The 57,671-nt window shown below is 35.6% G+C and carries 51 protein-coding genes and 1 tRNA gene (2 of these 52 only partly in view); 26 read left to right on the plus strand and 26 right to left on the minus strand.

From position 1 onward, the window contains the following. Window positions 1-956: the final stretch of a prolyl oligopeptidase family serine peptidase gene (locus AAEO57_RS03720; protein WP_341689612.1), read on the plus strand. Its footprint begins 1,153 nt before the window's first position; the window shows 956 of its 2,109 coding nt (coding positions 1,154-2,109); its start codon lies off the left edge, out of view; the stop codon is at window positions 954-956. A gap of 237 nt (window positions 957-1,193) precedes the next feature. After that, window positions 1,194-2,186 (plus strand): Gfo/Idh/MocA family protein, encoded by a 993-nt coding sequence (locus AAEO57_RS03725; protein WP_341689614.1) that lies wholly within the window; start codon window positions 1,194-1,196, stop codon window positions 2,184-2,186. Between the two features lie 170 nt (window positions 2,187-2,356). On the opposite strand, the gene AAEO57_RS03730 is transcribed toward AAEO57_RS03725, so the two are convergent. Both AAEO57_RS03730 and dnaE read right to left on the minus strand, forming a co-directional pair. Further along, window positions 2,357-3,307 carry an outer membrane beta-barrel protein gene (locus AAEO57_RS03730; protein WP_341689616.1) on the minus strand — a complete coding sequence of 317 codons (951 nt, stop codon included), beginning with the start codon at window positions 3,305-3,307 and terminating at the stop codon, window positions 2,357-2,359. A 176-nt stretch (window positions 3,308-3,483) separates the two neighbouring features. After that, window positions 3,484-8,022: a DNA polymerase III subunit alpha gene (dnaE, locus tag AAEO57_RS03735; RefSeq protein WP_341689618.1), complete on the minus strand. Its 4,539-nt coding sequence runs from the start codon at window positions 8,020-8,022 to the stop codon at window positions 3,484-3,486. 660 nt (window positions 8,023-8,682) lie between these two features. Here dnaE and leuC point away from each other — a divergent pair. From leuC to leuB, 7 genes are all read left to right on the plus strand, one after another. Beyond that, window positions 8,683-10,077 (plus strand): 3-isopropylmalate dehydratase large subunit, encoded by a 1,395-nt coding sequence (gene leuC, locus AAEO57_RS03740; RefSeq protein WP_341689620.1) that lies wholly within the window; start codon window positions 8,683-8,685, stop codon window positions 10,075-10,077. A gap of 81 nt (window positions 10,078-10,158) precedes the next feature. Next, on the plus strand, window positions 10,159-10,518 hold the full coding sequence (locus AAEO57_RS03745) for a four helix bundle protein (RefSeq protein WP_341689622.1): 360 nt from the start codon (window positions 10,159-10,161) through the stop codon (window positions 10,516-10,518). Between the two features lie 57 nt (window positions 10,519-10,575). Next, window positions 10,576-11,172, plus strand: coding sequence for a 3-isopropylmalate dehydratase small subunit (leuD, locus tag AAEO57_RS03750; RefSeq protein ID WP_341689624.1), 597 nt, complete (start codon window positions 10,576-10,578; stop codon window positions 11,170-11,172). A gap of 125 nt (window positions 11,173-11,297) precedes the next feature. Next, window positions 11,298-12,821, plus strand: coding sequence for an alpha-isopropylmalate synthase regulatory domain-containing protein (locus AAEO57_RS03755; RefSeq protein ID WP_341689626.1), 1,524 nt, complete (start codon window positions 11,298-11,300; stop codon window positions 12,819-12,821). A gap of 91 nt (window positions 12,822-12,912) precedes the next feature. Further along, window positions 12,913-14,205 carry a M48 family metalloprotease gene (locus tag AAEO57_RS03760; protein WP_341689628.1) on the plus strand — a complete coding sequence of 431 codons (1,293 nt, stop codon included), beginning with the start codon at window positions 12,913-12,915 and terminating at the stop codon, window positions 14,203-14,205. A gap of 46 nt (window positions 14,206-14,251) precedes the next feature. Next, window positions 14,252-15,712, plus strand: a complete 1,461-nt coding sequence (locus AAEO57_RS03765; protein WP_341689630.1) for a DUF6770 family protein — start codon at window positions 14,252-14,254, stop codon at window positions 15,710-15,712. A gap of 55 nt (window positions 15,713-15,767) precedes the next feature. Further along, on the plus strand, window positions 15,768-16,823 hold the full coding sequence (gene leuB, locus AAEO57_RS03770; RefSeq protein WP_341689632.1) for a 3-isopropylmalate dehydrogenase: 1,056 nt from the start codon (window positions 15,768-15,770) through the stop codon (window positions 16,821-16,823). Window positions 16,824-16,934: 111 nt separating this feature from the next. Here leuB and AAEO57_RS03775 read toward each other — a convergent pair whose 3' ends face one another. Beyond that, window positions 16,935-17,285, minus strand: coding sequence for an RNA recognition motif domain-containing protein (locus AAEO57_RS03775; protein WP_341689634.1), 351 nt, complete (start codon window positions 17,283-17,285; stop codon window positions 16,935-16,937). A gap of 117 nt (window positions 17,286-17,402) precedes the next feature. Continuing rightward, window positions 17,403-17,888, minus strand: a complete 486-nt coding sequence (locus AAEO57_RS03780; RefSeq protein WP_341689636.1) for a DUF6252 domain-containing protein — start codon at window positions 17,886-17,888, stop codon at window positions 17,403-17,405. Between the two features lie 199 nt (window positions 17,889-18,087). On the opposite strand from AAEO57_RS03780, the gene AAEO57_RS03785 reads away from it, so the two are divergent. The 8 genes from AAEO57_RS03785 to AAEO57_RS03820 all read left to right on the plus strand — a co-directional run bounded on the left by AAEO57_RS03785 (window position 18,088) and on the right by AAEO57_RS03820 (window position 24,578). Continuing rightward, the gene (locus AAEO57_RS03785; RefSeq protein WP_341689638.1) at window positions 18,088-18,645 is read left to right on the plus strand and encodes a 30S ribosomal protein S16; all 558 of its coding nucleotides are present in this window, start codon (window positions 18,088-18,090) and stop codon (window positions 18,643-18,645) included. Between the two features lie 16 nt (window positions 18,646-18,661). Continuing rightward, on the plus strand, window positions 18,662-19,186 hold the full coding sequence (gene rimM, locus AAEO57_RS03790) for a ribosome maturation factor RimM (RefSeq protein WP_341689640.1): 525 nt from the start codon (window positions 18,662-18,664) through the stop codon (window positions 19,184-19,186). A gap of 169 nt (window positions 19,187-19,355) precedes the next feature. Then, a complete protein-coding gene (locus AAEO57_RS03795; protein ID WP_341689641.1) occupies window positions 19,356-19,706 on the plus strand; it encodes a four helix bundle protein in 351 nt (116 codons plus the stop codon). 142 nt (window positions 19,707-19,848) lie between these two features. Continuing rightward, window positions 19,849-20,583, plus strand: a complete 735-nt coding sequence (locus AAEO57_RS03800) for a tRNA1(Val) (adenine(37)-N6)-methyltransferase (RefSeq protein ID WP_341689643.1) — start codon at window positions 19,849-19,851, stop codon at window positions 20,581-20,583. A gap of 193 nt (window positions 20,584-20,776) precedes the next feature. Further along, the gene (locus tag AAEO57_RS03805; RefSeq protein ID WP_341689645.1) at window positions 20,777-20,965 is read left to right on the plus strand and encodes a hypothetical protein; all 189 of its coding nucleotides are present in this window, start codon (window positions 20,777-20,779) and stop codon (window positions 20,963-20,965) included. A 77-nt stretch (window positions 20,966-21,042) separates the two neighbouring features. Beyond that, a complete protein-coding gene (locus AAEO57_RS03810; protein ID WP_341689648.1) occupies window positions 21,043-22,449 on the plus strand; it encodes a carbohydrate porin in 1,407 nt (468 codons plus the stop codon). A 77-nt stretch (window positions 22,450-22,526) separates the two neighbouring features. Next, window positions 22,527-23,708 (plus strand): acyl-CoA dehydrogenase family protein, encoded by a 1,182-nt coding sequence (locus AAEO57_RS03815; RefSeq protein ID WP_341689650.1) that lies wholly within the window; start codon window positions 22,527-22,529, stop codon window positions 23,706-23,708. Between the two features lie 87 nt (window positions 23,709-23,795). Next, window positions 23,796-24,578: a DUF3050 domain-containing protein gene (locus AAEO57_RS03820; protein ID WP_341689652.1), complete on the plus strand. Its 783-nt coding sequence runs from the start codon at window positions 23,796-23,798 to the stop codon at window positions 24,576-24,578. A 141-nt stretch (window positions 24,579-24,719) separates the two neighbouring features. Here AAEO57_RS03820 and AAEO57_RS03825 read toward each other — a convergent pair whose 3' ends face one another. The 10 genes from AAEO57_RS03825 to AAEO57_RS03870 form a co-directional block, all read right to left on the minus strand. Further along, on the minus strand, window positions 24,720-25,286 hold the full coding sequence (locus AAEO57_RS03825; protein ID WP_341689654.1) for a hypothetical protein: 567 nt from the start codon (window positions 25,284-25,286) through the stop codon (window positions 24,720-24,722). 210 nt (window positions 25,287-25,496) lie between these two features. After that, window positions 25,497-26,522 carry a hypothetical protein gene (locus AAEO57_RS03830; protein WP_341689656.1) on the minus strand — a complete coding sequence of 342 codons (1,026 nt, stop codon included), beginning with the start codon at window positions 26,520-26,522 and terminating at the stop codon, window positions 25,497-25,499. Beyond that, window positions 26,500-28,128 carry an NAD(P)/FAD-dependent oxidoreductase gene (locus tag AAEO57_RS03835; RefSeq protein WP_341689658.1) on the minus strand — a complete coding sequence of 543 codons (1,629 nt, stop codon included), beginning with the start codon at window positions 28,126-28,128 and terminating at the stop codon, window positions 26,500-26,502. The genes AAEO57_RS03830 and AAEO57_RS03835 overlap by 23 nt, the downstream gene beginning before the upstream one ends. Then, a complete protein-coding gene (locus AAEO57_RS03840) occupies window positions 28,103-29,623 on the minus strand; it encodes a polyamine aminopropyltransferase (protein WP_341689659.1) in 1,521 nt (506 codons plus the stop codon). The genes AAEO57_RS03835 and AAEO57_RS03840 overlap by 26 nt, the downstream gene beginning before the upstream one ends. Further along, on the minus strand, window positions 29,616-29,831 hold the full coding sequence (locus AAEO57_RS03845) for a DUF350 domain-containing protein (protein WP_341689661.1): 216 nt from the start codon (window positions 29,829-29,831) through the stop codon (window positions 29,616-29,618). The genes AAEO57_RS03840 and AAEO57_RS03845 overlap by 8 nt, the downstream gene beginning before the upstream one ends. Window positions 29,832-29,842: 11 nt before the next feature. After that, complete coding sequence (locus AAEO57_RS03850) at window positions 29,843-30,022, minus strand: hypothetical protein (protein ID WP_341689663.1); 180 nt, start codon at window positions 30,020-30,022, stop codon at window positions 29,843-29,845. Window positions 30,023-30,028: 6 nt separating this feature from the next. Then, window positions 30,029-31,258 carry a DUF4178 domain-containing protein gene (locus AAEO57_RS03855; protein ID WP_341689665.1) on the minus strand — a complete coding sequence of 410 codons (1,230 nt, stop codon included), beginning with the start codon at window positions 31,256-31,258 and terminating at the stop codon, window positions 30,029-30,031. Window positions 31,259-31,261: 3 nt separating this feature from the next. Continuing rightward, entirely contained in the window at window positions 31,262-31,624 is a 363-nt protein-coding gene (locus tag AAEO57_RS03860; RefSeq protein ID WP_341689667.1) for an S-adenosylmethionine decarboxylase family protein, read from the minus strand. A gap of 308 nt (window positions 31,625-31,932) precedes the next feature. Continuing rightward, window positions 31,933-32,019: transfer RNA gene (locus AAEO57_RS03865), tRNA-Ser, on the minus strand. Window positions 32,020-32,075: 56 nt separating this feature from the next. Then, window positions 32,076-32,948: a LysR substrate-binding domain-containing protein gene (locus tag AAEO57_RS03870; protein WP_341689668.1), complete on the minus strand. Its 873-nt coding sequence runs from the start codon at window positions 32,946-32,948 to the stop codon at window positions 32,076-32,078. A 90-nt stretch (window positions 32,949-33,038) separates the two neighbouring features. Between AAEO57_RS03870 and AAEO57_RS03875 the strand changes: the two genes are divergently transcribed. Further along, a complete protein-coding gene (locus AAEO57_RS03875; RefSeq protein ID WP_341689670.1) occupies window positions 33,039-34,280 on the plus strand; it encodes an MFS transporter in 1,242 nt (413 codons plus the stop codon). 240 nt (window positions 34,281-34,520) lie between these two features. Here AAEO57_RS03875 and AAEO57_RS03880 read toward each other — a convergent pair whose 3' ends face one another. From AAEO57_RS03880 to AAEO57_RS03905, 6 genes are all read right to left on the minus strand, one after another. Beyond that, on the minus strand, window positions 34,521-35,555 hold the full coding sequence (locus AAEO57_RS03880) for an asparaginase (protein WP_341689672.1): 1,035 nt from the start codon (window positions 35,553-35,555) through the stop codon (window positions 34,521-34,523). After that, on the minus strand, window positions 35,545-36,681 hold the full coding sequence (locus AAEO57_RS03885) for a 1-acyl-sn-glycerol-3-phosphate acyltransferase (protein WP_341689674.1): 1,137 nt from the start codon (window positions 36,679-36,681) through the stop codon (window positions 35,545-35,547). Before AAEO57_RS03885 ends, AAEO57_RS03880 begins: the two co-directional genes overlap by 11 nt. A gap of 63 nt (window positions 36,682-36,744) precedes the next feature. Then, complete coding sequence (locus AAEO57_RS03890) at window positions 36,745-37,524, minus strand: TatD family hydrolase (RefSeq protein WP_341689676.1); 780 nt, start codon at window positions 37,522-37,524, stop codon at window positions 36,745-36,747. Between the two features lie 148 nt (window positions 37,525-37,672). Beyond that, complete coding sequence (locus AAEO57_RS03895) at window positions 37,673-39,319, minus strand: S41 family peptidase (RefSeq protein WP_341689678.1); 1,647 nt, start codon at window positions 39,317-39,319, stop codon at window positions 37,673-37,675. Window positions 39,320-39,497: 178 nt separating this feature from the next. Then, the gene (locus tag AAEO57_RS03900; protein WP_341689679.1) at window positions 39,498-40,223 is read right to left on the minus strand and encodes a tetratricopeptide repeat protein; all 726 of its coding nucleotides are present in this window, start codon (window positions 40,221-40,223) and stop codon (window positions 39,498-39,500) included. A 6-nt stretch (window positions 40,224-40,229) separates the two neighbouring features. Continuing rightward, window positions 40,230-40,811, minus strand: a complete 582-nt coding sequence (locus AAEO57_RS03905; RefSeq protein WP_341689680.1) for an RNA polymerase sigma factor — start codon at window positions 40,809-40,811, stop codon at window positions 40,230-40,232. A 128-nt stretch (window positions 40,812-40,939) separates the two neighbouring features. On the opposite strand from AAEO57_RS03905, the gene AAEO57_RS03910 reads away from it, so the two are divergent. The 6 genes from AAEO57_RS03910 (at window position 40,940) to AAEO57_RS03935 (ending at window position 49,379) form a co-directional block, all read left to right on the plus strand. Then, on the plus strand, window positions 40,940-41,239 hold the full coding sequence (locus AAEO57_RS03910) for a hypothetical protein (RefSeq protein WP_341689681.1): 300 nt from the start codon (window positions 40,940-40,942) through the stop codon (window positions 41,237-41,239). Window positions 41,240-41,445: 206 nt separating this feature from the next. Beyond that, window positions 41,446-42,429: a hypothetical protein gene (locus tag AAEO57_RS03915; RefSeq protein ID WP_341689683.1), complete on the plus strand. Its 984-nt coding sequence runs from the start codon at window positions 41,446-41,448 to the stop codon at window positions 42,427-42,429. 184 nt (window positions 42,430-42,613) lie between these two features. Then, a complete protein-coding gene (locus AAEO57_RS03920; RefSeq protein WP_341689685.1) occupies window positions 42,614-44,566 on the plus strand; it encodes a PKD domain-containing protein in 1,953 nt (650 codons plus the stop codon). Between the two features lie 184 nt (window positions 44,567-44,750). Then, window positions 44,751-47,414, plus strand: a complete 2,664-nt coding sequence (locus AAEO57_RS03925) for a CHAT domain-containing protein (protein WP_341689687.1) — start codon at window positions 44,751-44,753, stop codon at window positions 47,412-47,414. Further along, the gene (locus AAEO57_RS03930; protein ID WP_341689689.1) at window positions 47,366-47,803 is read left to right on the plus strand and encodes a retropepsin-like aspartic protease; all 438 of its coding nucleotides are present in this window, start codon (window positions 47,366-47,368) and stop codon (window positions 47,801-47,803) included. The genes AAEO57_RS03925 and AAEO57_RS03930 overlap by 49 nt, the downstream gene beginning before the upstream one ends. A gap of 55 nt (window positions 47,804-47,858) precedes the next feature. Further along, window positions 47,859-49,379, plus strand: coding sequence for a T9SS type A sorting domain-containing protein (locus AAEO57_RS03935; protein WP_341689691.1), 1,521 nt, complete (start codon window positions 47,859-47,861; stop codon window positions 49,377-49,379). A gap of 119 nt (window positions 49,380-49,498) precedes the next feature. Here AAEO57_RS03935 and AAEO57_RS03940 read toward each other — a convergent pair whose 3' ends face one another. The 3 genes from AAEO57_RS03940 to AAEO57_RS03950 form a co-directional block, all read right to left on the minus strand. After that, window positions 49,499-50,719 carry a TCR/Tet family MFS transporter gene (locus AAEO57_RS03940; protein ID WP_341689693.1) on the minus strand — a complete coding sequence of 407 codons (1,221 nt, stop codon included), beginning with the start codon at window positions 50,717-50,719 and terminating at the stop codon, window positions 49,499-49,501. A gap of 84 nt (window positions 50,720-50,803) precedes the next feature. Then, window positions 50,804-52,045: a 2-oxoglutarate dehydrogenase complex dihydrolipoyllysine-residue succinyltransferase gene (gene odhB, locus AAEO57_RS03945; RefSeq protein WP_341689695.1), complete on the minus strand. Its 1,242-nt coding sequence runs from the start codon at window positions 52,043-52,045 to the stop codon at window positions 50,804-50,806. A 93-nt stretch (window positions 52,046-52,138) separates the two neighbouring features. Then, window positions 52,139-54,916 (minus strand): 2-oxoglutarate dehydrogenase E1 component, encoded by a 2,778-nt coding sequence (locus AAEO57_RS03950; protein ID WP_341689697.1) that lies wholly within the window; start codon window positions 54,914-54,916, stop codon window positions 52,139-52,141. A gap of 118 nt (window positions 54,917-55,034) precedes the next feature. On the opposite strand from AAEO57_RS03950, the gene AAEO57_RS03955 reads away from it, so the two are divergent. Together AAEO57_RS03955 and AAEO57_RS03960 are read left to right on the plus strand one after the other, a co-directional pair. Next, window positions 55,035-55,589: a hypothetical protein gene (locus AAEO57_RS03955; protein WP_341689699.1), complete on the plus strand. Its 555-nt coding sequence runs from the start codon at window positions 55,035-55,037 to the stop codon at window positions 55,587-55,589. Between the two features lie 53 nt (window positions 55,590-55,642). Continuing rightward, a complete protein-coding gene (locus tag AAEO57_RS03960; protein WP_341689701.1) occupies window positions 55,643-56,221 on the plus strand; it encodes a hypothetical protein in 579 nt (192 codons plus the stop codon). A gap of 13 nt (window positions 56,222-56,234) precedes the next feature. Here the strand turns inward: AAEO57_RS03960 and AAEO57_RS03965 are convergent, their stop codons facing one another. From AAEO57_RS03965 to AAEO57_RS03975, 3 genes are all read right to left on the minus strand, one after another. After that, the gene (locus AAEO57_RS03965) at window positions 56,235-56,588 is read right to left on the minus strand and encodes a hypothetical protein (protein ID WP_341689703.1); all 354 of its coding nucleotides are present in this window, start codon (window positions 56,586-56,588) and stop codon (window positions 56,235-56,237) included. 114 nt (window positions 56,589-56,702) lie between these two features. Continuing rightward, entirely contained in the window at window positions 56,703-57,440 is a 738-nt protein-coding gene (locus AAEO57_RS03970; RefSeq protein ID WP_341689705.1) for a hypothetical protein, read from the minus strand. Window positions 57,441-57,451: 11 nt separating this feature from the next. Continuing rightward, on the minus strand, window positions 57,452-57,671 hold the final stretch of the coding sequence (locus AAEO57_RS03975) for a polyprenyl synthetase family protein (protein ID WP_341689707.1). 755 nt of this gene lie beyond the right edge of the window; only the last 220 of its 975 coding nucleotides appear in the window; its start codon lies off the right edge, out of view — the gene reads right to left on this strand; it ends in the stop codon at window positions 57,452-57,454.

Consider the following 57,671-nt stretch of genomic DNA (forward strand, 5'->3'; position numbering starts at 1 on the left):
GATTTGGCGGAAAAAAGACTGAAAAAATATTATATTATAGTTTTACCAATTACACCACTCCCGGAAGCATCTTTTCGTTTGAGCCAAAATCGGGTAAATCTGAAGTATATCAAAAACCAAAAGTAGATTTCAAAAGTGAAGATTACGAGTCTAAACAAGTTTTCTATACTTCAAAAGACGGAACCAAAATTCCAATGATTATTACCTATAAAAAAGGAACAAAACTAGACGGTAAAAACCCGACAATCCTTTACGGTTACGGCGGATTTAATATCAGTCTGACACCAAGTTTCAGTATTGCCAATGCGGTTTGGCTGGAAAATGGCGGCGTTTATGCTGTTGCCAATTTAAGAGGCGGTGGTGAATACGGAAAAAAATGGCATGATGCCGGAACAAAACTTCAAAAGCAAAATGTTTTTGACGATTTTATTGCTGCTGCCGAATATCTGATTGCTCAAAAATATACTTCATCAGATTTCTTAGCGATTCGCGGAGGTTCAAACGGAGGTTTATTGGTTGGTGCAACTATGACACAGCGTCCTAATTTGATGAAAGTAGCTTTACCGGCAGTTGGAGTTATGGACATGCTTCGTTACAATGCCTTTACAGCAGGTGCAGGATGGGCTTACGATTACGGAACTTCTCAGGACAACAAAGAAATGTTTGAATATTTAAAAGGATATTCTCCAGTCCACAACGTTAAAAAAGGAACACATTATCCTGCTACAATGGTCACTACAGGAGATCATGATGACCGTGTGGTACCGGCACACAGCTTCAAATTTGCCTCTGAATTGCAGGAAAAACAAACTGGGGAAAATCCGGTTTTGATTCGTATTGACGTTAAAGCAGGTCATGGCGCAGGAAAATCTGTTGCGGCTACGATTCAGGAAAACGTAGACATTCAGGCGTTCACGCTTTACAATATGGGTTTTAGAACTTTACCTAAAAAGTAAGATTTTAATCTAAGATTTTTTTTAGCCACGAATTCACGAATTATTTTTCTGAATATCGTGGCTTTATTTTTTATTTCACGCAGATTTAAAATAGATTTTAGCAGATGCACACAGATTTTTTTAATTGAATCAATTTAAATCTGCTTAGATCTGTAAAATCTGCGTGAAATAAATTCGTGAATTCGTGGCTAACTTTTTTATAAAACTTAAATTTGAAATAACTTAAAAAAACAAACAATGAAAATTATAAAATGGGGAATTATTGGCTGCGGAAACGTAACCGAAGTAAAAAGCGGACCTGCGTTTCAGAAAGCTCCAAACTCGGCTTTGGTTGCCGTAATGCGAAGAGACGCAGCCCTTGCCGAAGATTATGCCAAACGCCATAATGTGCCAAAATGGTACTCCAACGCTGTCGATTTAATCAACGATCCGGAGGTTGATGCCGTTTATATCGCCACGCCTCCATCTTCACATAAAGAATATACGATTTTGTGTGCCAAAGCCGGAAAACCGGTTTATGTAGAAAAACCAATGGCTCTGACCTTTGAAGAATGTAACGAAATGATCAGTGCCTGCAAAGCACACAATGTTCCGTTATTTGTGGCGTATTACAGAAGATCTTTGCCTCGTTTTTTAAAAATTAAGGAATTCATCGATCAGGGAAAATTAGGAAACATACGCCACGTAAACTGTGTTTTGTACCATCCTTTTGAAGAACGTTATGATGATGAAATCAATCTCCCGTGGACGGTTTTACCACATCTTTCAGGCGGTGGAATCTTTGTCGATCTGGCCTGTCATACTTTAGACTTTTTAGATTTTGTTTTAGGTCCGATAAAATCCGTACGCGGGCATGCGACTTCTCAGCTTCACGCCTATCCTGCCGAAGATTCGGTTTCGATGTCTTTCTTATTCGAAAACGGAATTCATGGTTCCGGATTATGGAATTTCGCCAGTTTTGAGCGTTATGACAATACTGAAATTGTAGGTGATAAAGGCAAAATATCGTTTTCTACTTTTGGAGAAGACCCCATTAAAATTGAATATGCGAATGGAGAAAAAGAAAGTTTTACGATTGAAAATCCGCTTCATATTCAACAGCCTTTTATCGAAACCGTTATTCAGGAGCTTTTAGGAAACGAAGGAGCTTCTCCGTCAAAAGGAACATCCGGAGCCAGAACAACCTGGGTTATTGATGAAGTTTTGAGGGAGTTTAGAAATTCTAAATAAAACTCTGTCATTTCGACGAAGGAGAAATCACATGCGAAATTCCGCATAGTGAAGCCAATCTTTGTCGAATTACTAGTGTGATTTCTCCTTCGTCGAAATGACAAAAAAAAGCAAAAAAGAGGATACTCGTTATGAATATCCTCTTTTTTGTAAACTATAAAAATTTGGAATTATAAGCTGTATTTTAATCCAAATGTCAAACCTACACCAGAAATCCCAACATAAGAACTAATATCATCAGTAGCTTTTGTATTGTCAAAACCTGCTGCATTAGTTACTTTACTATTAGAACTTGTAGTTAATTTATCTACATAATTAGTATGAATTGCAGAATACGAAGCATCCTGTCTAAAAGTAGATGGCGTATGCAATTTATCTACTCCATTTTCGGTAAACACAGTAGTTTCTTTTGTGTCTCCGTGAACCGTAAAGTTTCTGTATTCAATTTCAGCAAATAATGCCAGTTTTTTACCTATTTTATAAGAACTTCCTATTGCTGCCATAAAACCAAGAGTTGGATTAGGTTTTACTACATCTTCAGCATATGTTTTTGCTACTGTTGTTCTGGTTGGTGCTACAGTATAATATTCACGATTCGTTTCGATAGTTAAATCTCCATGAATAGGAACAATAACTCCTACTTTTGTGTAAGGTTCAAAACCTTTAGTTTCTCCCAAAAACAACACTAATGAAGGTGATAAATCCCAAGCTCTGATTTTCCCAACAGCATCTCCTGTTACAAAAATATTTGTTGGCGAAGTAGCCACTAAACGATTAGTAGTTTCAACCATCAATTTATCAGCGCTGGAATAATAGTTAATCCCCATTTCAACTCCTAAACGTGTTGAAAAACGGTATCCGGCAGTTAAACCAGAACGAAAACCTTCTCCAAAGGAACCATGATTTGTTTGTCTCGAAATTAAAGTAGTGCCATCCGCAGCATAAACATCTGTATTAGGTGCCTGTCCATTTACAATTGGAAATTCGGTTGCAGCTGTCTGAATGAAGTAAGATCCTCCTAATTTAAAATACCAGCTTTCAGGTTTATCTGCATTTTCTGTTTGCGCCATTGTGGTTAAGGAGCAAACCATTAATCCTATTAGAAATAAGTGTTTTTTCATGATTTTTGTTGTTAATTTTGATACAAACATATAATAAATTACATTTCTTTTATTACAGCATTCCCACACAACTTATCATAATTATCAATTTAAAAATTAATATCCAAATAATTTACTATGCACGCATAATTTTAACCAAAAAAACACATTATTGATTAAATTTTAACTGTTAAATTTTAATTGAGTTTAAAATTAATCTGCATTTTTTCTAATTCCTGCAGCAGTTCAGTCGAAATTTTAACTTTTAATCTTCGGCTTGGCATCGTCAGTTTGGTTACCACTTTTATTTCTTCAATCTCTTTCACTTCCTGCATTTTAGCTTCTCCCGAAATGGCTTCATTATCATCAATATCATTCTCAAAAACAGCATCTTCGGTGTCTTCAAATTCGCTTGTCGTTTCAACCTCAACCAGACGTTTTATGTTTTCTAATTCCATAATTTCAAAAGTTACAGAATTCTCTCCTTTATAAGCATTAAACAACTGACTTAATCTGTGAATAAACTCAGCATGAAGATCTTTAATATTCAGCAATAAAATCAGTTTTTTTGCAAAGGATTCCAAAATATCCTGTAGTTGGCGCACTTCTACAAACTGCATTCTTGGATCGGATTTTTTACCGGTATCATGATTTACCCATCCGTCCTTAATTAGAATTTTCATGAAGGCGAAATTATTCTGAATCAAAAAATGTCGAAATTTTAGGTATTCTTCTCCAAAAATCTTAAACTCATAACTTTCGTCATAGCCTTCTAAATTGAATGCCGCCCACCCCTTTCCGTTTTTGGCCACACGATGCTGTACGTTATTGATAATTCCGGCAACAGTAAGGTTCTTGCCAACATAATCATTCATATTTTTCAGCGCTTCGAGTCGGGCGTTACAGAAGTATTTCATCTCAAACCTGAAATCATCCAGAGGATGCCCGGAAATATAGATTCCGACAACCTCTTTTTCTTTCGCAAGCTTTTCCATAGTACTCCAGTCTTCACAAGGAGGCACAACCGGTTCTGCGATTTGTACTTCGCTGGTTTCTCCAAATAAACTTACCTGAGATGAATTTTCATTTTCCTGAAATTTTGACCCGTAACGCATTGCTTTTTCGTAGAAAGTAATTCCGTCACCATCATCGTGGAAATATTGTGCTCTTGTTGTTCCTTCAAAAGAATCAAATCCTCCGGCAAGTGCTAAATTTTCAATCGCTTTTTTGTTGGCTGCACGAAGGTCAATTCGCTTCGCTAAATCAAAAATCGATTTGTATCTTCCGTCTTTTCTGTTTTCTACAATCGTTTCAACGGCACCGGAACCAACACCTTTAATCGCTCCCATTCCGAAACGAACCGCATATTCATCATTTACCGTAAATTTATAATACGATTCATTCACACAAGGCCCTAAAACCTGCAAGCCCATACGTTTACATTCTTCCATAAAGAAAGAAACCTGCTTGATATCGTTCATGTTATTTGAAAGTACCGCTGCCATATATTCTGCAGGATAATGTGCTTTTAAATAAGCCGTTTGGTACGCTATCCATGCATAACATGTCGAGTGCGATTTGTTGAAGGCGTAACTTGCAAAAGCTTCCCAGTCTTTCCAGATTTTCTCCAGAATTTTAGCATCGTGACCTTTTGCAGAAGCCTGCTCCACAAACTTTGGCTTCATTTTGTCCAGTACGTCTTTTTGTTTCTTACCCATCGCTTTACGCAAGACGTCGGCCTCACCCTTTGTAAATCCTGCCAAAGACTGAGACAAAAGCATTACCTGCTCCTGGTAAACGGTAATTCCGTACGTTTCAGATAAATATTCTGCACAGGCATCTAAATCGTATTTGATTTCTTCATCACCATTTTTTCTTCGAACGAAAGACGGAATATACTCCAAAGGCCCTGGACGATACAAGGCGTTCATGGCAATTAAATCTCCAAAAACCGTTGGCTTCAGGTCTTTCATGTATTTCTGCATCCCAGGCGACTCGTATTGGAAGATTCCAACGGTTTCACCTCTTTGGAAAAGCGCATACGTTTCTTCATCATCAATCGGAAATGTATCGGGATCCAGATCAATTCCTGTTCTGTATTTTACCAGTTTTACAGTATCTTTTATCAGCGTAAGGGTCTTCAGACCCAGGAAGTCCATTTTAAGCAATCCGGCACTTTCTGCAACCGAGTTATCGAATTGTGTTACATATAAATCCGAATCTTTTGCAGTTGTTACGGGAACGTAATTCGTAATATCCGACGGCGTAATGATAACCCCACAAGCGTGAATTCCAGTGTTACGCATCGATCCTTCCAGAATTTTCGCCTGTTGAATCGTTTCTCCTGCCAAATCATCTTCATTGGCAATCGCGATTAATTCTTTTACATTATCAAATTCGTCCGAACGAAGTGCTTTTTTGACTTCTTCTTCACTTTCTGAAATAAAACGCGCCAAATTCCATTTGGATGGCATCATTCCCGGAATCAGTTTGGCAATTCTATCGGCTTCGAATAATGGTAAATCCAGTACACGCGCCGTATCACGAATTGCCGATTTGGTTGCCATTTTACCATACGTGATAATCTGCGCCACCTGTTTTTGACCGTATTTGTTGATTACATAATCCATTACACGTCCACGACCCTCGTCATCAAAGTCAATATCAATATCGGGCATCGATACACGGTCAGGATTTAGGAAACGCTCAAAAAGCAAATCATATTTAATAGGGTCAATATTGGTAATTCCCAGACAGTATGCAACGGCCGAACCCGCTGCAGATCCACGCCCAGGACCTACTGATACGTCCATTTTTCTAGCTTCGGCAATGAAGTCCTGTACAATCAAAAAGTAACCTGGATAACCAGAGTTTGAAATCGTCATTAACTCAAAATCCAAACGCTCCTGAATCGATTCGGTTATTTCCCCATAACGTCTTTTGGCACCTTCCATGGTAAGATATCGCAGGTAAGCATTTTCTCCACGAACACCATTGTCTTTTTCATCTTCAGGGTCAACAAATTCATCAGGAATTTCGAATTTCGGAAGCAATACATCACGATAAAGCGAATATATTTCGACCTTATCAATAATTTCCTGAATGTTAATAATCGCTTCTGGCAAATCGGCAAAGAGCTTTTTCATCTCTTCTTCCGACTTGAAATAATATTCCTGATTTGGAAGTCCGTAGCGGTAACCACGTCCACGTCCAATAGGCGTTGCTTGCTTTTCACCATCTTTTACACACAATAAAATGTCGTGTGCATTGGCATCTTCTTTATTTAAATAATAGGTGTTATTTGTTGCAATTAATTTGACATTGTGTTTTTGTGAAAACTCAATCAAGGTTTTATTTACACGATTTTCATCTTCCTGATTGTGGCGCATTACTTCCAGATAGAAATCTTCGCCAAATTGTTCTTTCCACCAAATTAAAGCTTCTTCGGCTTGGTTTTCACCGATGTTCAGGATTTTACTCGGAATTTCACCGTATAAATTCCCAGACAAAACCATAATATCGCCTTTGTATTGCTCAACGATATTTCTGTCAATTCTCGGAACATAATAAAATCCATCAGTATACGCAATCGAAGCCATTTTAGCCAAATTGTGATAACCGGCTTTGTTTTTCGCCATTAAAACAACTTGATAACCGTTGTCTTTTTTGCTTTTATCTAAGTGATTTTCACAGATATTAAATTCACAGCCTACAATTGGTTTTACTTCGGTTTCTGTTGGTTCTTCTCCTGCTTCAACCAATGCTTTGTTTTTTCCAGAAGCCGCTTTGTTGTGGTTCATAACAGCGCTCACAAAATGGAAAGCTCCCATCATGTTTCCAGTATCGGTCATTGCAACAGCCGGCATTCCGTTTTTAGCTGCGGCTGCAACAATATTTCCAATTCCGATAGTCGATTGAAGAACCGAAAACTGTGTATGATTGTGCAAATGCGCAAATTTGGCTGCTTTAAAATCGGCTTTATCTTCTTCTGAAACAACATTTTGTTTGTCATCTCCTGCTAAAGCTTTAAGCTGTTCTCTGATTTTATCAGAAGCCGCTTTTAAATTAATGTGTTTTAAACCAATTAATTTAAAAGGCTCTGGATTTCTTTCTTGAAATTCTTTGAAATATTCTTTCGGAACATCCAGTTCTTCTTTGGTAAAAACCTCTCTTCTTACCAATTCCAAGAAACAACGCGTAGTTGCCTCAACGTCGGCAGTTGCATTGTGTGCTTCCGCGAATGGCTGGTCGAAAAGATAGCTGTGTAATTCGGTCAGAGTCGGCAATTTAAATTTTCCTCCACGACCTCCCGGAAGCTGTAATAATGAAGCGGTAACTTCGGTACAAGTATCCAAAACGGGCATTGAACTCATTTGAGACTCCACTCCCATTCTATGGAATTCGGCTCCCATAATATTAACGTCGAAACCTAAATTCTGACCAACGATAAATTTGGTTTTGCTTAAAGCAATATTGAATTTCTCTAAAACTTCGGCCAGCGTGATTCCATCGGCTTCAGCCAATTCAGTCGAAATTCCGTGAATACGTTCGGCATCATACGGAATATTAAATCCTTCTGGTTTTACCAAATAATCCTGATGCTCAATAAGCTGTCCCATTTCGTCATGAAGCTGCCAAGCGATTTGTATACAGCGAGGCCAGTTATCAGAATCGGTTATCGGGGCATCCCAGCGTTTTGGTAATCCGGTGGTTTCGGTATCGAATATTAAATACATAGAGTGAAAATACAAAAATTAAAAACTCCAAATTCCAAAACTTTTCCAATATAAACACCTGATTATATGGAGTATAAAAAACTGCCCTGTAAATTTTGGAGGAAGTTCAAATTTACGCTTTTTTTGGAGAAAGAAAATGGAAATTTCAAGTAAAAGAGATTCTTATTTATTCATCAGAATTTCTCTAAAATTTCATAAAATTTCATTAAAATATACTTCTTGGATGTCGTAGTATTTTGATTGTTTATTGAATCTAAATAACGACCTGAAAACTCCTTTAAAAGCTTTCAAAAATCAAAAAAGCATTCTTTTTACAAAGATTCCAAAACTAACAATTATTACTATTTTTATTTGATTTGTTACATTTTTTTAAATTAAACACTATATTTTATAGGGTTTTTGAGATAAATTTGCAAACTATTAAAATTAAAACCAATTAATTAAAATTTAAGCAGAAAAAGGATTTTAAAATCGGTTACCGTTTCATTATTAGTCAAAATTGAATGTCCAAAAGCGCATTCGCAATTTGTTTTTAGTTTGGGCATCGTATATAATGAAATATTGAAATTGACGCTTTTTTATCTTTTTCTACTTTTGTTTTGCTATTATATGAACAGGAATGCTGTGATTATAGAAATTACAATTTAAAAAAAATAAAAAATGAGTAAGACATTATTTGACAAAGTATGGGATTCACATGTTGTGCGTAAAATTGAAGATGGACCAGATGTGTTTTTTATTGATCGCCATTTCATTCATGAAGTTACGAGTCCTGTTGCTTTTTTAGGATTAAAATCAAGAGGCGTTAAGGTTTTATACCCAGAGCGTACTTTTGCAACTGCAGACCACAATACCCCAACTATAAACCAACATCTACCGGTAGCGGATGCTTTATCAGCAAATCAGCTAAAAGCTCTTGAAGATAACGCAAACGAATACGGAATTTCGCACTGGGGATTAGGTCACCAAAAAAACGGAATTGTACACGTAGTGGGTCCTGAAAACGGAATTACTTTGCCAGGCGCTACTATTGTATGTGGAGATTCACATACGTCTACTCACGGTGCCTTTGGAGCGATTGCTTTTGGTATCGGAACCTCTGAGGTGGAAATGGTGCTTTCTACTCAATGTATTATGCAGCCTAAACCAAAGAAAATGCGTATTAACGTAAACGGACAACTAAGCAAAGGTGTTGGGCCAAAAGACGTTGCGCTTTATATTATTGCTCAGTTAACTACTTCCGGAGGAACAGGATATTTTGTTGAATACGCTGGTGATGTTTTTGAAAACATGACTATGGAAGGCCGTATGACGGTTTGTAATTTAAGTATCGAAATGGGAGCTCGTGGAGGTATGATTGCTCCGGACCAGACTACTTTCGATTTCCTTGAAGGAAGATTATATGCTCCAAAAGGAGAAGCCTGGACAAAAGCTGTTGAATACTGGAAAACTTTAAAAACGGATGCTGATGCTGTGTTTGATGCTGAATTAAACATCAACGCTGCTGATATAGAACCAATGATTACTTATGGTACTAACCCGGGAATGGGAATTGGCATCACAAAACATATTCCGAACGCTAAAGAAGTTGAAGGCGGTGAGGAAACTTACAAAAAATCTTTGGCTTACATGGGTTTCAACGAAGACGATGTAATGATTGGAAAACAAATCGATTACGTTTTCTTAGGAAGTTGTACAAACGGACGTATTGAAGATTTTAGAGCTTTCGCTGAAATTGTAAAAGGAAGAAAAAAAGCTGATAATGTTACAGCTTGGCTGGTTCCTGGATCTCACGTTGTTGAAGCGCAAATTAAGGAAGAAGGAATTTTAGATATTTTGACTGAAGCTGGTTTCGTATTACGTCAGCCGGGTTGTTCTGCTTGTTTGGCGATGAACGATGATAAAGTACCTGCCGGAAAATATGCAGTAAGTACATCAAACAGAAACTTTGAAGGTCGTCAGGGTCCTGGTTCAAGAACACTTTTAGCAAGTCCGATTATGGCTGCCGCAGCTGCTGTTACAGGAAAACTAACAGATCCAAGGGAATTATTCTAGGAAGCCATAAGCTTTGAGCAGTAGGCAATCAGCTGAAAGTTCAACGCTCAAAGCCCGCTGCAGATAGCTGACAGCCAAAAAATGAGAGATTTTAGAAAATACAATGTTTGGCAAGAAAGTCATTTGTTTAACCTCGAAGTTTATCAGGTAACGAAAGAATTTCCAAAAGAAGAATTATTTGGATTAACAAGTCAATTTAGAAGAGCAGTTTCTTCTATTCCAACAAATTTCGCCGAAGGTTGTGGATCTAATTCTGAAAAAGAATTTGCAAGATATTTGAATATTGCAATTGCTTCCTGCTCAGAAGTAGAATATTTATTATTACTTACTTCTGACTTGAAATATTTAAAACCTGAGTTTCATCAGACTTTAGAAAGCAAAGTGATTCAAATTAGAAAACAGATTTATCAATTAAGACTAAAATTAAATCAACAAAATTAACGCAGTATTTGCCAAAGCCCAAAGCTCAAAGCCGACTGCAAAAAAAATAAAATTAAAATGGCATACGATAAATTTAACATACTTACCAGCAGTGCAGTGCCGCTGCCAATTGAGAACGTCGATACAGATCAAATCATTCCCGCTCGTTTCTTAAAAGCTACAAAACGTGAAGGTTTTGGAGACAATCTTTTTAGAGACTGGAGATACAACGGAGACGATACTCCAAAAGCAGATTTCGTTTTGAATAACCCAACTTACAGCGGAAAAATTCTTGTTGGAGGAAAAAACTTCGGTTCTGGATCTTCAAGAGAGCATGCTGCTTGGGCAGTTTACGATTACGGTTTTAGAGCTGTGGTTTCTTCTTTCTTTGCTGATATCTTCAAAGGAAACTGTTTAAACATTGGTGTTTTACCGGTACAAATCAGTCCAGAGTTTTTGGAAAATATTTTCAAAGCAATTGAAGCTGATCCTAAAACAGAATTAGAAATCAATCTTCCAGATCAAACTATTACTTTATTGTCAACTGGACAGCAAGAATCTTTTGCTATCAACGGATACAAAAAGAATAACATGATGAATGGTTTTGACGACATTGATTATTTACAAAATATCAAGGAAGATATTAAGGCTTTTGCCGATAAACTTCCTTACTAAACACAACCAACTCAAACGCAGTTACGCAAGTTTCAACCCTATAGTTGGACTTCGTAACTGCTTTTTACAATTTTAAGAAATTCGATTCAATAATTATTAAATCATAAAAAGTCATCTCATATTTAATGGAAAAAAGAAAAATTGAAATAATGGATACGACGCTCCGTGATGGTGAACAAACCTCTGGAGTATCATTTTCTGCTGCAGAAAAACTGACCATTGCACAATTGTTGTTGGAGGAATTAAATATTGATAGAATCGAAATTGCTTCGGCACGTGTGAGCGAAGGAGAATTTCAGGCCGTAAAAGGCATTACTTCCTGGGCTGAGGAACGCGGCTATATTGACAGAATTGAAGTTCTTACGTTTGTTGACGGCGGTGTTTCAATCGACTGGATGAAAAAAGCAGGTGCCAAAGTACAGAATTTATTGACCAAAGGTTCAATGAATCACTTAACACATCAATTGAAAAAAACTCCGGAACAGCATTTTTCTGAAATTGCCCAAATTATTGCTTTAGCAAAAGGAAACAATATTGAAACCAATGTGTATCTGGAAGACTGGAGTAACGGAATGCGAAATTCTCCTGAATATGTTTTTGATTTCCTTGATTTTTTAGCAACCCAGCCAATTAAAAGGGTTTTGCTTCCTGATACTTTAGGCGTTTTAATTCCGTCTCTAACTTTTGAATTTATTTCAAAAATCAGAACAAAATACCCACAAATTCACTTTGATTTCCATGCACACAACGATTACGATTTAAGCGTTGCCAATGTTATGGAAGCCATAAAAGCCGGAATTAACGGACTTCACGTAACGGTAAACGGAATGGGAGAACGTGCCGGAAATGCACCTCTTGAAAGCACTGTTGCCGTAATCAATGATTATCTTCCGGAAGTTAGCATCAATATCAAAGAAACTTCTTTATACTCTGTCAGTAAATTGGTTGAAACATTTACTGGATACAGAATTCCTGCCAACAAGCCGATTGTAGGAGATAACGTTTTTACGCAAACAGCTGGAATTCATGCCGACGGAGACAACAAAAACAATTTATATTTTAATGATCTTCTTCCGGAGCGTTTTGGAAGAAAAAGAAAATATGCTCTTGGAAAAACTTCAGGAAAAGCCAATATCGAAAAAAATCTTCAGGAACTGGGACTACAATTAAATCAGGAGGATTTGAAATTGGTTACCCAGAGAATTATAGAATTGGGCGACAAAAAAGAAACTGTAACAAAGGAAGATCTTCCATATATTATTTCTGATGTTTTGGACAGCCACACTTACGAAGAAAAAATCAAAATCGAATCTTATATGCTGGTTCATTCTAAAGGAATGCGGCCATCAACTACTTTATCCTTAAATCTTAATGGAGAAATAATTGAAGAAAATGCTCAGGGAGACGGTCAGTTCGATGCCTTCATGAATGCATTAACCAAAATTTATAAAAGCAAAAAATTGACACTTCCAAAATTGATTGATTATGCTGTAAGAATCCCACCCGGAAGTAGTTCTGACGCTTTATGTGAAACTATTATTACCTGGGTAAATAATGGAAAAGAATTTAAAACCCGCGGATTAGATTCTGATCAGACAGTTGCTGCAATTATTGCCACTCAGAAAATGTTGAATGTAATAACTACCTAATCTAATTGTGTAAATTCTTAAACAGAAAAAGCAACCTGATATAATAAGATTATGATTACTTTTGCGCTCTAAATATCATATTTCACCCCAAATGAAGTCAATTATTATAATGCTTTTTAGTTTATTTTTCAGCAGTAGCTTTAGTCAAACTTATACACCTTTTGATACTATTTCATTAGACAAACGAAATGTTTTTCTAAAAGAATTCAAAATTCGTAATGATCAAAAAATCAAAGAAATAAAAAATAAGTATTCAGGAAAAATCAGCAAAGAAATTCAAGCTGTTTATAGCAGTCAGTTTGAAGATTTTTCAAGAACCATAAATAAAAAAGAACTTTATTTTGATGAAAAAATTCAAAATTATGGGCAAAAAATCTTAGATGAGATTATCCGCAATAATGCTGATTTAAAAGATCAAAAATTGGCTGTATACTTTTCCAGAGATCCGGAAGCTAATGCGTATAGTATTGGTGACGGTACAATCATTTTTAATCTTGAATTATTCAAATATTTAAATGATGAAGCCGAAATAGGTTTTACAATTTGTCATGAAATAGCACATTATATCCTAAATCATAGGGAAGAAAGTATAATGAAAGAGATTACAGCCCAAAACTCAAAAGAAGCTAAAGCATTGGAAAAAGATATTAAAAAATCCAAATTCAACAAATTAGCCAAATCAGAATCTTTTGCTAAAGACAAAATGTATTCGAGAAAGCACAAATCCCGAATTCAGGAGTTTCAGGCAGACTCATTAGGGTTTTCTTATTTTAAAAACACTCATTACAATACCGCTTCAAGTCTTAACCTTCTTAGAAATTTATCTAAAACCGATATCGAAACAGATAGTTTACCCCGGGTAAGTTATCCTAAAAACTTCACTACCAAAAATCAAAAATTCATTAAAGACTGGATTGCGATGGAGGATTATTCTAAGTACTCTTATTCAAAAGACAATGTATTTAAATGGAATGTTGACTCACTAAAAACGCATCCTGATTGCGAATTGCGAATAGAAAAATTAAAAAAACTGATAACCAACAATAAAGCAAATTATTACACCGACAAAACTTTTTTTGACGAATTAAAAAAAAGGATAAATTATGAGCAGATTTATAGTAATTATTATATTGGAAATTATGGGCAAAGCCTTTACGAAGCCCTCATATTAAAAGAAAAGACTCCGAAAAACATTTTCTTAAGAGATATGATAGGTTTAAATCTGGCGGCACTTGCAAAAGCTAAAAAAGAAATGAGAATCAATTCTTACATACCCCTGATTAATCCTAATGAGCAAACCAAAAGCCAGCAGTATTATTTTAACTTTGTATCGAACTTAACGTTGTCTGAATTAGAGCAATTAGCATCCGATTATAAAATTTAAAGCCCCTACCCCCAATCATAATTAATTATAACAATCTACACAAATCATGAAAAAAACATATTTTTTATTTTTATTCTTGCTAACTTCCTTTTCCTTTGGTCAGTCCTATACTGTTTTAAATGCAGCCGTAGGAGAGTTCCTTGCATTTCAGCCTATTTTTGATGATTCTGAACTGTTTGGCTATATAGAGTTACGTACCATGAATATTGATGAAAAAAACAATGTTACTATAAAATATATTGCTTTAGACAAAAATTTCAACACAATGTGCTCTGGTACATTTATTGAAAAAACTTCTAATTCAAGACGTAAGAAAAAATTTAATGACATAACCTATTCAGACGGCCTTGTTCGTATTGATTTTTTTGAATATTATAAAGCATTAGACATAGAAGTTCCTTTCTTTAAAACTTATCAGGTTATTGATTTAAAAAAGAATATTGTTACAAGTAGTGGAATCTATAATCCGGAGATAAAAGAAATTGATAAACAATACGCTAAAATCGATACTAAGGGATATTTCTGTTACTCATTAAATAAAGGTGGTTTTTTAATTCATGAAACTAATCCTGACACCAAAATTGGCAATGAAGCCAGTTTCTATTATGCACTAAATTCTAAAAACGAAAAAATTTGGGAATATAAGGCTAGCAGGGAATTAAAAAAATATTTAATGAGTTATAACACTCTAAATTATGATGAGAAATATATTGTATTAGAAGGTTTTTTCTATAAAAAGTCAAAAAGGGAACAACTACATATTCAGGTACTGGATTCTAAAACCGGTAAAGAAGTTCTTTATTTCCCAACATCTAGTGAGTATACCTTATCGAGAGAATACACCTATCTTATAGATGATAAAATATACACCGGAGGTCGATTCTTTGAAAAAAACTCAAAAGAAGAATACGTTACAGATGAATCTTTAGGGATTTACCAAACTATTATTGACATAAAAAACAACAAAGTTATTCGAGACAAATATGTTAAGTATGAGCAATTTCCAGATTTAAAAATTAACAAACACGGAAAAGTTCGCGGCGAAGGTTATTTAAGTTTCAAAAAAACAAGTATTAACCCAGATGGAACTACTTTTGTACTTGGCGAAGCATACTGGCAAAAGCAACAATATCGCGCCTACACGCAATTGTACACTTTTTTAATGGACAAAGATTTTAACCCCGTAAAAACCGTGGAATATGAAGTAAAACGCACAAAAGGATCTAAATATGACTTTGCGCAGCGTTTAGCAAACCAGTCAGGTAGGGCTTATTTCTTCTTTGACAAGAATGACGATAGAGATCTGGAATTAAACATTTTAAATTATTACTTCAAATCAAAGAAGCAGGTAATTCAAAAAATGCCCATCACTAATGATGACAGCGTAATAAATGTTTTCCCTGCGAAAAGCGGCTATGTTGGAATTGCCGAATATTTTAAAAAACCTGAAAAAGCTGGAAAATTCATGGAAATTAGACTGGAAAAATTAAACTATGAACGAGAATAAATTACAATTAAAAATTATATAATTACAAATAATAACTAAATAAAAACTATTAAAGATGAAATTTAACATAGCCCTTTTAGCAGGAGACGGAATCGGACCAGAAGTAATTGATCAGGCAGTAAAAGTATCAGATGCTGTTGCAAAAAAATTTGGACATGAAATCACATGGAAACCAGCTTTGACCGGAGCTGCTGCAATTGATGCAGTAGGCGAGCCTTATCCGGATTCTACACATGAAGTTTGTAAAAATGCTGATGCAGTTCTTTTTGGAGCAATTGGTCACCCAAAATACGACAATGATCCTTCTGCTCCGGTAAGACCAGAACAAGGTTTGTTAAAAATGCGTAAAGCTCTAGGTTTGTTTGCCAATGTAAGACCCACTTTTACATTCCCGTCTTTATTAGACAAATCTCCTTTAAAAAGAGAAAGAATCGAAGGAACTGACTTAGTTTTCTTAAGAGAACTGACTGGAGGAATTTATTTTGGAGAAAAAGGAAGAAAAGACAACGGAGATACTGCTTTTGACAACTGCGTTTACACCAGAGCTGAAGTACAGCGTTTGGCTAAAAAAGGTTTCGAATTGGCAATGACCCGTTCTAAAAAATTGTGTTGTGTGGACAAAGCAAACGTTTTGGAAACTTCACGTTTGTGGAGAGAAACGGTTCAGGCAATGGAAAAAGATTATCCAGAGGTTGAAGTTAGCTACGAATTTGTGGATGCGGTTGCGATGCGTTTGGTACAATGGCCAAACTCTTATGATGTATTGATTACTGAAAACTTATTTGGAGATATCTTAACAGATGAAGCTTCTGTAATTTCAGGCTCAATGGGATTAATGCCTTCTGCATCTATGGGAGCTGAAGTGTCTTTGTTTGAACCTATTCACGGTTCTTACCCACAAGCTACAGGATTAAACATTGCTAACCCAATGGCTACTGTTTTATCTGCTGCAATGATGTTCGAAAACTTCGGATTGATGGAAGAAGGAAAAGCAATGAGAGATGCTGTAAACAAAGCTTTAGAAGCCGGAGTAGTTACAGAAGACTTAGCCAATGGAGGCAAAGCATACGGCACTAAAGAAGTAGGTGACTGGTTAGCAGCGAATATATAATTTTGTTTCAAGTTTCAAGTTGGAAAAACCTGAAACTTGGAACCTGAAACAAAAACAACAAAAAAAGGGATAAACTTTTGTCTATCCCTTTTATATATTTAGAAAAAAATATTAATATCCTCCTCTGTTTCCTCCACGGTCATTTCCACCGCGGCTGTTTCCATAACCTCCTCGTGAATCTCCTCCACGGTTGTTATTGAAACTTCTTCTTTCACCTTCCGGTTTTGGCTCAGATTTATTAACAACAATTGCACGACCCTGAACAGTTGCACCATTCAATTCATCAATTGCTTTTTGAGCTTCCGCATCGTTTGGCATTTCTACAAAACCAAAACCTTTGCTTCTTCCAGTAAATTTATCAGTAATAATTTTAACAGAATCTACTGCTCCGTAAACCTCAAAAGACTCTCTTAAATCTGCTTCCTCAATACTGAATGGAAGGCTTCCAACAAAAATATTCATATATACTTATTTATAATAACGAAACAAATGTAGTCTTATTTTTCTCTAATCTACTATATATTAGTTTATTTATGTTTTTATTTTGATTTTAGGAACAAATCAAAATAAAACTTAAACTTAAAACACTTCGTCAGATATTAATGGAACTTTGTAAAAAACCCCTTCTGTAAAACTAATTTTAGGATTTTCAGCATCAGTTTCCTCTTTGTTTACAGCAGTAAATTTAAACGTTCCTGAGATTGTCTGATTTTCAGAATTAAACTCTGTAATCACAATTTGTCCGGTTCCTTTATTTCTTTCGGTATAAAATAAAGCTTGATTTTCTGATGAACTGTCTTCAAAATATGCTTTAGAAATATCATCAGTGCCAAGGGTGAAAGTTTGTTCTGTAGAAGATGCTGTTTCCAAGGTTATTTTTTCAAATCCTAAAGAGCCTTCAATAATTACATGTCCATTCTGGCTTAAATAAGCCTGATAACTCTGGGCGCTCCAGAAAACATCATTTTTTAAAGTCTGAAATGCTGTATTATTGAACTTAACATCCTCTGTGGTACATGATGGAAGCATTCCCGTCAGACAAAGCAAAAAAATCCATTTTTTCATATTGTTGTGGTATTTATCAAAAAAAGCTTAGCAAAAAAGTGTAATCAGAACATAAATAGCCAAATCCGGCCTATCTGTTTTTTAAGAAAAACTAACTAAGCATAATTATTTTAATCTGAACGTATAATTGATAAAAAAATTATATCTTTGCGCCCTTAATTAACAGAGGTCGAGTACCTCAAAATTTAATCATTAGATTATGTCAGTAAAAATTAGATTACAAAGACACGGTAAAAAAGGAAAACCTTTTTACTGGGTAGTAGCTGCAGATGCACGCTCAAAAAGAGATGGTAAATACTTAGAGAAAATCGGTACTTACAATCCAAACACTAACCCGGCAACTGTTGAGCTAAATCTTGACAGCGCAGTTAAATGGTTACACAATGGTGCACAGCCAACTGATACTGCAAGAGCTATCCTTTCTTACAAAGGTGCTTTATTGAAACACCACCTTGATGGAGGAGTTCGTAAAGGTGCTTTAACTCAAGAGCAGGCAGACGCTAAATTGAACGCCTGGTTAGAAGCAAAAACTGGAAAAGTTGATGCTAAAAAAGACGGTTTATCTAAAGCAAAAGCTGATGCGAAAGCGAAAGCTTTAAAAGCTGAGCAAGAAGTTAACGCTAAACGTGTTGCTGATGCTGCTGCTGCGCAAGCTGAAGCTAGTGCTGCTGCTGAAGCTACTGAAGAAGTGGCTGAAGTTGAAGCTACTGAAGAAGCTCCTGCTGCTGAAGAGAATAACGAAACAACTGAAGCATAATTTTTACTTAGCGGTAATGCGTAAAGAAGATTGTTTTTATTTAGGTAAGATCGCTAAAAAATTTAGTTTCAAAGGTGAAGTCCTAATCTATTTAGATACAGACGAACCTGAGTTATACGAAAATCTGGAATCAGTGTTTGTTGAACAAAACAAGCATCTGGTTCCTTTTTTTATTGAAACAAGTTCTATACACAAAGGCGATTTCTTAAGAGTTCGTTTTGAAGATGTAAATACAGAACAAGACGCAGATGCCTTAGTTGGCAGTGCTATTTATCTTCCTTTGACCATGTTACCAAAACTTACAGGTAACAAATTCTATTTTCACGAAGTTATCGGTTTTGAAATTGAAGACCAGCGTTTAGGCGTATTTGGAAAAATTATTTCTATTAACGACTCTTCTGCACAGCCCCTTTTTGAAGTTTTAAATGGTGAAGTAGAAATTTTAGTTCCAATGATTGATCATTTCCTTGTTAAAATTGACAGGGAAAACAAAAAAGTGATTATGAATCTTCCTGAAGGATTGGTGGAGATGTATCTTTAAAATTAAATTCCGAATTTTTTAAATTCCAAATTCCAATCTTAGGACAGAAATTCTAATGTTTTAAATTATAAAAATATTTGCGACTTAAAACACGAAAGAAAAAACTTATTTTTTTGCATTTTATCATATATTTACTTTCTATAGAAATTAAATAGTTGCAATTTTGATAATGAACAAACCTTATGATTTAGAAGAAAGGACTTTCTTGTTTGCAAAAGAATGTCGAATATATGTTAGAACTTTATCTAAAACTATATCAAATATTGAAGATGGAAAACAATTAGTGAGATCTTCTGGTTCTATTGGAGCAAATTACATTGAGGCAAATGAAAAATTAGGAGATAAAGATTTAATTTTCAGATTGAAAATCGCCCGAAAAGAAGCTAAAGAATCTAAATTGTGGTTACGACTATTACATGAATTAAATTCCGATCAAAGAATACTATCAGATTCCTTACTATTCGAAGTAGAAGAATTAAGAAAAATTCTATCAGCCATAATTACAAAAACAACTAAGTAGTTAATTGATATTTTAATCATACTTTTGTAACTCAAAACTATATAATTTTAATCCTTTTTACAATTAGAATTTGGAATTTCATTTTTAGAATTTTCATTTTCAGGATTGGAATTTGGAATTTAAAAAATTGGAATTTAATCTTATGTTTTCATTCAAACAATTTTCTGTTCAGCAAGACAAAACCGCTATGAAAATAGGAACAGATGGTGTTTTATTAGGCGCCTGGACTCCAATAAATCATAATCCGTTTAGCGTTTTGGATATTGGCGCAGGAACCGGAATTATTGCTTTGATGCTGGCACAGCGAACTCCGGCAGAACAGATAGATGCTCTTGAAATTGATGAAGATGCCTACGAACAAGCTGTTGAAAATTTTGAAAACTCGCCTTGGGGAGACCGCTTATTTTGTTTTCATGCCGGTCTAGATGAGTTCATTGAAGAGCCGGAAGATGACCCGAGCGATAGCGAACTGGCGCAGCAATACGACCTTATTGTTTCTAATCCGCCTTTCTACTCCGAAGATTATAAAACCGAAAGCCCCCAGCGTGATTTAGCCCGTTTTCAGGATGCTATGCCTTTTGAAGAATTGATTGAAGCTGCCGCTTTGCTACTTTCAGAAAACGGAATCTTTAGTGTAATTCTCCCTTTTAAAGAAGAAGAAAACTTTATAACTCTGGCCAAAGAAGCTGAATTATATCCAACCAAAATTACGCGTGTAAAGGGAACTCCAACCTCAGAAATTAAACGCAGTTTATTGGCTTTCAGCCGAAATGAAAATCTGGCACCCGAAATAGATGAATTAATCATCGAAACTTCACGTCACAATTATACACCAGAATACACTCAGCTGACAAAAGATTTTTATCTAAAAATGTAATCTGTTTTCTTTTTTTACTTTTTTCACCATTGCTAATAACTTCATTTACATTAGTGATTCAATTCCCTGTACAAAAAATTAAAACCTATAAATCATTACAAATCAAAATTTTAAAAGAAATTATCAATAATTATCTTATATTTAACATACTGTTTTAAATTAACACTATATAAAGAGATTTAAAATTAATTGTATGCAGACATTATCTTTTTTTCCATACAATTCTGAAACAACTTTACAAATCAACTGGTCATATACCATTGTGATTTCAGCTAATAATACCGATTTCTTTTCATCAATAATTAAAATCATGCCGACAAGGAACAGGATCGACATGCCTTATTTCTCTAACTCCCACGAACCACATTACAATTCAGGATAAAACCATTCCAAAAAAACCATGATGGTTGAGAAATAACAGTTGCAATATTATAAAAATAGTTCTAAGACGTTATCATTATGAAAAAGCTTCTACTTCTACTGCCTGTTTTTTTATTATCGATGAAGCTCATCGCCCAGATGCCAGCTGTCTCAAACAAAAAATTTTCTATGGGAAGCTACGGCCGGGCGGGGATAGCTTATAGCCTTGGAGATCCCAATTCAGAATACCCACAATCTCTCAACCTGAACGGAATGGGTTCTATTGGTGGAAGATTTGAAGAAAACGATTACTTTGAGCTCGCAGCTGCCATGCACTTTGATCCCGCTATCGCAGGCAAAGAAAAAACCAATATCAATGTTCAGGCCCGATTTGCATTTTACACCACCAAAGGCCAATTAATTGGCAATGTATCAGACAAATCAATCGGAGGAATAACAACTGCTTTACCCGAATTATACGCAGAAGCCAATAATATCATGGGCAGCGAATGGAGCGCCTGGATTGGAGCAAGATTATTCCGTGGAGAAGACATTCACATCATTGACCATTTTTATTTTGACGATCATTCCGGACAGGGAGCCGGTATAAAGTACAAAAACACTCAGCTATCTCTTATTTTTGCAGGCTCTATAGACACCACGTCAACTTTACCTCCGAACTTCTACCTCAATATTGTAAACGGAACCCCTACCCTAGGCTTACGAAACCGATACATTACCATATTGGAGCATACTCTAAAAATTAAAGAAGGCTATGTAAAACTCCTCGGAGAATTTCATCGTCTTCCTTCAGGCACCAGCGAAGATGCAGACACCAAATACAATTATCCTGCTGATTACGGTTATGTGGCAGGTGCAAAATACTACAGAAACATTTTGACCAAAATCCCTGGTTCATTTAACGCCATAAGTGCCCGCTACGGTGGCGGAATTGCCAATGGTGGCGATGGAGGAAGCAGCAGGACTTATGTCACTTATGGAGGACCGAATTTAGAAACCAACAGCTTTAAAAACGCTTTTTCGATAGCCTTTACCGAAACTTTTTTACTGAACCTCAGCCCAAATTATTCCCTAAACGGATATGCAGTTTACACGAAAAGCAGAGGAGCAAGCGACAGCCTGAACACCACCTCAGATTATTTGGGTAAGCGAATGCTGTTTAACAGGAAACAGGATATTGCCCTTGGCGCAAGAGGTACCTGGTATATCAAAAACTGGCTGCATTTATTGCATGAATTTGATTTGGCCTGGCGAAAGGATGGCACTCAGGATTATGCACAAATGACAAAATTTACCTTTGCTCCCACTCTTGTCCCAACCTCTGAACGAAGTGTCTGGGCAAGACCGCATTTTAGATTTGTATACAGTGTGGCGCGCTATAACAAATTTGCCTCACAAAACCTCTACTCGCCCTACCTCGCTCAAAGTGGACGCAAAGAGTGGGGACAATATATTGGTGCAAAAGTAGAATGGTGGATCTGGTAAAAACATTTTTACAACACTGAGTGTTAGTTTTGTTACATTTCTTTATGTAGATTTGCAATAAACAAAACTATCACACCATGAAACCCGACTTATTTCAGGCACCTGATTATTATAACCTTGATGATTTATTAACAGACGAACACAAACTGGTTCGCGAGTCTGCACGTGCATGGGTAAAGCGCGAAGTTTCTCCTATCATAGAAGAATATGCCCAAAGAGCCGAATTTCCTAAGCAAATTATAAAAGGACTCGGAGAAATAGGCGGATTTGGTCCATATATTCCGGCAGAATATGGAGGAGCCGGCTTAGACCAGATTTCATACGGATTGATAATGCAGGAAATTGAACGCGGGGATTCAGGCGTACGATCTACCTCATCTGTGCAGTCTTCTTTGGTGATGTACCCAATCTGGAAATACGGTAACGAAGAACAACGTCTGAAATATTTACCAAAACTGGCGACAGGAGAATTCATGGGTTGTTTTGGTTTAACAGAACCTGACCACGGTTCTGACCCGGGAAGTATGATTACCAATTTTAAAGACATGGGCGATCATTATCTTTTAAATGGTGCCAAAATGTGGATCTCAAATGCGCCGTTCGCCGATATTGCAGTGGTTTGGGCAAAAAATGAAGAAGGTCGTATTCACGGATTAATTGTAGAACGCGGTATGGAAGGCTTTACAACACCTGAAACACATAATAAATGGTCCCTTCGTGCATCATCTACAGGCGAATTGATTTTTGACAACGTAAAAGTTCCCAAAGAAAACTTATTACCCAACAAATCCGGATTAGGCGCTCCGCTTGGCTGTTTAGATTCTGCACGTTACGGAATTGCCTGGGGAGCAATCGGAGCAGCAATGGACTGTTACGACACAGCCTTGCGTTATGCCAAAGAAAGAATTCAGTTTGGAAAACCTATTGGAGGAACACAATTGCAACAGAAAAAATTAGCCGAAATGATTACAGAAATCACAAAAGCTCAATTATTAACCTGGCGTCTGGGTGTTTTGCGAAACGAAGGGAAAGCAACTACCGCACAAATCTCAATGGCAAAACGAAATAACGTAGACATGGCAATTCATATTGCCAGAGAAGCCAGACAAATGCTTGGCGGAATGGGAATTACAGGCGAATATTCGATCATGCGACACATGATGAATCTCGAAAGTGTTATTACCTACGAAGGCACTCATGACATTCATTTATTGATTACCGGAATGGATGTCACTGGGATTCCAGCATTTAAATCATAAACTTCTATTAAAATATATTGAAAATCAATACAAAAAGCTTCTTCTAATCGGGAAGCTTTTTTATATTTACCAAAAATACCACCTTTTATGAATATTGAAACCATCAACAATCGCATTCAGCCTCAAAAGGATGTGCTTTTGCAGCATTCTTTGTACAATAAAATTCAAAGCATTGATGACTTACACCGTTTTTTAGAAAGTCATGTTTTTGCTGTCTGGGACTTTATGTCATTATTGAAGGCTTTACAGGCTAAACTTACCTGCACAACTACTCCGTGGTTTCCAACAAAAAATCCCGAAACCCGATATTTAATCAATGAAATTGTTCTTGCCGAAGAAACCGACCTGACTATTGACGGAAGAAGACAAAGCCACTACGAAATGTATTTCGAAGCGATGGAAGATTGTGGCGCTGATACTACAGCAATCAACAAATTTTTATCAGAAGTAAATTCGCTACATAATATTTTTGTGGCCATCAAACAAAGTTCGTTGCATCCGGATGTAAAATCTTTCTTAGACTTTACTTTCAGGGTTATTGAACAGGGAAAACCGCACGAAATTGCCGCTGCATTTACTTTTGGAAGAGAAGATTTGATTCCGGCCATGTTTACCGAAATCTTAACGAACTTTCAAAAAAACCTTCCTGAAGTAGATCTAACGAAACTGCTTTATTATTTCGAAAGACATATCGAGTTGGACGCCGACGAACACGGACCAATGGCCATGAAAATGATTACCGATTTATGTGGAGAGGATGCGCAAAAATGGAAAGAAGTTGAAGAAATATCAATCCTTGCCCTTGAAAAACGTATCGGTCTTTGGAACGCCATCGAAGAAGAAATTCTGTTAAAAACAGAAATGGTTTAAATTTAGGCAGCAGAAATTTAGTTTTCAAAACACCCTTAGTCCCGCTATCCATTTTATCTTTTGTGGCGAACCCCGCCACAAAAGGATATCATTTCTATCGGGGCTAGATTAGAGGTTTTTCAATTAAAGAACGTATTTTATTTACATTGACGGAGGTGGAGGTGGAGCCGAAAGATGCCCTAAATCACCAAAGTCTAAAACTTTTTTTGTTGGGAGAAATTTTAATTTGGCATTTATTTGTTTTAATGAACCTATGAATATTTTAAGCTCTTTTGGAAATTTATTTCCATATAAAGAAATCTTTTTTCGCTTATCTCCCATAGAAATCCCCAAAACATAAGCCTGACGATCATACAAATGCTCTTCTGTGTAAATACTATCAAACTTTGTAAAATCTATTCCGTTAAATAATTTAATAAGTTCTTCTCTTTCTTCTGATTTTAGGATTGCATAAGCGTTTTCTATTGGATATGGATCACTTTTATGAGCATAAATCGTATCGCTTTTTGCAAATTTTATTGAATTGATCTGAAGTGAATCTGCTAAAGTAAAAACAAAATTATCAAAAGGAAATGGCCTGGCTTCCTGATTATCAGAAGACAATGACTTAACTTCCTGATCTTCCAAAGGTAATGATCTGACTTCTTGTTTTTTAGAGCAGGAAATTACTATGAATAGAAAGTTTAAAAGTATAATTTGTTTTTTCATAACCCGTTGGGTGAAATTAAAATAAGTGTCAGGCAGAGCGGAGTCGAAGCCCTTTTGAGTTTTTTAAGCCTTCGACTCCGCTCAGGATGACATCAATTCTTTACGTTATAAATAATGTTTTACTTGCTATTTTATATTTTTAATTCATTTTAAATCAATTTCACCCAACGGGTTTTTCATAATATTAAAATATAAAATAATTCGTATCGATCATGCAGCTTTCTTAGATTTCCAAATAAAACCATCAAGCAAATAATGCGTAAACTGTGGCACACTCAACAGAGGAACCAACACAAACTGCCAGCCCGAGAAATCAAAATTACTGACGGAGATATTTTCATTCCACACAAAAAACTCCCAAAGAAATTCTTCTGAAAAAGCAATTATCAATAAAATCAGTCCATAAATAAATACGGCATTGTAACTTTTCAAAAAGCTAAAAATGCCTGATCCGTTATCAACTTTGCTTTCTACTTCTCTAAAATAAACCAATGCCATGTACGGAATTCCGTGTGAGACTACGTTAAGCAAAGTAAAAACAAGATCATCATTAAAATAGACAATTCCGAAATACCAGGACAAAGCTGTTCCTAAGATAATGCTGTTTTTGGGTATGTTAAAAAAGCGGTTTTTAATCGAAATAAAGGCGGTACGAGCTGCATACAATATTAAAATTCCGATGTAAATCCAAAACAAAATATTCAGTAAGTTTTGGTTCTCAAAATGAAAAAATTCATCTTCAACAAACCAGTTAAATTTTCTGTTAGGAGATAAAAACCAGAACAGCATCGGGTAAACGGTTGCCGCATAAATCGCCAGATTATCAATTATGACTGAAGTCTTCTTTTTTTCTTCATTACGGGCATACAAACGCATAAAACCATATTGCTGTCTGATGAAATGAAAGACCGCTACATAAGCCAGAAAAGACCAAAAAACCAAGCTCCCAAAAGAAAACAAAATCATGCTTATCACAAAACAAACAATTGGCAGGAGAATTAGTAATTTCTTCTTTTTCTGAAATTCATCTGCAACAAAATAGGTTTTAAACAAAGTCGCATAAACGTGGGCTACGTCTATAAAAACAATTAAAAAAAGCCAGGTATAAAAAGAATAATCATTTTCGATTTCAGTTATGTAATCCTGAAACATAAAAATGATTGTCAGCACAAAAAATGACGGTCCAATGATAAACAGTAAATCTGTTTTGGCTCTATGAATCCAGGGTTGCATCATTTAAAATTTGGTTTACAGCATTAATTCCCTGATGAAAAGCTTCTTCAAAAATGGAGATTCCGGACAGGTCGGTGTGCGCAAAATAGATTCGGTTTTCGATGTTTTTTGCCGCATTCTCTTTGGCCTGACCAAAAATAAAATCCGGTACTGGCGAAATCATTCCGTGCCCTAAAATAAAAACTTCCATTTCCTCAGTATATTCTTCAATATCCGGATGCGCAATTTTCAGATCGTCAAAAACGACCTGTTTCCAGTATTCTTTGTCTTTTTTATAGATTTCTTTTCGGGTTTTCTTCAAATCCCCTGATGAAAAACTATAATAATAGGTAATTACCTTTTTCTCCTGAACCTGATTTAATGTCTGATGCTGTGCATACACATAACCCAAACCTTTCGCGTCATAAATCACATTATCCCACGAAAGCGGAAAACTGAAATTGTCCGACAAATCATTTACCGTTAAAGTAGCCAGAAGCCAGGGCGTGTAATGAAATGCCTTTGTAAACTCTTTACGGTTTTTTATTAAATACTGATTGACAAACTGCGGTGTTGCCATAATAACTTTGTCTGCAATGATTTCTACTGAAACTTTTTTAACATCATCAAATGCTTTGGCAACCACTTTATTATTTTCCACTTTTACCTCATAAACCAAATGGTTTTTCAGGGTTTTCTTTTCAGTATATTTTTTAAGATGACCGGCTAATCTGGCATTTCCTTCCGGCCATGTTAAAACGCTGTCGTTTTTATCAGCAACCGAATCCTGTTTTCTTCCGGCAAAATAATGAATTCCGGCCCAGGCAGAAACGAATTCAATTCCTAATCCAAAATCATCTTTACAACAATAATCGATATAATTGAATAAAGGTTTCGATTTGAAATTATTGTTTTCGAACCATTTTTGCATCGTTATTTTATCCAGATTTCGGGCATTTTCATCTTCCGAAGAAAGGTACATCGGAATATCGAATAAGTACTTTTGATCTGCTCCTTTCGCAATTCGGAATGCATCCATTTCTTTAAAGAATCGTATAAAATCCTTATCATCTTCAACCGAATTTCCTTCTTTTGGAACCACGCCTTCCTGCCAGTTATTTTTGTAAAACAATCTTTCGTCAGGCGCAAAAGTCAATTGCAGTTCATCGAAAACCGGAAGACCTTTTTCGCTATAACCAAGGATTATTTTTTCTTCTTCCAGGAAATGCAGCAGTTCTTTATCCTCGAAATTGGGAAGAGGCAAATAATGTGCTCCTAATGGATATTTTGAATACTTATTTTGACCGTTTGAAGAGTTTCCGCCCAGATGATCTGCCATTTCAAGGAGCAAAAAATCTGAAATCCCTTTTTTATGAAACTGGCGGGCTGCACTCAAACCCGAAATACCGCCTCCGATTATTAAATACGGAATCTGAATTTGCGCTGTCGCCTTCGGGAAATCTTTAATCCATAGCCGATGCCCCAAAAGATGGTTGGTCCCTGATAACCGAATCATCAGAATAGCTATTTTATCGGAACAAAACTGTAAAAACGGAATTAAAAGCAATGAAGCTCCAATTCCTTTTACGAAATTTCGTCTTCCCTTATTGCAATTTTCCCCACTCTTCATCAAAATAGCGCACTAAAATCTGGTTATCCAAACGATTGATTTCTATTTGGTTAGAAATCATATCGTTGGTAAAATAATTGAATCTATCGAACTGATAATTGTAGAATTTCAAATCCGAAACTTGTCTTTTTACATCGTTAAAAGTGGTTCCGAAACCGTTTATAGCAATCGTATACCCCCATTCTCCAAACGATGGCACATAGGCATGATACGCATCAACCTGAGGAAAAACCTGCATGACTGTTTTATTGATACACCAAAACGATTTTGGTGCAAAATAAGGCGAAGTAGTCTGAATTACGACTGCAGCATCAGGCTGTAAAATGGTTTTTATAGTTTGATAAAAGTTCAAAGAATACAACTTTCCTAAACTGTAATTGGAAGGATCCGGAAAATCGATAATGACAACATCAAACTTCTCCTTACAGCTTTTTGCCCAAATGTAAGCGTCGGTATTTATAACTGTAACTTTTGAGTTATTTAACGAATTCTGATTGAAATTACTCAATACCTTATTCGTTTTGAAAAGCTTTGTCATTCCTTCATCCAAATCGACCAGAGTCACTTTTTGAACGTCTTTGTATTTTAATATTTCACGAACTGCCAAACCATCTCCACCGCCCAAAACCAAAACGTTTTTTACATTTTTGGCGATTGACATTGCGGGATGCACCAAAGCTTCGTGATATCGGTATTCATCGGCAGAACTAAACTGCAGATTGTTGTTTAAATACAGTCGATAGTCACTTTTGTTATGCGTTAAAACAATTCGCTGATATGGAGTTGTATTCGTATAAATAATATTTTCTCCATACAATTTGCCTTCAGAATAAGCCAGAATAGAATCTGAAAAAACAAAAACGCTCAGCAAAAGCAGAAATGAAAAGATGGCTTTTACTCTTAAAAAATAAGGCTTTTTTAATTCTTGCTTCAAAAGAAAACATAAAACAATGGCAATGCTCACATTGATCATTCCGAAGAAAAGCGATGTTCCCATGATGCCTAATTTCGGCACCAAAACCAACGGAAACAATATCGATGCCAGTAAGGCTCCGATATAATCAAACGTAAAAACATTTGAAACCAGATCTTTGAATTCGACTCTGTCTTTTAAAATATTCATTAAAAGCGGAATCTCCAATCCGACCAGAAATCCGGTTACAAAAACAAATAAATACAGTATAAACTGAAAAGATGTGACGCTTTCGAACAGTAAAAATAAAACTACCGAACTCAATCCGCCGATCAGTCCCACCAATATCTCGATTTCAACAAAAGTGTTGAGCAGATTTTTATGGAAAAACTTTGAAAAAAAGGAGCCGATACCCATCGAAAACAGGTAAACTCCAATAATAAACGAAAATTGTTTTACCGAATCGCCCAATAAATAACTTGCCAGCGTTCCTGCAACCAATTCGTAAATTAGTCCGCAGGTGGCGATTATAAATACGGCAAACAGTAAAAGAAATTCAAACCTGAGAAACTTTTTACCCATGAATTGCGGCACTAATAATCATGGAGATTCCAATGATAAAAGCTGCCAGAACAATTGCTACAGCAACATTATTTTTTTCTACAACTTCTTTCCATGTGCTTTCCGGAGTCAGTTTTTCGATGATAAAGTATCCGATTAATAAAATAACTATTCCTAAAAAAGAATAAATTATTGAGTTCACTATTGGCTGTGCGTGTATAAGTTCCATATTGTTAAATTTTATTTGTGATAAAAACGGTTATAGGATGTACGGCTTCCCGCAGACTTGTAAGTTTCAGTAGATTCGCAGTCGCAAATTCGGTTTCCTGCCATTGCAAAATACACGTAAACTCCAAAACAAAAGAGTCCGATTGCTACTGCAGCAATATTATTGTATATAAAATCCGAAATTCTTTTCATATTAACTTATTCGTATGTAGAGTACGAGCTGTCTGCCCATCTCTCTTTTTCAAATTGATTTTTAAAAAAACGTATGATGAAGAAAATTACAACCATACCGATAATCACTATCCAGGCATTTCGGTTTGAAGGTTCGTTCCAGACTACATTTACCTGCATTTCGCTGTTAGAAAGATCTTCCGGCGCTTTCATTGGTGTAATCAAAAGGTGATATTTCCCTCCTTTTACACCACAAATATTAAACTTTTCAGACTGGCTCCCTTCTGTCCAGGATTCTCCATCCGAATAACCATAATAATATTCGATGTCTTTGTTGGCGTAAATTTCGTCATTGGTATCTTCATTCACTAATGCAACATTTAAATTTGCCCATGAATTATTGACCCCTGTTGAAACCTTAATAGTCAACGGAGCTGAAGCACCATTAAGTACAAATGAAGGACTCGTAACTTCTTTATTATCAAATTCGCTGAATTTAATCGTACTATTAAAAACATTCTGCTCTACCTGATCTTTGTAAATATACCAGTTTGAAGTTATGATCAGCAAAGCAAAAAGGCAGAAAATAACAGCCGTATTTCTAAGGTCAAAACGGTAGGGCTGAATCATACTGACTCCTGACTGATACGGCAGTGTGATTCCCGGAAAAGCTTTCTTTATTTCGCTTTTTCTGATATATTCTCCATGAAAAGCCGTTTGCACATTGTTCATTTTTTCTACCGAAACGATGTATGGCGGATTTATAAATTCAGCAAGATGTGTCAATCTGTTAACCGGAATCTCAAAATCAAAAAATCCCTGTGCATTCACTATTTCTGCATCTGAGTGTTCAAATAAATCATAATCCTTACCATCATAATTCAGAACTTTGGTGCGTTTTTTTAAATCATCAATCTTTTCCATTTCGGTAAGCATCATCCAATGCCCGTTTGAAAGCGACAAATAAAGAAACTCTTTGGCTTCATTTTGCAGAATAAACTCTGTCCATCTATAATCAGGATGCACTTTTTTTCTCAAAATACCAGTCACTTTATATTGGCTTCCTTTTAAAAAACCAGTATCGCCAATAGCCAGCGGAATAACCTCTGATTCCGCTTTATATTGTGACTTTCTGCGAAATTTACCTTCATCGTCAGCTACATATAAGCTTCGGCAATTTGGACAGACAAAATTGAGTACTTCAAAACCAACCTCTAATTCGGTTTCTGTATTACAATCGTAACAAGGAATTTTCATGATCTATCGGTTAATTTCAAAATCCTTAATAATTTTCGCTTCAAAATAGGAGATATAATCTGCCACTACACTGCGCACCTTATGCGAGTTATCCTGAAGATAATTACACAAATAAACATCCAAAGTAAGCTGATTGTATTCTGGCCAGGTGTGTATACAAATATGCGATTCCTTGAGGCAGAACGAAATCGTAAAACTGCTGTTTTCAAAATCATGCACCACTACTCCAACCTTCTCTAAACCGTACTTCTCTAAAATAGAATTTGTTACCATAACAAAATCATTACTGGCTGTAAGTCTCTCTGTTTTATCGACATGTAAAGTAACCAGTTTATGCAGTCCCGGCGAATAAGGAGGTAAATCCATTCAATTATTTATATAACTCAGGCGCCAAATATATACTATTTTTTCTAATAAAATAATGTAAAAATATATTTCTGGAAATCATTTATCGATTCACGAACCACGGCTATGTAATTGAGTTTTTTGAATTTTCAGGCAGCAGAAATTTGGTTTTCAAAACACCCTTGGTCCCGCTATCCATTTTATCTTTTGTGGCGAACCCCGCCACAAAAGGATATCATTTCTATCGGGGCTGAATTAGAGGTTTTAGTTTCTTCAAGAACTAAAAAACTCCGTAATCTCTAATATTGAAATTACGGAGTTTTATTTCGCAGAAAGGAAGGGATTCGAACCCTCGATACAGTTACCCATATACTAGCTTTCCAGGCTAGCTCCTTCAACCACTCGGACACCTTTCTATTTTGGTTTGCAAATAACATGAAAAAAAACGAGTTAGAAAAACAATTTATGCTTTTTAAATACTTTTTCTGAATTCTTCGATAAATAACTTCACGGCTTTCTTTTGATAAGCACCATCAATGGTCAATATAAACGACTCGCGCTGTGTTTGTACACCCGTAATCTGAATGGTTTTTAAACTGTCCCAGTCTTTCATCGCCTTTTCTGTTACTATTGTCGCCCAATCACTGTCTGCAACTAAGCGCAATAGAGCGTGAACCGCATTTAGCTCAATGGAAACTTTTGGTTTCATGTTGTTTTTTAAAAATAATTCGTCTAAAAATTCCCTTGAATTAAATCCTCTGACAGGCAAAATAAGCGGAATGTCCTCTATTTTTTTAAATGCAATTTTATCTAAAACCGCCAGCGGATGCTTAGTTGAAACCGCCATAATCAATTTGGAAGTAAATAATGGAATTTTTTGAAAAGGAAGCTTAATTTCATTCGAAGAAATTACCAAAACCAAATCTAATTCATTGTTTAATAATTTTTGTTCCAAAGGCTCTGTGGTACCATATTCTACTACAATTTTTAAATTCGGATAGGTTTTGGCAAACGAATTGACAACCGGCAACACCAAAAGCCCAAATATATAGGTTACGCCAATTCGCAATTCCCCACCAATCATTTCATTTAAATCTTCAATGGCCTGTTTGCCGTTTTCTACATTTTCGATGATTTGTCTGGCATGAATTAAAAATACCGCCCCAGCCTCAGTCAATTGTACCTTTTTTCCAATCCTCACAAACAAAGGCATTCCGAGTTCTTCTTCCAGTTTTTTTATTTGTTGTGACAATCCGGATTGGGTTACAAAACACAATTCGGCCGCTTTTGTAAAATGCAAAACTTCAGCAGTTTTGATAAAATATTGCAATTGATAGATTTCCATGTTGATAAGTTTCACTACTTATTTTAAGTAAAATTATTAATTTTTCTAATGTAATCATAATCCCGAACTTTGTAACAAATATTCAGAGTTATGTTTAAAGCGTTAAAATCAAGAAACTTCAAATTATTTTTTTACGGGCAATCTGTTTCTGTTATCGGAACCTGGCTTCAAAAAACTGCGGTAAGTTGGATGGTTTACAGCATTACAGGATCAGTGTTTTTATTAGGACTGGCTACTTTTTTGAGTATGATTCCTTCCTTATTTCTGGCTCCTCTCGCCGGAAGCATTATTGGAAGATACGACCGTCATAAAAGTATGATCTTATTGCAATCGCTAGCCATGCTACAGGCCGGTGCATTAGCCTTGCTGATTTATTTAAAAATATACAACATCAATTATATTTTGGCTTTAAGCCTGATACAAGGAATTATCAACTCCTTTGATATGACCTGCAGGCAGACTATGATGGTCGATATTGTAGACAGCAAAGAGGATCTGCCCAATGCAGTTGCATTAAATTCTACCCTTACAAATTTTGCCCGAATAGCAGGTCCTGCGCTTGCCGGTATCATTTTGCATCAATATGGAGAAGATATTTGTTTTATTGGAAACTTCCTGAGTTACATTCCGGTTCTGGTTTCTTTGTTATTAATGAAAATTGAGCCACATATCAAAGCGACTAATAAACTTAATATGCTCGAAGATTTTATAGAAGGTTTGGAATATGTAAAAAAAGAAACCGAAATGGCCAGAATGTTGCTGATGCTCATGTGCAGCAGTTTGTTTGTAATCTCTTTTAATACCCTGATGCCAGTTTTTGCAAAAGATATTTTCAGCGGAAATGCTCAGACATTCAGCTGGTTCGAAAGTGCCGCAGGTATTGGCTCAATCCTTTCTGCTATTTATCTTGCAAATCTGAAAACAGCTGCTAAAATCAATAAAATAATGATTTCTGCGACTTTTTTGTTAGGCTGCAGCATTCTTGTCTTGTCGTATTCGAGCAATTTAATGGTTGCGCTGTTTTGTATGACCTTGAGCGGTGTTGGTATGATGGGGCAAACTTCCTCAATCAACATTTACATTCAGACACAAAGTACGGTAAATATGCGTTCCAGAAGTATTAGCTACTATATGATGGCGTATCAGGGAATGATTCCTGTGGGAAGTTTGATTATTGGCTATGTTTCCCACATCATCGGAACCCGAAATACTGTTGCGATTCAGGGAATAATATGCATCATTTCTGTAATTATTTATCTGTATTACAAAAAACAAAAAACAGTTGAAGAAGTAAAGACTTGTGCGGTTACTTATAGAAATCCTAAAAATTAATTTCGATATTTTAAATTGCTTCGCCTTTTCGCTATCGCTCGGGTTCAAATTCCAATTATCACAAACTTGTCATTTCGAGGAACGAGAAATCACACTAGAAACTCCATAAAGTTATGCCTCCAATCTTTGTCGAATCCCGAGTGTGATTTCTCCCTCTGGTCGAAATGACAACTACGCTTGAAATTCATCAAAAAAAGAAATTCTAAACCTTATACATCCTGCAAAAATTGGAATTTAATTTTACGAAATCTCACCACGCAAAGACATCTCAAAAATAGTTTTAAATTCATTTTGCGGAATCTCAACCGTATGTCCCAACAAATACATTAGTTTAGTGATAGCTGCTTCTGTCGTAATATCTTTACCGGAAATCACGCCCAAGGATTTCAAAGCCGTACTGGTTTCATATTGCCCCATATTTACGCTCCCGCCGGAACATTGTGTAACATTCACGATATGCAAACCGTCCTGAATTGCTTTTTTGATTAAGTTTAAAAACCAGTCTTCTGTTGGAGCATTTCCGGCACCGTAGGTTTCCAGAACAATTCCTTTTAAATCTTTAGTAGCCAGAATCGAAGCCAGAACGGTTTCGCTCATTCCGGGAAACATTTTAATGATCGCTACCTGATTGTTCAGATTTTTATGTACAATCAGTTTTGCATCTGTTTTTACCGGAAGAAATAAATGCCGGTTTAATTTGAGATGTACGCCCGATTCTACCAGTTCAGGATAATTAGGCGCTGTAAAAGCCCTGAAATGTTCGGCGTTGACTTTTGAAGTTCGGTTTCCGCGGTATAATTTGTATTCGAAATACAGACAGACTTCAGTAATTACCGGTTTTCCGTTTTCCTGAAGCGAAGCAATCTGAATGGCTGTAATCAGGTTTTCTTTGGCATCAGTACGCAAATCTCCAATTGGCAATTGCGAGCCCGTAAATACAACAGGTTTGGCTAAATTTTCGAGCATAAAACTCAATGCCGAAGCCGAATACGACATGGTATCTGATCCGTGAAGCACTACAAAGCCGTCAAACTTATTGTAGTTTTCCTCAATAATGGTGGCAATTCTAGCCCACATTTGAGGATTCATATTCGAAGAATCAATTGGATTTTCAAAAGAAACGGTTTCGGTTTCGCAATCCAGTTGTTTGATTTCGGGGATATTTTTTAGCAATTTTCCAAAATCAAAAGCTTTAAGTGCTCCGGTTTCAAAATCTTTGCTCATTCCGATGGTTCCACCGGTATAAATTAAGAGTAATTTGGATTTAGAAGGCATTCTGGTATTTTAATTTATTCACCACAGGATTGGCATACATGGCTAAAAATCCTTGTCTTGCCACACCATTATCGGTTCCTATTCTTTTTTCTAAACGACGCTCAAAAAGCTGTTTCTCGCTTTCTTTGTACAAATGAGCGTACTGATTGGTCCCGTTTAAAATATCATAGGCAATAAAATTAGTTGGCCATAATTGGTAATTCTGTAAAATAGAATCATCTATTACTTGTGCCAAAGCCTGGATCTGCTTGTTCGAATTATCGTTTTCAGCCACAATCTGATCAATTTCAGTATCTAAAACATCTCCTACCGAAATATGAATTCTTTTTTTGGTTCCCATGATACCGCTTAAAATGGTCATGAAATCCTCATTTTTATCTTTTACGTAAACCTCATTGTTGGCTTCAGCCATTAATTGTGGCATTTTCAGCACATCAGTAGGATCGTATTCGTAGGAAATAGCAACCGGAACAATCTTTAATTTTTTGAAATAATCCATCGGATTCGCTTCATCAGAACCCATGGCGATCATTTTTAAAACTCCCGGATTGGTTTCATCGTTTCCGTCTTTGGTACGACCTTCTCGCTGTGCGATCCAAACCGAACGGTTTTCGCGAAGCAGTAACTGCCCCATGTATTCTGCCAGCAATTTTGAACTTTGCAGCATTTCTCTTGGCGTTAAACCTCTTAATACCAAAAAGTTTCTGTTTAGTTTTGCCAGAGTGCTCAAAAATGCTTTTTTAACCAGATTATCACCGATTGCGGATGCCGTCATAACCAAACTATGTTCGAAAAGACAAACATTTAGTAAAGTCGTATCCAGCAAAATATCGCGGTGATTGGATATAAATAAATAAGGTGTATTTTTTTCTAACTTATCAAAACCCGAAGTCGTGAGTCCTTCTGAACTTTTATCGAGTACCTTTTGAATCGTCTGATAAATAAAATTGCATTGAAAATCACGTATTGAGTGTGTTTTCTTTAATTGTTCTTTCCAGACTTCATCATCTAATTCCGGAAAAGTAAAATTCATCATGGTTTTCATCATCGGATGATTGGCAACTCCATGAAGCGCTTCATTTACTTCAGAATCATAAAATGGTCTAATAGCGTCAAATTTCTGCATTATAAGTATCAATTTAGGTGGGCAAAAGAACAAAAAAAAAATTAAAGTATTGTAATCGGGGTATTAAATCCCAAAAACGTCTTTAGAGTTTTGCGTTGTTAATTCTGCAATTTCTGTATCTGAAAGTTCGTAAATTTTGGCCAGTTTTGCAATTACATTCGTTAAATAACTGCTTTCGTTGCGTTTACCCCTGTATGGAATTGGCGCGAGGTAAGGTGAATCGGTTTCTAAAACAATATGTTTTAAATCAATTTGATGTAAGAATTGGTCGATTTTTCCGTTTTTAAAAGTCACTACGCCTCCTATTCCCAGCTTCATATTATACGAAATTGCCTGAAGCGCCTGCTCGTAGGTTCCGGTAAAACAATGAAAAATTCCAAACAAATCGGCTGATTTTTCTTCTTCCAGAATTTCAAAAATTTCATCAAAAGCTTCACGGCAATGAATTACGATAGGCAATTTGTATTGCTTTGCCAGCTGAATTTGTCTTTTAAAAGCGATTTGCTGCTCTTTCAAATGCGTTTTATCCCAATACAAATCGATTCCGATTTCACCAACGGCGTAAAATTTTCTTTTTGAAAGTTCTGTTTCCACATGCTGCAACTCCTCCAGGTAATTATCTTTCACGTAAGTGGGATGCAAACCCATCATCAGAAACACATAATCCGGATAATTTTGCTCCAAATCGTACATCGACTGTGTAGCTGCAGCGTCAATAGCCGGAATAAAAAAACGGGTTACTCCGGCATTTATAGCTCTTTGCATCATTTCATCACGATCCTGATCAAACTCTTCAGAATATAAATGCGTGTGGGTATCGGTGATTATTGTAGTTGAATTCAATTGTTTGTTTTTTTAAAGTTGTCAAAATTACGACAATATTAAAAGAATAGCAATTTGCTTTTTGAACGCTGATAAAACGGATTCACTTTCGTGAAAACGCGGATGAAGCAGATTTTTTTATCATTCTTGTCATTTCTGACAATAAAACTTATTTCCCGGTTTCAATAAAAACCAAAGCTCTTTCTAAAACCTCATCTCTGCCTTCCTGAATTCCTTTAATGGTTGGTTTGACTTCAATATCAGGAACAATTCCAATTCTTTGGGTTTCTCTTCTATCCGGATAATAAACGCCAATACCGGTGTATCTGGTATGAAATCCTTTAAAATCAAGTTCCATTGCATTTCCATCTGTTCCTGCAGTCTGACTACCAATAATTGTGGTGTTGTCTGCAGTTTGAAAACACATAGCCGTCCATTCTGCCTGACTCATTGACTCTTCATTAAGCAGAACAATAACCTTACCCTTGTAATTATTTTTATTTTCAGTTCCACAATTTGTCCCCTCTTCCCATGTATATCTTCCAGGATAATTAGGATAAGGGTAGGTGTAAATTGCAAATTTCTTTTCCTTAGAATTTAAAAAATTTGCAATCTCTGCGTAAGTTTCATTTGGGTAATTTCTCAAATCAAAAACTATTGCTTTTGTAGATTTTAAGGCTTCAATCATATCCGGAATATGTTTCACTTTTATAATTTCCATATCTACATAACCAATGTTATTTTCTAAAAGCTTAAATTTTTCCTTTTTTTTAATTGCACCCTTTTTAAATTCATTTCTGTGAGAATCATGATAATCATACCAAATCATTGATTTTGTCTGGTACTTTCCATTTTTTAGAAACTCTACAGTAACATTTTCAGAATTGCTTACTAAAATTCGTTTTACAACCTTGTCTAAATAGGCAGACTCGTTTGAAGCACTTATTAGATCTCGATTTTCTGAAATCAATTGTTTTACTGTTTTGTCGTTTATCTTAGTAATGACATCTCCTGGTTTAATATGATCTGCCTCAGCTAAACTATCTCCCAAAATCTCTGTAACAACTAATTTTTCATCAATTATTTTACCCGTTGCCGGAAAATATGCAATTGTTTTTGGTGCTGAAATAAATGGATATATCATAAGTTCAACGTGGCTGTCATTAAGTTTCGCAGACAATTTTCGCATTACCACATAAAAATTGTAATCACTTTCAGCTTCTGTAACAAGCGGCAATATTTGTTTTAAACTCTGATCCCATTTTTGATCCATGACATATTTATAAGGAAAATAATATTCAATTACATTCCAGTACGCAAACAACATTAAGATTCTGGAACCTTTATTATTATAGTCCAGGTTGTAGTAATTTTTTATTTTTTTTAAAGCATCGAAATCGGGTCCGAATTCTTCATTGCCCTGAAACCTGTTCTCTTCAATAAATTTCAGTTTCTTCGAAAGTTTTTTTGAAAACAGCTTATTATTAAACCAGCTTAAATCGAAATTCTTATCAAAAAACTCAATTTCTTTCGTTATAGCAATCGGAGCAATTTCTTTTACCGATCCAAGTTCATCAATCCAGTTTTCTAAGATCAGGGAAAACTCTTCTTTGGTTTGTGCTCTTTCAATTTTAGGCAGTTTTTCCAAAAGCTGATTGTCCCAATTCAATTCTCCCCCGGCAACTTTCGGGTGATAATATTTTAAAAATCCCCAGACTTTACAGGTTGATACCAACTTTTCGGTTTCCGTAATTTTGGTATAGCCAAAGGAAATTTGTGAAAATAGAACAAGAAGAGTTAAAGTAATTTTCTGCATTTAATGACGGTTAAGGTTATAGATAGTTTCTGGTTAAATTTATAAAACCAAAATCGAATATAGAACTAAAAAATCTAAATTCATTTTTATGTAACCATTTTAGAAACAAAAAAATTCGCAAAGCATTTAAAAACTTTGCGAATCTCTGTGTAAATTCTCCGTGTACCTCAGTGAATATCTAATCCAAAGCATCTAAAAGCTCCTGAACTTCATCATAGTCTTCATAATCTTCCGAAATTGTCTGCAAGATTTCTTTACTGGCTTTATAATCTTTTAGTTTTAATTTTATTAAAGCCAGATTCCATAGTGCTTTGTCTTTGTAAACAGAACTTCCCGATTTCAATTCATTAAAAACAGCTTCTGCTTTTTTATACTGACTAATTTGCAATAAAGAAACCCCATAATAATATTGAATTTCCGAAGTTTTATTTTCTTTCAAAACTGCTTCAAAAAAAGGAACCGCTTCTTTGAATTTTCTGTCATTAAACGTTTTTTCGGCCTGCATCAAATTTTCATTCGCATTACTTCTCTCGGTAAAATGAGCCTGACCCGGGTGATTATAATCACTAAAAGACGGATTTTGATTGTAGTCAAAAAAGAACAATCCGAACAAAATAGCCACAGATGCCGCTGCTGCAAGATACCACGGACGCATCAATACTACTTTTGGCTTGTCTTTATTGAAATGCTGATCTGAAATATCGGATAGATTTTCTCTAAACGAATCTCTTTCATCCTCGTGTCCGAATTTATTATCCAATTGACTCAAAACTTCTTTAAAAGTCCTGAATTCAGCGGCAAATTCTTCATTTTCTGAAAGCTGCTTTTCAAAACTATTTTTTTCCTCCACAGTCATTTCTCCCTGAAGATATTGATCAAATAATATGTAACGTTCTTCGTTCATGACTCATTATTTTTTTAGCGATTTAAAATTCTTTGCTTCCTGAATCCACTGTGTCAATTGTCCCACGCACAACGATTTCTTTTTACGTACGTAGCCGTAAGTTACGTTTAGCTTCTCGGCAACTTCTTCCATTGATTTAATGGCAAAACTCAGTTTAAGCAGTTCCTGACATTTATCTCCTAATTTTTGGAACATCGTGTCAAAAAGCTGCTGTTTCTCATCAAATTGTTCGGTTTGTTCAACCAAATCGAGAGCAGATTCATTAATAGATGCAATATCTTCATTAATTGTTACCCCTTTATTTGAAGTTTTTTTCAGCTCGTTTAGCCATTTCCTTTTACACAGTAAGAAGAAGTAGGCATCAAACGGACAGGTCATTTGCAGTGTATTCGCTTTGGCCTGATTAAAAAGCAGAATCATGATTTCCTGAACCACATCCTGCGCCTGATCCTTATCGCCGGAATTATTCATGATATAGAAAACCACTTTGGGAACAAAATTTTTATAGATAGAACGGATTATTGCCGAGTCATTTGCGGCAATTCCGTCAATATACATTTGATCGGGATGAATTGTCTTTTTTTCCATCGTTGAGAATTATCAGCTAAAGTTAAAAAAAGAAACTGAAAAAAAAATTAAGTCAAAGGGGTAACAATTCTAAAAACAAATTGATATAGTACTACAAATGGCTTTTTTTAAATTAAAATCACAGAGAAATGAAAAGTTATCAATTGACAACCGATAAAAATTCTGCCAGATTTCAGCAAATACTGTCAGACAAAATTCGCAACGGATTTATCGTAATCGAAAAAAACGACAAACTCCCTTATGTGGTTTTATCTAAAGAAAGAAAACAAATCGATTCTTCATTACAACTGACTTTGGTTTTTGCAACTCTGGGACTCTGGTCTATTGTCTGGCTGTATTTAATTATTCGTCTTTCAAAGAAAAAAGAAATACTGGTTGCAGTCGATGAAGACGGAAATGTTTTTGAAGAAAAATGCCTTTCCAAATAAATTTTTCAAAAAAATAAAAAGCAGGGGTAACAATTTTAAAAGCCGGTTGATATAGTCATAGAAAACACATTAAAAAAATAAATTTTGAAAACAAGGGTAACAATATCAAACCCGAATTGATATAAGAGCATAAAAACGATCATTAACAAACCGAATCTGAAACCAACCTGAAACTTTCAGGACAGATTTATAAAAATTTAGAAATCATGAACACAAATTTTAAAAAAATCGGATTATTATTTTTAGCATTGGCCACATTTGCAAGCTGTGACGACAGCGACGGAGCAGAAGATAAAATTACACCCCCATCTGCTTCTGAATTTGCAGCAGTAAGAGAAGATGCTTTGGCAGGAAAAACACAACATTTTACAGCAACAGCCGGAGCCGGAACCATCACCATAACTTCTGCAAAAGGAGTTAAACTAAACATCAACGGAAACTGTCTTACCAAAAACGGAAATGCCGTAACCGGAACAATTGATATTGAATATGTTGAACTTTTTGACAAAGGAAGCATGTTGGTTACCAACAAACCAACCATGGGCTTAACAGCTGACGGAAAGAAAAACCTTTTAATCTCCGGCGGGGAATTCTTTATCAAAGCGACGCAAGGCGGTGTTGAACTTCAGACTTCCTGCTCAATGAGTATGATTGTTCCAACAACTCTAACTGGCGGACTAGACAACGCTATGACATTGTGGACCGGTGTAATTGATGAAGCAGAAGAACTTGTATGGAGAGAAGCCAAAGCCGGTGCTGACGGCGCTAACGGAAAAGGTGGTGTACAGGGAGAAGGAAACAACTATTATGTAACTTTTGGAAACTTCGGATGGACAAATGTTGATAAATTCTACAGCGATCCAAGACCTAAAACCACTATTTTGGTAGATGCTCCCGAAGGTTATGACAACAACAATTGCGCAATTTACCTGTCTTATGACGGTGAAGGAACAAATGCTTTGGCAAAATTAGACACTTATACAGCAGCAGGATTATTTAGCGAACACTACGGTCAGATTCCGGTTGGTTTAGCCTGTCACATCATTTTTGCAACAGAAGATAACGGACAATGGCGCTATGCAATCAAAGGTGTAACTATCGCAGCAGACCAAACCTACACCTTTACACTTGCCGAAACAACTGTCGGTTCAGAAGCGCAACTGGTGGCTGCAATCAATGCAATTCAGTAACTTTCAAATACTTTTTTTAGAAAAAAGTGGTGATTTGCTCATCACTTTTTTTTACATTTAATGCTGTTTTAAACTAATTTCTGATGATTTTCAGAAGCTAATCCTGCTGTACGCTGTATCTTTTATGCCGAACCCCGGCACAAAAGGATGCCGCTCCCATCAGGGCTAAAAAACCTCCTCGACCATGAAAAAACTTTTATGCTGTTTCATCTTTCTTTCATCAGTAATGGTGTTCGCGCAAATCAAAGTAAAAGACACCATCACCCGAAGAGCAAACATCAGCTACACCCAGAAAGGCAATTCGGTAACTTTTAAACCCGAAACCCCGCCGTTAATTCCGATTGCTGGTGCCCCAAAACCAAGCTATTCTTATTTATGGGAACTTGGCGACGGACATTACACTAAAGAAGCAGAACCAAAACATACCTATAAAAACAAAGGGAATTATACCGCCCGATTGGCTGTTACCAACAATTACGACAACGGAAAACCTCCCGCAACACGTCCAAAAAAGGTAGCCGTTAACGATATTACCGATAACAATTACAAAGACATAGCCTCTATCGCAGACCAAAACGGATTTGCCATCCTAAAAAATTGTGACCCGATTCCGGAACAGGAAATGGTAGTCGTAGTCAGTTATCAAAATCTGGAAAATTATGTTGCCAATGGCAAGCTCTATCTTTTTTACAACGAAAAGCAATTCAAAAACAACAATTTCGAATTGTCCGATTTCAGGACCTATGCCGGCGAACGTGAAGTAAAAGAAAAAACCGTTGCCGCTATAGATGATCTCGACGATACAAAATCGTATCTGGCTTCTGCCGAAAATACTTTTAAACTCAAAAAATATAAAAAAACCACTACCGAAGAAGATCTTGACGCATCTTTATTAGATGCCAATAAAACCTATCATAATGTTTCTATTCTGGAATTTGATGATGCCAATCCAAACGAAACCCGAAATGTTTTCTACACTTTCAAAACCACTCCGGAAATGATCAAAGATACCAGTGCAACAGTTACCATGCGCGGGATTTTTGTACCCAACCGCAGTTTTAAAAACCATAAAATAAAAAACCTCGAAATGGAAATCGTAACTTCTCACGACCCAAATAAAATGGGTTCAAATGGCAGTTTTATGAATTACAGACTGGTTCGTTTTAAAAGAGTGAAATTCAAAACCCGTTTTCAAAACAACGGTGAAGGTCCTGCCAGAAAAATTCGCTTAGAAACCGATATTCCGGATATGTTCGACAAAAAAACATTCCAGATCGAAAGTATGTATCCCGAATGCCCGATTTGCCCAAAAGGCGAAGAACCAACGGTTAGCTGCCTGGACACTATCATCACAAAAAAACAAATTATTTTTACGTTTAAGAACATTTACCTTCCGGGAACTGAACAAAAAAATGTTCAGGAAAAAGACAGTACCAAAGGTTTTGTCCGTTATTCGATGAAATTTGGTGAAGACTTTCATAAAGTAAATACCAAAAGCCGGACATCCATTATTTTTGATAAAAACGAACCTATCATAACTAACTACGCCACTACCCGATTCTTACCCGGAATTTCTATCGGGGCAAAAGCGGGGTATAATTTTTATCCGGACCTCGAAAAATCGACGAGTTATTTTGTAGGTGCTACTATTTCGCCCTTTAAAGCCTATCGTTTTTACTGGCAGGCAGAATGGATAAATGCTTTAAACAAATACAATAGCGCTACAAATGTTGTAACAGAAGCTTTTACAAACGCAAACGGAACAAGGCAATTGGAACGCACAACAACTACGACCGAAAACAAAAGCGTTAATTGGGAAGTACCTGTTTTGATTCGGTACAACATTAATAATTATATAGGTGTCGGAGCCGGAATTCAGGCCAATATCAATGTGGCATCAGAGCAGAGTCAGGATATAAAAATAGAAACTTTTGAAAATGAAAAAGAAAGCATTTTAATTAAAACGACAACTTCAAACAATACCGTAAAGAACTCATTTACTGATTTCAAAACCGGTATTTTGTTTGATTTTACAGCAGGTTTCGCCAGAATCGGACCGAGTCTGGGCGCACGTTATGTAATTAACTTTGAACAGGATTTTAATTATTTTCAGGTGTATGGGATTTGGAGGTTTTAATTTGTTTTACCATATAAGTGATATAAGTTCATATAGACAGACATATAAAACTTATTTGCTCCCCTTACATGAAATTAAAACATGTGTCAGGCTGAGCGGAGTCGAAGCCATTTCCATCTAAAAAGCCTTCGACTCCGCTCAGGTTGACATCATTCTTTGTATAAAAATATACGCAACACATTATATGAACTTATATCGCTTATATGGTTTAATTTTCTTCTTCCTGACTCTAACTGTTTTTGGACAAAACACCGAAGACAAAATTTACAACACCATTGATATTTTTGTCGCTCATCCTTCCGCGAAAGCGTTACAAAACTTAAACAATATCGAAAACAATTTCTGGAAAAATCCAAAACCTAAAACCAAAGACGAATTATTATCGATAGTGGTTTTAAACTGCAACAAAGCGTATTATCAAAACCAGTTTGGACAAACACACAACGCAGTTTCGAGTTATGAAAAAGCCTGGCAAATCTATCAGAAATACAAACTCAAAGATTACGATATCATCGAATATTGTTTAAAACCTTTAGGTAATTTATATACTGTTTTAGGCGATTACGATAGTGCCGAAAATACTATAAAACAATATTATTTTATAGTAAATACTTCTAAAAAATATCCTGAAACTCAAAAGCAAAAATTTGCAGCGATTCTTAATTTATCGAATGTGTATCAAAATTCAGGTAAGATTTCTTTTGCCATTGCATTACTGGAAAATACTTTGAAAACGGAACAATTATCAAATCCTCAAAAAGGTATTTTGCTGAATAACCTCGGGAATAATTATTTATTAGATTCCAAAAGAAATCTAATGCCACAAGAGTTATATAAAAAGACAGAAAACGCATTTAAATTGGCTGTTAAGTATTTGGAAAATGAAAAAGCTCATTCAGAGAATTTATCTAATTCCTATCGAAATCTTGCAGCAGTCAGTCGGGAAACACACCGGTTTAAAATTGCCGAGTCTTATTTAGAAAAGGCAACTACACTCTTTCTGGAAACTCCGAATCAACAACCCCGAAAAATTGCAAAACTTTATTATGAAAAGGCATTACTACTTTTTGATGAAAAAAAATATGCAGAAAGCAGCAAACAAATAACAGCTGCTTTTAAAATTTTAATTCCGAATTATGCTGCAAAAAATATACTGCCAAACGAAAATGAATTGTATGCCGAAACAATTTTAATGGATATTTTGGACTTACAGGCCGCAATCTTTACAAATCAAAAGCAATTTGAAAAAGCAATTCAGGCTTATAAACTTTCTTTTCATATTGAAGACTTATTGATTAATGAGTTAGTATATGAAAACTCTAAAATCATTTCACAAATTCGCGCCAGAAATCGTACAGAAAAATGTCTTTTGATATATGATCAATTATTTAAAAAAGAAAACAAAATTCAACATTTAGAGGAAGCCTTTCAATTGGCAGAAAGCACGAAATCAGGAATTTTACAACGTTATGTTTCGAATATTAAAAACGCTTCCGCAACAGAAAAAGAACTTTGGCAACAACTTCAAAACGCTAATAATTCGATTTTAAAAGAACAGCAAAAGGGAAATCGGGCTAACATTTCAAATATCAATCTGGCAATAAAAAAGCAAAATGAACTGATGCTTTCATTGAAGAAAATTCAATCTGAAAATCCAAATTCGATTCCTGAAAATTTCGATTTAAAAGGGCTGTTTTCAAAATTAGAAAAAGATAAAGCAGTGATGGTTTATTATTTTATGGGGGCTGAATACCTGTATTATTTCACTTTACAAAATAACAGAATCACTTTAAATCATTTTGATGTTACAGACGCTGCAATTCCGAAAATTTTGAAATTTATAGACTATTTTAGTACTGCTGATGCGATTACAAATGATATGGTTGGGTATAGTTATTATGGAAAAAGAGTTTATGATTTACTAAAACTGCCTTCAAACGCAACTTATAAAAACCTGATTATTGTTCCTGATGGCATCTTGAATTTTCTGCCTTTTGAAGCCTTGATTACAAAGGAATCTAATACAACAAATTTTGCCAAAATGAATTATTTGCTAAATGATTTTAGGATTGCATATAATAATTCGGCAAATATGTATCTGAATTCAAAACCGATTTCAAAATCTGATAAAACCGTTTTGGGCATATTTCCTGTTTTTAAAAACACAGCTTTTGAATTGCGTTATTCAAAGAAAGAATTAGAATCTATTCGGAGTAATTTTAAAGGGAGATATTTAGAAAATGCCGATGCCTGTTTCGATAACTTTAAAAGAAATATAACCCATTATTCAATTCTTCATTTAAGCACACATGCTGCTGCCGGTGATGTTGAAACTCCGGCAAGCATTAAATTTTATGATCAGGAAATTTTATACTCTGAGTTATATAATCTTAATATAAATCCGGATTTAGTGGTTTTGAGTGCCTGTGAAACCGGAATCGGAAAACTCTACAAAGCCGAAGGTGCCATGAGTGTGGCTAGAGGCTTTCAGTTTGCAGGGGCACAGAATCTGTTATTTTCTTTATGGAAAGTAAACGATTACACCACATCCGTTTTTATGACTGATTTTTATAAGAATGTAAAAAACGATGATCCTTATTTTGAAGCTAATACAAATGCAAAACTGAAATATCTAAATGATAAATCGATTCCAAACGCTAAAAAATCTCCTTATTACTGGAGTTCATTTGTATATTACGGTTCGATTTCTACAGAAACAAATTCAGCCAACTATATCTATTACATCATTAGTTTATTGATTATAATTGGTTTATTTTTGGTTTTCAATCACTATCGAAAATGGAAAATCTTCACGAGGTTCTCAAAAAAGAGAAATACAAAAAAATAAAATTCAAGGTTACCAAAACCCAGCATTTAGCTATTAAAGTAAAAATCAATGGTGTTTCGGGGAATTTCATTTTAGATACTGGTGCATCAAACTCCTGTGTAGGTTTTGAAAGCGTCGAACACTTTGAACTACTTACCAAAAAATCTAAAACCAAAGCGGCGGGTGCAGGCGGAACAGGAATGAGAACGCAGATCTCCAAACAAAATTTACTTCAGCTGGGTTCCTGGAAAAATACTGATTTTAGTCTGGTTATTTTTGATCTTTCGCACGTTAATGAAGCTTTAAGACAATACAGGGCAAAACCCGTTCATGGCATAATTGGTGCAGATGTTTTGCTGGAAGGAAAAGCAATTATTGATTATTTTAATCATTATTTATACCTGAAGTAAAAAAGTAAGTTTTTTAGCTATATTTGCCAAGCCTATTTTTAACAAATGTATACGTATGAAAAAAACTCTACTTGGTTTACTTTTTTTATTTACAAATTTATTTCATGCCCAGATTAGTAATATTGAACATTGTGCAGGAGATAATTCGTTTAATTTAACCTCTCAAAAAACACTTTTGATTGGCAATTTGAATCCTGCTGAAACTACAGTAAGCTATCATTTAAGTCTTGCAGATGCTACAAATAATACAAATGTCATTGCAAACCCAGCCAATTATATCAGCAATGTAGCCTCTAAAACTATTTATGCCCGAATTGATAATAACGGAGTAGTTACTACTAATTATTTTAATTTGATATTATACTCTTCTGTAACATCAACAGTAATCATTGAACCAATATCTTGTCAAAATGAAAAAGGAAAAATAACGATTCAGGCTACTGGTGGCAAAGGTCCTTATATTCATTCAATTGATGGAGGATCCTATTCTGCTAGCAATGTATTTACTGATTTGGTTGCAGGGGTATACGAAATAAGCACAAAAGATGCTTTAGGCTGTGAAACTTCATTATCTGTTACTGTAACTTCATATACACCTATAAAAATTATTCCATTAACGGTAGCTCCTACTTGCAATGGCCAGTCTAACGGCCAGATACATTTACCAATCACAAGTGGTGGAAATGCTCCTTACACTTACATCCTGAGAAACTATACTACCGGAGAACTTTCCACAAATCCATTTTATGGAAACATTTTTCATAACTTAGCTGCTGGTCGTTACATCGTAGAAGCTACTGATGTAACTGGATGTAAGGAAATTGCCTTTGTAGATTTATTAGAGCCTACAAAATTATTAGGAAATGCACTTGTAGAAAATGTAAATTCAATACAATTGTCAGGAACTGGGGGTATTGGTCCTTACACCTTTGCTATTTCACCTAAATTATATGCGTTTTCAGAACAAAATACATTTACAAATTTAGAACCTGGAGATTATACCTATCTAATCAAGGATTCACAAGGATGTATTTTTACTTCTGATTTTATAATTAATCCATCTGCACCTTTAATAAATGGTAAAAACGCAATAAATTTTGATTTTACACCAGGTCAAACCTTAGCAGACATTGTTGTTGATGGTCAAAATATAAAATGGTACAGTTCTCCAAATTCTTTAAGTGGAAAAACGAGTAAGTCTGCCGAAACAACTTTGCCTTTAACAACAATTTTGGTTGACGGAACTACTTATTATGCCTCTCAAACTATAAATGGTGTAGAAAGTGCCCAACGTCTCGCTGTTACTGCAAAATCAAACGGAGCACTTTCAAATGAGGATTTTGTTTTACCAAATTTTAAATTTTACCCAAATCCTGTAAAAAATAAATTAGCACTAAGCAACACTGGTAATATTGATGAAGTCGAAATATTAGCCGTTTCAGGAAAGTCTGTTTTAGTTAAGAAAATAAACGACATTCATTCTGAAATTGATTTATCAAATATCTCAACAGGTGTATATTTCCTAAAAGTAAAATCTGAAGGAAAAACTAAAACCATCAAAATTGTAAAAGAATAAAAAGGTTAAATTTCAAATCTGAAATTCCAAATTCCAAAATTTAGTTTTGCTAAAAATAAATAAATCCCAAACTCCTTTAAAAAATAGGAATTTGGGATTTTGTACATTTATAAATTTGATTAATTATTCGAATACTTTTTCAATGAAAGGTAAGAAACAATTCCACTGCTCATCATCAATAAACCACCAAGAATAAAAGGCATTCCCGGAAACTCAAATGGTGCGTCCTGATGCGTGAAATAATAAAAAAGACTCGACATTACCGGCGGACCAATAATCGTTGCAGCACTCATTAAACTTGCAATAGTACCCTGTATTTCTCCTTGTTCTGTTGGCGAAACACTTCCTGAAATTATAGAACGCAATGCTGGTCCTGCAATTCCGGCCAAACAATACGGAATCAAAAAAAGAAACATCATCCAGCTTTCTGAAACAAAAGCAAACAGAAACATCGCAAGCGTATATAAAGCCATTCCAATATAAATACTTTTTTTGTTTCCTAATTTTCGGCTGGTCCATCGTATCAAACCGCCCTGAACAAGACTAACCAAAACTCCTACGACGCCTAGCGAAATTCCCACCATTTTTTCATCCCAGCTAAATTTATACATGGTAAAATAACTCCAGTTACTTTCTACGGCATGTGCTGCTATGTAAATCAAAAACAACGCAATCAGCAATCCATAAAGCGAAGGGTACTTCCTTAAGTTCAAAAAAACACCTATTGGATTGGCTCTTTTTAAATTAACTGATCTCCTGTTTTCTTTTGATAATGATTCGGGTAGAATAAAATAACCGTAAAGAAAATTCATCAGACACAAAACTGCTGCTGCATAAAACGGAATTCTGGATCCATAATGTCCCAGAATACCTCCAAGAACAGGACCTATTATAAATCCCAGTCCAAAAGCTACACCAATCATTCCGAAATTTTTGGCTCTGTTTTCCGGCGTACTTACATCAGCGATATAAGCAGAAGCCGTTGAAATACTTGCCCCGGTTAATCCGGCTATTATTCTTCCTACAAACAGCCATGTAATTGTTGGGGCAAATGCCAATAAAATATAATCCAGAGCAAAGGCAAAAAGCGAAATTAAAATGATTGGTCTTCGTCCAAATTTATCACTCAAATTACCAATCAAAGGCGCAAACAAAAATTGTGTCATCGCATAAGCAAATGTCAGCCACCCACCATATTTTGCGGCTTCACTCACATCTCCGTGTATTAATTCTTTAATCAGTTTGGGAATAACCGGAATAATGATTCCCCATCCCGTAATATCTATTAACATGGTGATGAAGATAAAACCTATTGCTGCCTGTTTTTTCTTAGTTGACATAAATGAGTGGTTAGTTAGGCAAATAAACAAAAAATCCGTTTAGAAGTTCTAAACGGATTTTTTTATTTCTAAGAATTTATTTGATTACAACTCTAATGCTCTTTTAGCATCACCGTTCATCAATAATTCTACCGGATTTTCTAAAGCTTCTTTAACTGCAACCAAGAAACCAACAGACTCACGTCCATCGATGATTCTGTGATCGTAAGAAAGAGCCACATACATCATTGGGTGAATTTCAACTTTACCGTTTACAGCGATTGGACGCTCGATAATGTTGTGCATTCCTAAGATTCCTGACTGAGGAGGATTGATGATTGGCGTAGATAACATACTTCCGAAAACACCACCGTTAGTGATTGTGAAAGTTCCACCTGTCATATCATCAACAGTAATTTGTCCGTCACGTGCTCTTAAAGCTAATCTTTTGATTTCAGCTTCGATTCCGCGGAAAGTTAAAAGTTCAGCGTTACGAACTACAGGAACCATTAATCCTTTTGGTCCTGAAACTGCGATTGAGATGTCAGCAAAATCGTAAGCGATTTTGTAATCACCATCCATCATTGAGTTCACATCCGGATATAATTGTAAAGCTCTTGTAACTGCTTTTGTAAAGAATGACATGAATCCTAAACCAAGACCACCGTGTTTCGCTTTGAAAGCATCTTTGTACTCGTTACGAATCTGGTTGATTGGCGTCATGTTTACTTCGTTGAAAGTAGTCAGCATAGCTGTTTCGTTCTTAGCCGAAACTAATCTTTCTGCTACTTTACGGCGTAACATTGATAATTTTGTACGCTCAGTTCCACGGCTTCCACCCGTTGGAGTTCCCATAGAAGGTACTGCGTTTACAGCATCATCTTTAGTGATTCTTCCTCCTTTACCAGTTCCTGAAACTGATGCTGGAGCAATATTTTTCTCGTCTAATATTTTTCTTGCTGCCGGAGATGGAGTTCCTGCTGCATAGCTTGTAGCTGCCGGAGCCTGAACTGGCTCTGCTTTTGGAGCCTCAGCTTTTACTTCTGCTTTTGGAGCTTCAGCCTTAGGAGCCTCTGCCGCTGGTGCAGCTGCTGAACCAGATGGTTTTGCAGCGCTTGTGTCAATTAAACAAACTACAGCCCCTACTGCTACTGTATCGCCTTCTTCAGCTTTTAGCGTAATTGTACCGCTCATTTCAGCAGGCAGTTCAAGAGTCGCTTTGTCTGAATCAACTTCAGCAATCGCCTGATCTTTTTCTACATAATCACCGTCTTTTACTAACCAAGTTGCAATTTCAACTTCTTTTATTGATTCCCCTGGTGATGGGACTTTCATTTCTAAAATCATCTTGTTTTTGTTTAAGTTTTTTTTGGTTTCAAGTTTCAGGTTTCAGGTTGTTAAACTTTGAAACCTGAAACTTGAAACCTGAAACATTTTTTGTTATCTAAATAAATTTTTATCAAATACCATTCTGATTGCATCTGCATGACGGCGTTTTGCACGTGTATAACTTCCTGCAGCCGGAGCCGCGTAAGCTTTCAATGAAGCCAGTCTCCATTTTACAAGATCAAAATTCATTAACATAAAGCTGTAAGCTCCCATGTTTTTAGGCTCTTCCTGTGCCCAAACATAATCATCTGCTTTTGGATATTTTGCAATGATTTCTTTGATTTGTTCAGCCGGGAAAGGGAATAATTGCTCAATACGAACAATTGCAACATCTTTTCTTCCGTTGTTTTCTCTTTCTGCAGCAATATCATAGTAGAATTTACCTGTACAGAAAACCAGTGTTTTTACATCTTTTTTGTTTACTGTAGTATCATCGATAGTTTCCTGGAAGCTTCCAGTTGCTAATTCTTCAACTGAAGACACACATCTTGGATCACGCAATAAACTTTTTGGTGAGAACACTACTAAAGGTTTACGGAAATCTGTTTTCATTTGTCTTCTCAATAAGTGGAAGAAGTTCGCTGGAGTCGTACAATCGACAACATACATATTGTGTCTTGCGCAAAGCTGTAAATAACGCTCCATTCTTGCAGAAGAGTGCTCTGCTCCCTGACCTTCGTATCCGTGAGGTAATAATAAAACAATACCGTTTTGGTTGTTCCATTTATCTTCTCCACAAGAAATATACTGGTCAATCATAATTTGGGCTCCGTTAGAGAAATCTCCAAATTGTGCTTCCCAGATCGTTAAGGCTTTTGGGTTTGCCAAAGCATAACCGTAATCAAACCCTAAAACTCCGTATTCTGATAAAAGAGAGTTGAATACGCCAAAGTTTCCTTTTTTGTTTTCGATATTATTCAATAAGATTACTTCCTCTTCAGAATCTTCAACCTTAACTACCGCATGACGGTGAGAGAAAGTTCCACGCTCTACATCCTGACCAGAAATTCTGACATCAAACCCTTCTGTTAAAAGCGAACCGTAAGCTAAAGCCTCAGCTGTTCCCCAGTCTAAAGTATTGTTATCATATCCAGCCTTTCTGTCAGATACAATTTTATTGATTTTGTTAATGAATTTTTTATCAGATGGTAAAGTAGAAATTGTATTGATAATAGAATCCAATCCTTCTTTAGGGAAAGTAGTATCTACTTTTTTCAACATTACATCATCAGAAACCTGTTGGAAACCTTTCCACTCATTTTGCATGAACGGAGTGATGATTGTCAAATCTTTTTTACGTGAAGCTTCTAAGTTTTCCTCAAGAGCCGTTTTGTATTCTTTTTCTAAAGCATTTACATAACTTGCATCAATTACACCTTCAGACAATAATTTTTCTGCGTAAATGTCTCTTGGATTTTTATGTTTTGCAATGATTTTATATAAAACCGGCTGTGTAAAACGTGGCTCGTCACCTTCGTTGTGACCGTATTTTCTGTATCCTAACAAATCAATAAATACGTCACGGCCAAACTGCATTCTGTAGTCTAATGCAAAAGATACTGCGTGTACAACAGCTTCAGCATCATCAGCATTTACGTGTAATACCGGTGAAAGTGTCACTTTTGCAACGTCTGTACAATAGGTTGATGAACGGGCGTCTAAATAGTTTGTTGTAAATCCAACCTGATTGTTGATTACGATATGAATGGTCCCTCCGGTTTTGTAACCGTCTAATTGTGCCATCTGAATGATTTCATAAAGCAACCCCTGTCCTGCGATTGCAGCATCTCCGTGAACGGCGATTGGTAATACTTTTGAGAAATCGTTAGGGAAATATTTATCTTGTTTTGCTCTTGTAATTCCTTCAATTACTGCTCCTACCGTTTCTAAGTGCGAAGGGTTTGGTGCCAAATTGATATTGATGCTTTTTCCTGATCTTGTTTTTTTGTCGGCAGTAAGTCCTAAGTGGTATTTTACGTCCCCGTCAAAATATTCCTGATCGTAATCTTTACCGTCAAATTCGCTAAAGATATCCTGAGTTGATTTTCCGAAGATGTTTGCCAGAACGTTCAGACGACCACGGTGTGCCATTCCCATTACGAATTGCTCCACTCCTTTTTCTGCAGCCTGCTCGATCAAAGCATCCAAAGCCGGGATGATAGATTCTCCACCTTCCAATGAAAATCGTTTTTGACCTACATATTTAGTATGTAAAAAGTTTTCGAAAGAAACAGCTTCATTTAATTTAGTAAGGATAGTTTGTTTTTCTTCTTTAGAAAAATCAGGCTGATTGTTATTTACACCTAATTTATCCTGAATCCATTTTACAACACCAGGATTTCTGATGTACATATATTCAACACCAATATGCTGACAGTAGATTGCTTTAAGACGAGTGATAATATCCTGAAGCGTACAAGGAGGAACTCCAATAACCTGAGCTGCATCAAAAACGGTAGAAAGATCAGCAGTTGTTAATCCGAAATTTTCAATATCCAAAGTTGGCGATGAAGTTCTGCGATCACGAACCGGATTTGTTTTAGTAAATAAATGACCACGCGTGCGGTAGCCATCAATTAATTTTAAAACGTTAAATTCTTTTTGTAATTTTTCAGAAACTTTACTGTAATCTGTATTGTCGCTAGTCGTTACATACTCAACGATCTGCTGCACAGGATTTTCGTCGTTATAAGTAGTCATTCCAAAGTCAAAACCCTGAAAAAAACTTCTCCAGCTTGGCTCAACACTGTCTGGATTTACTAAATATTGATCGTATAATTGTGCAAAAAACTCGGTATGCGCTGCATTTAGAAATGAAAACCTATCCATAATATTTGAGTGAATATACTTTTTGTTATATAGAATGGCAAAAGTACAACAAACGATATTATTTAAATGATTTTTTTACGTACTTTTACGTAAAAATTTGTTAAAAATAGCCTAAACTATGAAGAAAATTCATCTTTCAATCGTTTTCAAATCATTTTTTGTGATTTTGACACTGTTATTGTCAAGTTCGACTATTGCACAACAACAAAACTATACTATTGACAACACGCCAGGTTTTTGGGATAAGGTGCAATTTGGAGGTGGATTGGGTCTCGGATTTGGTTCTGGTTATACCGATATCTCAGTAATGCCAAGTGCTATTTATAATGTAAACGAAATTGTATCTGTGGGTACCGGCTTGCAATTTGGCTATTTATACTCCAAAAATTATTATGAATCCTTTGTTTATGGAGTAAGTTTTCTAACTTATGTGAATCCGATTCCGCAGGTTCAGCTATCTGCCGAGCTGGAACAGGTAAGAGTTAACACTGATTTCGAAGAAACTTATTACAATCCTTCTTATTCTGACAATTACTGGAACACTGCCTTATATCTTGGAGCCGGTTACAGAACCGGAAATGTAACAGTTGGCGCACGCTTCGATGTCTTGTATAATGATGACAGAAGTTTATACGGATCTGCATTTATGCCTTTTGTGAGAGCGTATTTCTAAAGTTGCTAAGGTTCTGAGATGCTTAGATTCTAAGTTTTTTATAAAGAAGAAATTTGAAAAAATTTATTTTAACAATTACGTCAATTATACTTTTTAGCTGTAACAATTTTAAAAAAGTAGATATTAATAAAGAGAAGGTTGTAAAGAAGGAATTACGACCTTTTTTCGATTCGGATGAAATTGATCATTACTATTTGGACATTTCTGAGGATATTTTTTTTAAGCTCATTAGAAAAGAGACTAAAACTCAAAAAGAAACAGAATTAATCAATATCTACACACATACTTTTCCTGATCGTATTCCAAAAGAAGATTTTGAAAAAATACTTTTAAATCATAATTACAAAAAATCAAATTTATTAATTAAAGACGAAAAAGACATTCAAAGTGTATTCAGTGAAAAAGATTCTTTAAAAAATGATGCGTGCGCTTGTATTGCCGAATATAGAGATGTCTTTGTTTTTAAGAAAAATGCAAAAACAGTTGGAATAGCAAAGATTTGCTTTAAAAATGCTCGTTTCCAGATTATAGGAACTAAAATAAATACTGAAGGTTTTGGATTAATTAATGAATTAGATAAATTAGAAAGCATTGTTCGCAAAGAAGAAAAACTTAGCAGCTTAGAACCTTAGTAACTTAGAACCTTTATTTGTAGAAATTCCGAAACCAAACCTTCTGCCATTCTCTCTTCAAAATTAAAAAAGCAACCTGTTCTGCTAGAATAACCAAATCTGATCCGTCGAGCTGTTTGATTTCATTTTCAGGAACATCAATTATATAGAGCAGATTGAGATATTCAGCAAATTTGTACTGAATCATTCTGTAGATTTTTTCGTGAAGCTGAATTTTTAATTCCTCCGGAGTGATGCTCAGCGGAAAATCTATTCCTTCGTTTGCCAGATTAAAATCTTTATTGAGCTGCTCAATCAGTTTGAGATATAAAGATTCCTTTTGAGCTTCTTCGAATAACAAATCGGTATTTAATGGAGAAACATACATAGTTTTTCAATTTCAAAATTCAATGGCAATGGCAATTTCAATACCGAAATAATCTCAAAAGTCAATAGCAATTTCAATAACAATGGTAATTTTCAGAATCAATTTCAATTACAATCAAGATTGGCTCGTTATGGTTTTTAATTTCCAATAATCAACAATCTTAGACAAAAGGACATCGCCTCCCGCATAAAAAAAAACAGCTCCCATTGGCGGATTTGCCGCCGGAATTAACCCGAAGGTTTTTGGAATCCATTTCCAGCATTGAAAATAGGTTCCGGCAAGCTCAATAAATATAACACAAAGGGCGATGAAATAATACAAGTTCTGCCATTTTTTTCTCTTTAAAACCCAAAAGAAAAGTACTCCGAAAATCAGTGAAAAAACATCTTTCAGAAGAATTCCAACAGACAAAAACAATAAAGAGAATCCAACTGCAAAATACTTCCTTAAAAGTGTATCATTTTTAAGAGCCCATTGAGTATGTGCAAAAACATAACCCGAAGCATACACAATCGCATGACCAAAAGGCACATATAGCGGAATAACGGTTGTCCTGTAATTATACATTCCGAGTACAGTACAAAAAAGCACTTCTCCAATATAAGACAAAAAGACCATTACAAACATGAGTTTCCTCAGATAGGAACCAGAAACCCAAAAGAAAAAAGAAAAATAAAGTATGGCTAAAACATTGGTAATTTGTCGCCCGTCAAAATAATTTTCATTAAAAGCAACACTGTCAATTCCTAAAGCGAAAAGAGTAAAGAAAGGAAAACATACCGCAAAAAACAACTGCTTTCTGGCATTACTATTTCTGTCAGTAAAAAAAAGGGCATTTACTATGGCATCCATAATTTTTTGTATTAAACCTTTCTACCCATCAGATTTTCGCCAAAAGTTTTCAGAATATTTTTCTTTTTTGCGTTGATGTCCATTTTTTCAAGCATTTCAAAAGCTTTAAAAGTATACATTTCTATCGCTTTCTGAGTCGCATCTGAAGCACCTGATTCGTTAAAAATCGCTTTAGCATTTTCTATCTTATCTTTGTTCTCTTCCAGCTGCAAACCGAATAACCTTTGCAAT

Source organism: Flavobacterium calami (assembly GCF_038290035.1).
Classification (GTDB): Bacteria; Bacteroidota; Bacteroidia; order Flavobacteriales; family Flavobacteriaceae; genus Flavobacterium; species Flavobacterium calami.

Bases quoted from the DNA above. Each gene is read 5' to 3' on its own strand.
- AAEO57_RS03725 (WP_341689614.1), top strand. From the start codon at position 1,194: ATGAAAATTATAAAATGGGGAATTATTGGCTGCGGAAACGTAACCGAA.
- AAEO57_RS03730 (WP_341689616.1), bottom strand. From the start codon at position 3,307: ATGAAAAAACACTTATTTCTAATAGGATTAATGGTTTGCTCCTTAACC.
- dnaE (WP_341689618.1), bottom strand. From the start codon at position 8,022: ATGTATTTAATATTCGATACCGAAACCACCGGATTACCAAAACGCTGG.
- leuC (WP_341689620.1), top strand. From the start codon at position 8,683: ATGAGTAAGACATTATTTGACAAAGTATGGGATTCACATGTTGTGCGT.
- AAEO57_RS03745 (WP_341689622.1), top strand. From the start codon at position 10,159: ATGAGAGATTTTAGAAAATACAATGTTTGGCAAGAAAGTCATTTGTTT.
- leuD (WP_341689624.1), top strand. From the start codon at position 10,576: ATGGCATACGATAAATTTAACATACTTACCAGCAGTGCAGTGCCGCTG.
- AAEO57_RS03755 (WP_341689626.1), top strand. From the start codon at position 11,298: ATGGAAAAAAGAAAAATTGAAATAATGGATACGACGCTCCGTGATGGT.
- AAEO57_RS03760 (WP_341689628.1), top strand. From the start codon at position 12,913: ATGAAGTCAATTATTATAATGCTTTTTAGTTTATTTTTCAGCAGTAGC.
- AAEO57_RS03765 (WP_341689630.1), top strand. From the start codon at position 14,252: ATGAAAAAAACATATTTTTTATTTTTATTCTTGCTAACTTCCTTTTCC.
- leuB (WP_341689632.1), top strand. From the start codon at position 15,768: ATGAAATTTAACATAGCCCTTTTAGCAGGAGACGGAATCGGACCAGAA.
- AAEO57_RS03775 (WP_341689634.1), bottom strand. From the start codon at position 17,285: ATGAATATTTTTGTTGGAAGCCTTCCATTCAGTATTGAGGAAGCAGAT.
- AAEO57_RS03780 (WP_341689636.1), bottom strand. From the start codon at position 17,888: ATGAAAAAATGGATTTTTTTGCTTTGTCTGACGGGAATGCTTCCATCA.
- AAEO57_RS03785 (WP_341689638.1), top strand. From the start codon at position 18,088: ATGTCAGTAAAAATTAGATTACAAAGACACGGTAAAAAAGGAAAACCT.
- rimM (WP_341689640.1), top strand. From the start codon at position 18,662: ATGCGTAAAGAAGATTGTTTTTATTTAGGTAAGATCGCTAAAAAATTT.
- AAEO57_RS03795 (WP_341689641.1), top strand. From the start codon at position 19,356: ATGAACAAACCTTATGATTTAGAAGAAAGGACTTTCTTGTTTGCAAAA.
- AAEO57_RS03800 (WP_341689643.1), top strand. From the start codon at position 19,849: ATGTTTTCATTCAAACAATTTTCTGTTCAGCAAGACAAAACCGCTATG.
- AAEO57_RS03805 (WP_341689645.1), top strand. From the start codon at position 20,777: ATGCAGACATTATCTTTTTTTCCATACAATTCTGAAACAACTTTACAA.
- AAEO57_RS03810 (WP_341689648.1), top strand. From the start codon at position 21,043: ATGAAAAAGCTTCTACTTCTACTGCCTGTTTTTTTATTATCGATGAAG.
- AAEO57_RS03815 (WP_341689650.1), top strand. From the start codon at position 22,527: ATGAAACCCGACTTATTTCAGGCACCTGATTATTATAACCTTGATGAT.
- AAEO57_RS03820 (WP_341689652.1), top strand. From the start codon at position 23,796: ATGAATATTGAAACCATCAACAATCGCATTCAGCCTCAAAAGGATGTG.
- AAEO57_RS03825 (WP_341689654.1), bottom strand. From the start codon at position 25,286: ATGAAAAAACAAATTATACTTTTAAACTTTCTATTCATAGTAATTTCC.
- AAEO57_RS03830 (WP_341689656.1), bottom strand. From the start codon at position 26,522: ATGATGCAACCCTGGATTCATAGAGCCAAAACAGATTTACTGTTTATC.
- AAEO57_RS03835 (WP_341689658.1), bottom strand. From the start codon at position 28,128: ATGAAGAGTGGGGAAAATTGCAATAAGGGAAGACGAAATTTCGTAAAA.
- AAEO57_RS03840 (WP_341689659.1), bottom strand. From the start codon at position 29,623: ATGGGTAAAAAGTTTCTCAGGTTTGAATTTCTTTTACTGTTTGCCGTA.
- AAEO57_RS03845 (WP_341689661.1), bottom strand. From the start codon at position 29,831: ATGGAACTTATACACGCACAGCCAATAGTGAACTCAATAATTTATTCT.
- AAEO57_RS03850 (WP_341689663.1), bottom strand. From the start codon at position 30,022: ATGAAAAGAATTTCGGATTTTATATACAATAATATTGCTGCAGTAGCA.
- AAEO57_RS03855 (WP_341689665.1), bottom strand. From the start codon at position 31,258: ATGAAAATTCCTTGTTACGATTGTAATACAGAAACCGAATTAGAGGTT.
- AAEO57_RS03860 (WP_341689667.1), bottom strand. From the start codon at position 31,624: ATGGATTTACCTCCTTATTCGCCGGGACTGCATAAACTGGTTACTTTA.
- AAEO57_RS03870 (WP_341689668.1), bottom strand. From the start codon at position 32,948: ATGGAAATCTATCAATTGCAATATTTTATCAAAACTGCTGAAGTTTTG.
- AAEO57_RS03875 (WP_341689670.1), top strand. From the start codon at position 33,039: ATGTTTAAAGCGTTAAAATCAAGAAACTTCAAATTATTTTTTTACGGG.
- AAEO57_RS03880 (WP_341689672.1), bottom strand. From the start codon at position 35,555: ATGCCTTCTAAATCCAAATTACTCTTAATTTATACCGGTGGAACCATC.
- AAEO57_RS03885 (WP_341689674.1), bottom strand. From the start codon at position 36,681: ATGCAGAAATTTGACGCTATTAGACCATTTTATGATTCTGAAGTAAAT.
- AAEO57_RS03895 (WP_341689678.1), bottom strand. From the start codon at position 39,319: ATGCAGAAAATTACTTTAACTCTTCTTGTTCTATTTTCACAAATTTCC.
- AAEO57_RS03900 (WP_341689679.1), bottom strand. From the start codon at position 40,223: ATGAACGAAGAACGTTACATATTATTTGATCAATATCTTCAGGGAGAA.
- AAEO57_RS03905 (WP_341689680.1), bottom strand. From the start codon at position 40,811: ATGGAAAAAAAGACAATTCATCCCGATCAAATGTATATTGACGGAATT.
- AAEO57_RS03910 (WP_341689681.1), top strand. From the start codon at position 40,940: ATGAAAAGTTATCAATTGACAACCGATAAAAATTCTGCCAGATTTCAG.
- AAEO57_RS03915 (WP_341689683.1), top strand. From the start codon at position 41,446: ATGAACACAAATTTTAAAAAAATCGGATTATTATTTTTAGCATTGGCC.
- AAEO57_RS03920 (WP_341689685.1), top strand. From the start codon at position 42,614: ATGAAAAAACTTTTATGCTGTTTCATCTTTCTTTCATCAGTAATGGTG.
- AAEO57_RS03925 (WP_341689687.1), top strand. From the start codon at position 44,751: ATGAACTTATATCGCTTATATGGTTTAATTTTCTTCTTCCTGACTCTA.
- AAEO57_RS03930 (WP_341689689.1), top strand. From the start codon at position 47,366: ATGGAAAATCTTCACGAGGTTCTCAAAAAAGAGAAATACAAAAAAATA.
- AAEO57_RS03935 (WP_341689691.1), top strand. From the start codon at position 47,859: ATGAAAAAAACTCTACTTGGTTTACTTTTTTTATTTACAAATTTATTT.
- AAEO57_RS03940 (WP_341689693.1), bottom strand. From the start codon at position 50,719: ATGTCAACTAAGAAAAAACAGGCAGCAATAGGTTTTATCTTCATCACC.
- odhB (WP_341689695.1), bottom strand. From the start codon at position 52,045: ATGATTTTAGAAATGAAAGTCCCATCACCAGGGGAATCAATAAAAGAA.
- AAEO57_RS03950 (WP_341689697.1), bottom strand. From the start codon at position 54,916: ATGGATAGGTTTTCATTTCTAAATGCAGCGCATACCGAGTTTTTTGCA.
- AAEO57_RS03955 (WP_341689699.1), top strand. From the start codon at position 55,035: ATGAAGAAAATTCATCTTTCAATCGTTTTCAAATCATTTTTTGTGATT.
- AAEO57_RS03965 (WP_341689703.1), bottom strand. From the start codon at position 56,588: ATGTATGTTTCTCCATTAAATACCGATTTGTTATTCGAAGAAGCTCAA.
- AAEO57_RS03970 (WP_341689705.1), bottom strand. From the start codon at position 57,440: ATGGATGCCATAGTAAATGCCCTTTTTTTTACTGACAGAAATAGTAAT.